Genomic DNA, 57,671 nt, shown 5'->3' with positions numbered 1-57,671 from the left:
CGGCGGCGGCGAGCTTGGCGACGTGCGGGGCGTTCAGGTCGTAGCCGGTAACCTCGAATCCGGCCTTGAGCAGGTTCGCAGCCATCGGGGACCCCATGATCCCCAAGCCGATGAAGCCTATCTTCGTGCTCATGAAAGCGATTCCATCCATTCGAAGCTGTCGGTGGTGATGCCGGTGGACGGCTTGTACTCCAGCCCGACCCAGCCCCGGCCGGACTCGGCGGTGTAGCCCGCCTCGGTCAGGGCCTTGAACAAGGCGGAGAAGTCCAGGGCACCGCTGTCGGGTTCGCCGCGCGCCGGGGTGTCGGCGATCTGCACGTGCCCGAAGCGGTCGGCGTGGGCGGCGATCGTGGCGAACAGGTCTTCCTCCATGCGGGCCAGGTGGTAGAGGTCGCAGAGAAAGGCCAGGTTGGTCGCGCCGGTCGCGGCCGAGACCCGGTCGATCTCGGCGAGCGCCGCGGCGGTGGAGGTGATCGGGTACGCCGGGGACTCGATCGCGTTCAGCGCTTCGAGCAAAACGGTCGCTCCGATGCGCGAGGCGGCAGCGGTGGCCGCCGCCAGGTTCTCCAGCGCGACGTCCCGCTGGTGCTCGACACGGCCCTCGATCCTGTTGCCGTACAAGGCGTTCAGGTTCCGGCAGCCGGTGCGCTCGGCGATCGCAACGGCCACATCAACGCTGTCGCGGAACCGGCCGGCGTGTTCGGGCACGGAGACCAGCCCGCGCGAGCCCACCGACAGGTCGTCGAGGAAGTTCAGGCCGACCAGGCTGACCCCGGCGTCGTCCAGGGCGGCCAGGAACGCGTCCACGTCCTTGTCGGAGGGCACCGCCTCGGTCCCGAACGGCCACCAGAACTCCGCCGCGGTGAACCCGGCGGCGCGCGCCGCGGCGGGGCGTTCCAGCAGCGGCAGTTCGGTAAACAGGATCGAGAGGTTGATGTCGAAGCGGAGCGTCACTGGGCTGCCTCCAGGCCGGCCTTGTACGCACGCCAGTCGGCGTGGTGGGAGATGTCGCGGTAGGTGTGGGGCTCGGTGTAGGCGCGGCGCCGGACCATCGACAGGGTGCCGCCGCCGTCTTCGAGCTCGATGACGCCGAGTTCGAGCTCTTCGGGCTCGGACGGGAGCAGCGAGCGTTCCAGGACGTCCCAGGGCACGTCGTAGAGCTCGCCGACGACGCTCACGCCGCCGGACTCGACGGCCTCGATCGCCGGGAAGGCGTCGCCGACGGAGTAGAAGCGATACTTCGGCGCGGTGCGGACGACGCCGACCAGCGGGGCGTCCTGCAGCAGGTGGTGCAGGGGGCCGCCGCGCATGGCGCCGCCGTTGAGGAACATCAGGGTCATGCCGGGACTCCGCTCTCGACAGGGGAAACGGACGGGGTGTGGTGGATGGCGGTGCTGACGTCGACCAGGCTGCGTCCGGTACCGCCGTGTCGCGCCGCGACGATCTCGGCGGCGATGGACAACGCGGTCTCCTCCGAGGTGCGGGCGCCGAGGTCGAGACCGATCGGGGCGTGCAGGTTCGCGATTTCAGCTTCGGCGAGTCCGGCTTCGCGCAGCCGGTCGGCGCGCTGCGCGCAGGTCCGGCGCGAGCCCATGGCGCCGACGTAGGCGACGGGCAGCCGCAGCGCCTTGACCAGCAGCGGGACGTCGAACTTGGCGTCGTGGGTGAGGACCGCGACGACGGTGCGGGCGTCGACGCGCGTGGTCTCCAGGTAGCGGTGCGGCCAGGCGACCACGACGTCGTCGGCCTCGGGGAAGCGGCGGCGGGTGGCGAAGACCGGCCGCGCGTCGCAGACGGTGACGTGGTAGCCGAGGTACTTGCCGACGCGGACCAGGGCGGCGGCGAAGTCGATGGCGCCGAAGATGAGCATGCGGGGCGCGGAGACGAAGGACTCGATGAAGACGGTCACCGCCTCGCCGCAGTCTTGGCCCTCGCCCTCGGTGCCGACGGCAATGGTGCCGGTGGCGCCGGATTCGACCATCGCGCGGGCGTGGCGGGCCACGATCCGATCGAGGTCAGGGCTGATGGTGCCGGTAGCCGACCATGGATCACCGTCCACGGCGATCGACGCGCCGGGCGGGCCCCACAGGATCTCAGGAGCCTGGGGCCGAACGGCCAGCGACCGGCCGACCAGGTCCACCGGACCGGCGACGACGCGCGCCAACGCGATCGGCTCGCCGGCGATCATCGCGGACAGCGCCGCCCCGATAGCGGGCTCGGGCCGATCGGTGCTCGCTTCCGGGACCTGCTCGGCATCGCGCGCCGGAGCGGCGGTTGAGAGCGTAGCGAGCGTGGCGGGCTCGGCGTCCGGGAACACCGGCTGGATGAAGACTTCGAGCTCCCCACCGCAGGTCAATCCCACGGCGAACGCATCATCATCGCTGTATCCGAAGGTCTCCAGCACCGGCCGACCATGCTGCAACGACTCGACACAGAGCTCGTACACCGCCCCCTCCACGCAGCCGCCCGACACGCTCCCCACCACCGTGCCCTCGGCGTCCACCGCGAGGGCCGCGCCGAGTTCGCGCGGTGCGCTGCCCTTCACCGCGACCACCGAGGCGACCGCGTAGGCCTTTCCGGCCGTGTGCCAGGCGTGCAGGTCTTCCGTGATGTCACGCATTGCTGGCAACCTCCGTCAGGTCCTCCGGTCGGATAGGCACGCGCCGCAGGTCCAGCCCGGTGGCGTCGCGGATCGCGGCCGCGATCGCCGGGGTCGAGGACAGGGTCGGGGGCTCGCCGGCGCCGCGCAGGCCGTAGGGGGCGCGGGGGTCGGCGTTCTCCAAGATCTCCATCTTCATCGGCGGCATGTCGAGGATCGTGGGGATCAGGTAATCGGTGAAGGAGGGGTTGCGGACGATGCCGTCGCGGACCTGGATCTCCTCCATCACCGCCAGGCCGAGGCCTTGCGCGGAGCCGCCGTGCAGCTGGCCTTCCAGCGACAGCCGGTTCATGATCTTGCCGACGTCCTGGACCAGGTCCAGCGCCACGACCTTGATCAGCCCGAGTTCCACGTCCACGTCGACGACCGCGCGGTGCACGGCGAAGGCGAGCTGGGTGTGCGAATTCCCCTGGCCGGTGAACGGATCCATCCGCTGCGTCCGGTGGTGGTGATACTCGCGGGTCTCCTCGATCGGGCCGGACGCCAGCACCTGCTCCAGCGTGGCGACCACGCCCTCGGAGACCGACACGATCTTCCCGCCGACCAGCGACAGGTCGTCGTAGTCGCGGCCGTGGTCCTGCGAGACGCGCGCGAACACCGCGGCACGCACCGCCTCGCACGCGGTCTTCACCGCGCCGCCGGTCATGTACGACTGCCGGGAGGCGGAGCTGGAGCCGGCGTTGCCGACCGAGTTGTCGGCCGGGTGGATGGTCACTTGCTCCACACCGAGCTCGGTGCGGGCGATCTGCGCCTCCAGCGTGACCAGGCCCTGCCCGACCTCCGCGGCGGCGGTGTGCACCAGGGCGCCGACGGTGTCGCCGAGCAGTTCCAGGCGCACGCGCGCGGTGGAGTAGTCGTCGAAGTCCTCGGAGAAGCAGATGTTCTTGACGCCGAGGCCGTAGCCGACGCCGCGCACCACGCCTTCGCCGTGCGTGGTGTTGGCGGTCGAGCCGGGCAGGTTGCGCAGGTCCGAGGTGTCGGCCGGGGCCGGCATCGGCAGTGCCTTGAGCGTCTCCAGCATCTCGGCGACCGGCGCCGGGGCGTCCACGACCTGGCCGGTGGCGAGCTTGTCGCCCTGGGTCACGGCGTTGCGCTGGCGGATGGTGACCGGGTCCAGGCCGAGGGCGGCGGCCAGCTTGTCCATCATCGACTCGTACGCGAAGCAGGCCTGGACCGCGCCGAAACCGCGCATCGCGCCGCACGGCGGGTTGTTGGTGAACGCGCCGTAGGAATCGATCCTGATGTTCGGGATGACGTACGGCCCGACGCCGAGCGAGGCCGCGTTGCCGACGACGTTCACGGTGGCCGAGGTGTAGCCGCCGCCGTCCAGCACTATCTCCACGTCGGCGAACACCAGCTTGCCCTCGGCGGTCGCGCCGTAGGTGTACTTCATCGACGCCGGATGCCGGTGCACGTGTCCGAAGAACGACTCCTCGCGGTTGTAGACCATCTTCACCGGCTTGCCGACCCGCAGCGCCAGCATCGCGGCGTGGATCTGCATCGACAGGTCCTCACGTCCGCCGAAAGCACCACCGACCCCGGACAGCGTCATCCGGACCTTCTCCTCCGGCAGACCCAGGCAGGGGGCGATCTGCAGCAGGTCGTTGTGCATCCACTGGGTGGCCACGTAAAGGTCGACGCCGCCGTCCTCAGCCGGAACCGCGAGCCCTGATTCGGGACCCAGGAACGCCTGATCCTGAATGCCGACCTCGTATTCGCCGGAGACGACGACGGCGCACTGCGCGCGCACCGCCGGATCGTCGACGTCGGCACCGACCCGGACCGGCTGGTGCCGCACGAGGTTGCCGTCCGGGTGGATGCGCGGGCACTCCGGGTCGAAGAGGGCGCGGCGGGCGTCGACGATCGGTTCGAGCACCTCGTAGTCGACCTTGATCAGCTTCAGAGCACGCCGCGCGGTCTCCGGGTGGTCGGCCGCGACCAACGCCACCGGCTCGCCCTGGTGCCGGACCTCGCCGATGGCCAGGACCGGCTGGTCGCGGACGTCCAGGCCGTAGAGCTTGTAACCGGGAACCTCTTCGTGGGTGAGGACGGCGTCGACGCCGGGCAGCGCCAGAGCGGCGGCGACATCGATGGAGCGGATCAGGGCCCTGGGATGAGGGCTGCGCAGAGTCATGCCCCAGACCATGTCGTCCATGAACAGGTCGGAGGAGTAGGCGAACTCGCCCTTGACCTTCAGGGGGCCGTCGGGGCGGGTCGGGCTGTCGCCGACGCCGCCGGTGGTCGTGGACTGGTTCAGATCACGGGGTGCACGATCCGGAGCACGAGTAGGCATCAGAACACCTCCGGCAAGGGTCGGTTCTCGGCGCGGGTGACGAGCTTGATCGCGGCGGCCGACGCGAGACGGCGCGCGGTGCGAGGCGGCATCAGGACGCCTCCATCAGCGAGCGGGCAGCGATACGGCACTCGCGGGCCAGAGCGTGCTCGTCGGCAGTGAGCAGCGTCCCGTCCTCGACCACCGGCTTCCCGCCGACCGCGAGCAGGCGCAGCGGCGCCGGCGGACCGAAGACCAGCGCGGCGACCGGGTCGGCGATGCCGGCGTGGCCGAGGCCGTTCAGGTCCCACAGCGCCACGTCGCCGAGCTTGCCGACCTCCAGCGAGCCGATCTCGGCCGCACGCCCCAGCACCTGCGCGCCGCCGATCGTCCCCAGGCGGAGCGAGGCGCGAGCGTTCAGCGCCTCGGCCGGATCGGAGGACAACGCGCGCAGCCGCGAGACGTACATCGCCTGCCGCAGCTCCTCCACCAGCATCCCCGACTCCTGCGACGCGGCGCCGTCCACGCCGAGTCCCACCGGGGCGCCAGCCGCCAGCAGGTCCTTGATCCGCGCGTGCCCGGAGCCCAGGCGCGCGTTGGACGACGCACAGTGCGCCGTGCCAGTCCCGGTGTCGGCGAAGCGGCGGATCGCCGAGTCCGACAGGTGCACGCAGTGCGCCAGCCATACGTCCGGCCCGAGCCAGCCGAGCTTGTCGGCGTACTCGGCCGGCGTGCAGCCGTGCGTGGCCAGGCAGAACTGCTCCTCGTCGAGCGTCTCGGCCAGGTGCGTGTGCAGCCGGACCCCGTGCTCGCGGGCCAGCGAGGCGGACTGCACCATCAGGTCGGAGCTGACCGAGAACGGCGAGCACGGCGAGAGCCCGATCCGCAGCATCGAGTCGAACGACGCGTCGTGGTACCGCGTGATCGCGTCCTGACTCGCGGCCAGGATGTCGTCCAGCCGCTCCACCACGGAGTCCGGCGGCAGCCCGCCATCGCTGTGACCGCGGTCCATCGACCCGCGCGTCGGCTGGAAACGCAGGCCGATCTGGCGCGCCGCCTCGATCTCCGCGCCGAGCAGGTCGCCGCCGTGGCGCGGGAAGACGTAGTGGTGGTCGGCCGAGGTGGTGCAGCCGGTCTTGGCCAGCCAGGCCAGGCCACCGCGCGCGGCGGCGCCGAGAGTGTCCTCGGTCAGCCGGGCCCAGATCGGGTAGAGCTCGACCAGCCAGCCGAACAGCGCCTCGTCCTGGGCCAGCCCGCGGGTGATCCACTGGTAGAGGTGATGGTGGGTGTTGACCAGGCCCGGGGTGACCAGGCAGCCGGTGCCGTCGATGACGCGCGCCCCCTCCACGCGCGATGCGGGACCTGAACCCACGGCGGTGATCCGGCCGTCCTCGATGACGACGTGCCCGGACTCGTACTCGGTGTTCGCGGCGTCGACCGTGGCGATCGCGGCGTTCTGGATAACGATCGTGCTCATGCCGCACCGGCCTTCACAGCGGCCGCCTCGCGGACGGCGTCGAGGATCTTCTCGTAGCCCGTGCACCGGCACAGGTTCCCGGCCAGCGCCTCCCGGATCTCCGGATCGGACGGGCTCGGATTGCGCTCGATCAGCGCGTGCGCCTGGACCAGCAGGCCCGGGGTGCAGAAGCCACACTGGACCGCGCCGGCCTTGATGAAGCAGGACTGGATGGGGTCCAGCTGCTCGCCGTCGGCGAGTCCTTCGACGGTGCGTATCTCCCGGTCCTGCACCTGCCCGGCGGCCACCAGGCACGAGCAGACCGGGACGTCGTCCAGGTACACCGTGCAGGACCCGCATTCACCCTGCTCGCAGGCGTTCTTCGAGCCCGGCAGTCCGACCCGCTCGCGCAGCACGTACAGCAGGCTCTCGCCCTCCCAGACGTCGTCGGCCTCGGCCCGGCGCCCGTTGACGGTGAAGGTCACTCTCATATCAGTTCCTCGCTGCTCTGATGCTCGCGCCAGGCCCAGGTCAGGGTGCGGCGGGCCATCACCGACAGCGCGTGCCGGCGGTAGGCGGCGGTGCCGCGGACGTCGTCGATCGGCGCGGCGGCGGCGGCGACCAGCTCGCCGAACCGCTTCGCGATCCTCGGATCGAGGTCGCCGCGGCTGTCCCAGGGCAGCTCGTCGGCGACGAACAGCTCGGCCTCGAATGCCCGGCGCGGGGTCGGGGCGGCCGAGCCGATGCCGGCGCCGACCTTGCGCGCCTCGACGTCCAGCGCGACGGCGAAGGAGCACACGGCGATGACCATCGCGTTGCGGGTGCCGATCTTCGAGAACTGCTGCGGGCCCTTCTTCGGCGCCAGCAGCACCGCCTTGATCAGCTCGTCCTTCTCCATGGCGTTGCGCTTGACGCCGAGGTAGAACTCGGTCGCCGGGATCATGCGCACGCCCCGCGCGGCGGACTCCACCTCGATCACCGCCTCGGTGGCGACCAGCACCGGGTGCGTGTCGCCGGCCGGGGAGGCCGCGCCGAGGTTGCCGCCGACGCCGCCGCGGTTGCGGATCTGCGGGGAGCCGACGGTGCGCGAGGCCATGGCCAGGCCCGGCAGGTCGGCACGCAGCTCGTCGATGATGCGGGCGTAGGGGACGCTCGCGCCGAGCCGGATCGTTCCGTCCGGGTCCCGGCTCCACTGGTGCAGCGCCGAGATCCGGTTCAGGTCGATCAGGGCACCGGGGCGGTGCCGGTCGAAGTTCAGCTCGACCATGACGTCGGTGCCGCCGGCGATGGGGACCGCGTCGGGCCGCTCGGCCCGGGCGGCCAGCGCCTCGGCCCAGGTCGCGGGGCGTAGGAAGTCCACAGGTAGGCTCCGGTTGCTTCTCAGGTCCAGGCCGGGCCGGCGTCGGGGGCGTCGTCGCGGTGCACGGCGCCCTCGATCAGGCCGTAGGGCCGGTCCGCGGCGATGAACGTCTCGTTGGCGTTGTCCAGGCCGAACGGTGCGGTGTCGTACAGGAAGTGGTGCTTGTTCGGCAGCTTCAGCCGGACCTCGCACAGCTCCGGGCTCTGCTCCAGCACCCGGGTGCCCATCTCGAACAGGGTCTGCTGGAGCGAGCGGCTGTGTGTTGCCACAAACGCCTCCAGCAGCGCGTTCCTGGCCCGCTCGTAGGACTTGCCCCAGTCACCGGATACGCCGGAATGCCGCCACTGCGCGTTAATCTGCGTGGCCAGGATGCGGTCGTGGGCCTCGGCCAGCGTCGTGTACTCGTCCTTGACGTAGCCCCAGAACTCGGAGTCGGTGGAGTTCAGGACGGTGAGGTCCTTCAGGCCGCTGACCACCCAGACGTCGCTGCCGTCGTAGTGCACGGTGCAGGTCCGGGTACCGCCGCCGCTGCGCAGGAACGAATGCGGGCCGTCACCGATGCGCTCCCAGGCATGCTCGTCGACCTCGACGCGAGCGTGCGTGATGCTCGGCTGGGAGTCGACGAAGTGCCGCGCCAGCAGCAGCGCGTAGTCCTCGATCTCGACCGCGCCGTGCCGCTGCGCGAAGGCGAAGCAGGTGTTCTTCATGGTGTCGGTCGGCAGGACGCCGGAGTTGTCCCCGGTCAGGTGGGTCGCAGCCAGGTCGCCGGACAGGGCCACGGAGACGGTTAGGTCCTTGATCTGGTGGACCGGCCCCTCCTTGGTGATCCGGACGACCCGGTTCTCACACTTGCCGTAACGGTTGTCCCCCAGGACGATCGACATCGGCTAACTCCCTCGATAAGTCGAGTAGGCGAACGGGCTGAGCAGCAACGGGACGTGATGGTGCGCGTCCGGGTCGGTCACCACGAAGGCGATCGCCACCTCCGGGTAGAAGAATTCGGCGACCCCGGCGGCCTCGAAGTAGGCGGCGGTGTCGAAGACCAGGCGATGCGGGCCGCCGAGCAACTCGGCGCCGAAGCGGATACGGCCGTCGGCATCGGTGCGCTCACGGGCGACCGGGAGCCAACCGTCGGGGCGCGCCACATCCAGGCGAACCGGCACCCCCGCGGCCGGCCGGCCGTGCATCGCGTCCAGGACGTGGGTCGACAAGCTCATCGGGCGGCTCCAGCCGAAGCAGAGCCGGCGGACTCACCGGCTGCGGCCTCGGCGGCCGAAGTCGCACCGGCGGTCGCGTTGCCGGCTGCCCCCGCAGAGCCAGCACCAGCGCCACCGCTCGCGGCGAGCCGTTCGAGCCGAAGCAGCACTATCGCCGCCAGCTCGGCGCGCACCTCCTGCTGCTCGGCCGCCGCATCGTTGCCGAGCCGCCGCTGGGCCTCGGCCAGGATCTGCTCCGCCGGCCGTCCCGAGGCGCAGATCAGGAACACGTGCCCGAACCGGCGCTCGTACTCCACGTTCGCCCGCGCCACCGCACCGAGCACCGCCGCGTCCGCCGAAGCCGCCGCCGACTGCTCGGCCCGCGACCACTTCGCCTCGCGCGACTCCCCCGCCGCCTTGTCCCCGATGCGGGGGTGCGCGTCCAGCGCCTCCAGCACGTCGGACCACCGGAGCGCCTTGATCCCCGCGCTCGCGGCGGCCGCCAGCTCGGTCCAGCCGCCGTAGGGCCGTCCGTCGACCATGGCGTCCGTCCACCGTAGGCTGGCGCAGCAGGCGCTCAGCGCGCGCCGCGCCTCGTCCGCGGACCAGGCGTTCAGCGCGGTCACCGCCTCGCGGCGGGCATCACCGGGCATCGGCGCCTCCTTTCCGGGCTTCGTGGTGCCGGGCGGCACGATGGTGAGTGAACCGCCGTCGGCGGGGGTGCGGCCACGGGCCGAAACCATGAAGCGACGGTGCGTCTGTAACCGGGGTTTCGGAGGATCCTCCAAAGACGCCGCACGCAGGCCGTTCCTAGGCTGCGCGGAGCGGAGGTAGCCTCTGTTTGATCACGACCGCCCCGACGCCGGCAGGAGAAGGGAGTGACCATGCGACTGCGCGAGCTCCTGGACACCCCGATGCCCGGTCTGGAGCTGCTGACCGGCCCGGACGTGCTGCTGGAGCGCGAGATCAGCTGGGTGGCCACCACCGACCTGCTGGACCCCGGCCGCTATCTCAACGGCGGCGAGCTGGTGCTGACCGGCCTGATCTGGCGGCGCGAGCCCCGGGACTCCGAGCGCTTCGCGCGCGCCGTCTCCGAGGCCGGGGCCGCGGCCATCGCGGCCGGCGACGCGTCCGGCGCGCCGATCCCGCGCGATCTGATCCAGGCCTGCCGCACGCACCGCACCCCGCTGTTCCGCGTCCCGACCGAGCTGGCCTTCGCCACGCTCACCGAGCACCTGGCCCGCCAGCTGTCCGCCGAGCGCGCCGCCGACATCAGCTCGGTCCTGGAGCGCCACGGCCGCCTGGCCTCGGCCTCGGCCGCCGGTACCGCGCTGGCGCCGATCCTGGAGCTGTTGGCCCAGGACGTCGGCATGCCCTGCTGGGTCCTCACCCCGGCCGCCCGGCCGGTCGCCGCCTCGCACGAGCCGATGCCGCCGGCCGAGGCCGAGGCGACGGTGCGCGAAGTGCTGCGCGCCGGCCAGTTGCCGGCCCGGATCCGCCGCCGCTCAGTGTTCGCCATCAGCTCCGGCTCGCCGCTGACCGACTGGTACCTGGTCTTCGACGGCGACCACAAGCGCTGGGATCCCCGGCGGCAGGCCCTGGCCTCGAAGGCGGCGGCGGTGCTGGCGATCGAGCGCGAACGGCTGGCCGCCCGCCGCGAACCGCTGCGGCAGCTCGGCGCCGAGCTGGTGCACCTGGTCGCCGAGGACGGCGGCGTGGCCGACATAGCCGCGCGCGCCGACCTGGTCGGGGTGGGCCCGGACACCGAAGTGCAGGCGATGGCGCTGGCCGGGCCGGGCGGACAGTCGGCGGCGATATTGCGGGCGTTGTTGGAGGAGGTCACCCAACGCACGCCGCGCGACAGCGAGCCGACGGACCCGGCCGAGACCGCGCAGCTACCGGAACAACGCCGCCCGGCCGAACGCCGCGGCCCCTCGGACCCGGACTTCCCGATCGCCGAGTTCGACGACCACGCCGTCGCCCTGGTCCCGAATCCGCCGCCGGACGTGACCGACCGCATCCGCGACCTCCTCACCAGCATGGCCGCGGGCCTGGGTCGCGAACGACTGGCGATCGGCGTCGGCAGCCGCCGCGCGGAGAGCCTGCGCGCCACCGTCGACGAGGCCCGCCATGCCCTGCGCATCGGCCGGGCGCGCAACGACCAGGTGAGCGTCATCGGGCACGAGGAACTGGCCTCGCACGTGCTCCTGCTGTCGGGGCTGCCCGAAGACGTGCGCGCGGCGTACTGCGACCGGTTGCTCGGACCGCTGCGCACCTACGACGCGCTACACCGCTCCGATCTGGAGGCCACGCTGGAGACCTTCCTGGCGTGCTCGACCTCGTGGACCCGCTGCGCCGAGCAGATGCACGTCCACGTCAACACCCTGCGATACCGCATCGCCCGGATCGAGGAGCTGACCGGCCGGAGCCTGGCCGATCTGGAGACGCAGGTCGACCTGTTCCTGGCGCTTCGGCTGCGATAGCTCGGAGGACGCATTGGACGCCTCGGACGCGAACGTGGCCGCGATCATCCTGGCCGCCGGCGGCGGACGACGGCTCGGCGGACACCCGAAAGCTCTGCTGTCCCACGGCGGCGAGCTGCTGGTCGAGCGCGCGATCCGCACGGCGCGCGCCGGAGGCTGCGACACGGTGGTCGTCGTCCTCGGCGCCGAGGCGGCCGACGTCCAGCGCCGAGCGAACCTGGCAGGCTGCGCGGTAGCGGTGAATCAGGATTGGGCGACCGGCATGGGCTCATCCCTGCGCGCCGGGCTGGCGGCGCTGACAGCGGTCCCCGGTTCGTGCCGCGCGGCCGTGATCCTGTTGGTGGACCAGCCGTTCGTCACGCCCCAGGCAGTCCGCGCCGTCATCGCCTCCGGCGCGGACGTCGCCGCAGCGGCCTACGAAGGCCGACGCGGCCACCCGGTCCTGATCGCCGCCCGGCACTGGCCCGAGGCCTCGGCCGCAGCGATCGGCGATCGTGGCGCACGGGACTTCCTGGCTCGGCACGAGGTGGTCGCAGTGCCCTGTGACGGCTCGCCCGCGGACATCGACGTGCCCGAGGACCTGGCGTTGCTCGACGAGGCCTGAGCGCTGCGCTACCTGTACAGCTACCGCAGCTCCAGGTGCACCTCGTCGCCGGCCTGCTTCCCGCCGGGGCCGTGGTCCAGGATGATCTCGACGAGCTGGTCGAACTTCTCCGCCCCGAGCAACTCCCGCGACCGCGCGGAGTCCAGCCAGCGCAACACGAAGCCGTCCTCCGGCGTGCCGAAGCCGCCGCGCAGGATGTCGTTGAAGGCGTCGAGGTGCCCGCGCCAGGTCCACTCGGTCAACAGCTTCGTGAACTCGACCGTGAACCCCTCGTAATCGTCGAAGCGGCTGCCGTCGATGGTCAGGACCGGGAGCTCCGTGGACGTCATGGTGCGATGATATGGCGATGGCGCGCATCCGAACCCTGAAAGACGTGCACCCCACCCGCCGTGGACTGGTGCTCGCCTGGTGGTCGTTCACCGTCATGTTCGGCGGGCTGCGGCTGCTGACCTGGGCCATCCACGTGCACGTGCGCGGGTTCGGCAACGTCACCGCCGGCGGCGTCCACATCCACCACTACCTGTGGGGGATCCTGATCCTGATCTGCGTCGGCGGCGCCGGGATCGTCGAGCGCTCGCCGCTGTGGCACACGTGGATGGGGCTGTTCTTCGGCATCGGGCTGGCGCTGGTGGTCGACGAGGCGGCGCTGCTCATCGAGCTGAAGGACGTCTACTGGACCGGCGCCGGCGGGGTGAGCGTGGCGATCGCGCTGATCGTCATCGGGGTCGCGGGGAGCGTGCTGGCGCTCACGTGGGCGCGGGGCGTCGAGGAGCGGGAGCACGACCGGAGCGAGTAGGCGTCGGCGGCAGAACAGAAACAGCAGAACGAGAGTTCGTCAGGCCCCGTACGGACTTCCTGCGGTCCTCCCCCGAGGGCTTTCCCTCACGCGGGCCCCGACCTCTCGATAGTGGGGCCGGGCCGCGATAAAACAGAGCGTTGAGTCACCTCGCGCCTACGCCAGTCCGCCCCACCCACCGTCGCCGCCCGACCGCAGGGCGGCAGCGCATCCGAAGGAGCCCGTGTGACCCCCCAGCTCACCCCGCACTCCTGCGAGCCCGCCGACCCCCGGCCCACCCGCCCCCGCCGCGCCTCGGCGCTCCTGGCCGCAGGCGTGCTGGCCGCGACCGTGGTGCCGGCCCTGGCCGCCGGCACCGCGCACGCGGCCGGCGGCTCGGCGCTGCCGCCCGGGACCTACGTCTACGTCGCGAACGCGGCCTCGAACACGGTCTCGGTCATCGACACCGCCAGCCAGACCGTGGTCGCCACCGTCGCGGTCGGCGCCGCCCCGACCGGGATCGCCGCCTCGGCCGACGGCCACAAGGTCTACGTCACCGACTCCGGCGCGTCCTCGGTGTCGGTCATCGACACCCAGGCCGCCGCCGGGCCCGCGGTGGTGGCGACCATCCCGGTCGGCCGCCAACCGCAGTCCGCCGCGCTGTCCCCGGACGGCAGCCGGCTCTACGTCGGCGACGACGTCGCCGGCACGGTGTCGGTCGTCGACACCACCTCCGACGCCGTGATCGCCACCGTCAACGCCGGTCCCGGCGCCGAGGGCCTGGCCGTGTCGCCCGACGGGTCCCGGGTCTACGCCGCCGACACCGGCGGCTCCTCGGTCACCGTCATCAACGCGGCCACGGATGCCGTCGTCGCCACGGTCCCGGTCGGCCAGACACCGGTCGGCCTCGCGGTCTCCCCCGACGGCTCGCACGTCTACGTGCCCGACTACGGCAGCGGCCAGGTCTCGGTGATCAACACCGCGACCGAGACGGTGTCGGCGACGGTGCCGGTCGGCGCCAGCCCGCACAGCGCCGCGGTGAGCCCGGACGGCTCCACGGTCTACGTCACCGACGCGGGCTCGGGCACCGTTTCCGTCATCGGCACCGCGAGCGCGACGGTGACCTCGACGTTCACCGTCGGCGCCGCGCCGCACGGCATCGCGCTGGTCGTGGCGCCCACCGGCGGCGCGGCCTACGTGGCCGACTTCGGCGCGGCCAGCGTGTCGGCGGTGAATCTGGCCTCTGACTCGGTGACGGCCACCATCGGGGTCGGCAACAACCCGGTCTACCTTGCGGTGTCGGTCATCAAGCCGCTGCCGACCGCGCTGACCGCCGGGACCGCCACGCTGACCCTGCTGCCGCTCGGCGAGGCGAACCTGAACGCCACGCTGACCAGCAACGGCGTGCCGGTCGTCGGACAGAAGATCACCTTCACGGACAACACCGGCGAGTTCCTGTGCAGCGCCACGACGGACAACGCCGGCCACGCCGCGTGCAGCACGGCGCCGGGGCTGCTGGACTCGGTCGGGGTGCTGCTCGGCGGGTACAAGGCCACGTTCGCGGGGAGCCGCTACTACCTGCCGTCCTCCGCGCACGGGAACACGGCGCTGCTGTAGGCGAGCTGCTTCGGATACGTTCGGATACGGCGGTGGGCCCCGGAGATCTCCGGGGCCCACCTTCGTCGCGCGAGTACTCAGCTGTGCTTGAACACCACCGTCCCCGCCAGCCAGACCGTCGAGCCTCCGGTACCGAACGTCGCCGCCGACGTGGCTCCGGCCGCCGGGACCTGGTCCTCGACGAGGAATTCCATGTCGCCGGTGTTCGAGACGTTAGAGCGCTGCGTGAACCCGGTGCCCGCGCTCAACGCGTCGCCGAACCCTGAGTCGGCGTAGAAACCCACCGCCAACTCACCCGCCGACGAGGCCGCCGTGGTCGCCCCGGACGAGACCGTCCCGGCCGCACCGGTGGTCCCGCTCGCATGCGCCTGCGTGTCGACCGCGGCGAGTTCCGCCGCCGTCGACAAGCCCGAGTACTCCACCGCCGCGACCCCGACGGCGGCTGCCGACGAGACCTTGGCCGTGACCGTCGGTTTGGTCCCGCCCCCGGCGGTGATCGGCGCGCTCCACACGCTCATCTCCGTGTTGTCGGAGGCCGTGAAGTGCGTCAGCTCCGTATAGACGTTGCCCGCCGAGTCGGTGACCGCGGTGGCTGTCGCCGAGGAGGAGTTCCACACCCCGACCTCGACGACCAGCCGGTTCCCGACCGTGATCGGCGTTCCGAGTGTCACCCCGGTCGAGGAACCGCTGGGGACGTGTGTCGAGGCCTGTTGCACGAACACCGGTGCCACGACGTTCGTCGGCACCACCGCGTTCGACGGCGCCGACGCCGGGCCGGTGCCCACCGAGTCCGTCGCGGTCACGGTGAAGGTGTAGCTGGTCCCGTTCGTCAGGCCGCTGATGGTCGTCGAAGTCGCCGGCGGGGTACCGGTGACGGTCGTCGGTGTCAGGGCACTGCCGTTGGCGTACGGCGTCACCGTGTAGGACGTGATCGGCACGCCGCTGGAAGCCGGGGCGGTCCACGAGACCGTCGCCGAGGACGGTCCCGCCGTCGCGGTGACGGCGGTCGGGGCGCCGGGCGCCGTCGGCGCCGACGCGCTCAGGTGCACCGTGGCCGCGACCGACGGCACGCCGGCCTTGTTCACGATGAACAGCATGTAGTCGCCGGGAGGCGCGATCGCCCCGCCGGAGGGTGCCTGCACCGACAGCGTCCCGCTGCCCGCGGTGAACGACAGCGGCACGAAGTGCTGGTCCATGTCCGACTGGTGGGTGTCGGAGCCGAAGGAGACCAGGTTGATGGCGGAGATCGAGGCGGCGTCCGGGGTGCTCACCGTCATCGCGCTGCCGTAGGTGGCCGACCCGGGCCCGGTGGTGATGGTCGGGCGCGCGCCGTTGAACAGGTACGACGGCGAGTAGATCTGCGCGTTGTACTGGCCCGGGTCGCTCAGGCCGGTGGGGTGCCCGCCGCCGGCGATCAGGACCCTGCCGTCCGGCAGCAGGACCGCCGTGGAATGGTAGTTGCGCGCGGCGGCGATCGAGTCGATCGTCGTCCACTGGTTCGTCGCCGGGTCCCAGATCTCGGCCGGGAGGGCGCCGGTGGTGACGACGCTCTGGTCCGAGGTCGCCTCGCCGCCGACCGCCAGGACCCGGCCGTCGGCCAGCGTGGTCAGGGTGTGGTAGATCCGCGGGTAGTGCATCGGCGCGACGGCCTGCCAGCTCGGCGTGGCCGCGGTCAGGTCGATGGTGGCCGCCGCGGCGACCGAGCTGCTGGTGGTCTCCACGCTCGCGGCGCCGCCGCTGTAGAGGATCTTGCCCGGCCGGTACATCACCGCCGAGCCGTTCTTCAGCCCGCTGGCGCCGACGGAGGTCCAGGTCTGCGCGTTCGCGTCGAGCCAGTAGGAGACGTCCTCCTCCGGGCCGATGGTGAAGATCTTTCCGTTCGGCGCGAGGTAGGAGAACGGGTACTCGACCTCGTGGACCTGCGGCGTGCTGATACTGGACAGCAGCGTCCAGGCGTTGGCCGCCGGGTCGTAGACCTCTGGGGTGTCCGACCAGGTGTTGGCATCGCTGGAGTTGCCGCTGAGCACGAGGTAGCGACCGTCCGGCAGCTCGGTGAGATCCGGGTACCAGCGCTTGAGATGCATGTCGGCGGCGCGGGTCCAGGTGTTGGTCGCCGGGTTGAAGATGTTGGTGTCGGCGATGCCGAGCATGCCGGTCGAGGAGGCGCCGTAGCCGCCGGCCACCAGGACCCGGCCGTCGGGGAGCTTGGCCAGGCCGCTGCAGAACAGGCTGTCGCTCGGCGTGGCGGTGGTGAACGCGCCGGTCGCCGGGTCGTAGACGTGGGTGGGCTGCGGGTTCTGCCAGCCGTCCCAGACCAGGACCTTGCCGTCGTCGAGCACCGCCGAGTGCACGGCGACGATCGGCCAGGTCTGGAGCGCGCCGAACTGCCCGTTGGGCACCGGGTCCGGGACCGCGGTGTTCGAGGGCTGCGACACCGGACCGGCGCCGACCGCGTTGGTCGCGCTGACCGTGAAGGTGTACGGCACCGCGTTGCTCAGCCCGGTCACGGTCGCCGAGGCGGCCGGCGGAGTGCCGGTCACCACGGTCGGGGTGCCGGCGACGCCGTTGGCGTAAGGCGTGACGGTGTAGGCGGTGACCGGCGATCCGCCGTCCGCGGGCGCGCTCCAGGCCAGGGTGGCCGAGGCGTTGCCGGCGGTGGCGGCGACGTTCGTCGGGGTGCCCGGCGCGGTGGCGGCCCCGGAGCCCTCGGGCTTCAGGACCACGGTCGCGGCCAGCCAGATCGTCGAGGCGCCGGTCCCGAACGCGGCGTTCGGGGTGGCGCCGGCCGCGCCGGTGAGCTGCTCCTCCACGGCCAGTTCCATGTCACTGACCTGGGAGACGTTCACCCGGCCGGTGAAACCGGAGCCGGCCGTCAGGGTGTTGCCGAACCCGGAGTCCGCGTAGAAGCCGAGCGCGAGCTCGCCCGGAGCCGTGGTCGGCGCCGTGGCACCGGCCGCGACCGTTCCGGCGCCGGAGGTCTTGCCGGTGGCGTGGCCCTGGACGTCGACCACCGAGGCGCCGCCGATGCTGGAGACGCCCGAGTACTCCAGCATCGCCACGCCGACGTCGGCGGAGCCGGTCGGCTTGGCGGTCAGCGTGGGAATGGTGCCGCCCCCGGAGGTGACCTGCGCGGTCCAGACGCTCATCTCGGTGCCGTCCGAGGCGGTGAAGTGCGTCAGCTCGGTGTAAGCGTCGCCGGCGGAGTCGGTCACGGAGCCGGCCGTCGCCGCCCCCACGCTCCACACCCCGACCTCGACGACCAGCCGGTCGCCGGTCGCGACGGCGGCGGTCGGCTTGACCGTCAGCGCACTGACCCCACCGGCGTGCGCCCAGGCCTGCTGGACGAACGTCGGCGCGCCGCTGGAGGCGTGCGCCGTCCCGGCGGGCCCGGAGACGAGGCCGACGGCCACGCCGACGCTCCCGAGGGCCAGCGCCAGCGAACTCAGGCCGCCTAACGACCATCTGTGCCAGCGATGTTTTGATGTGCTCGATGTCATGGATCCCCCCACACAGTGCTGCCCGACCTCGCCCTTTTCAGGGCGGGTGCATACCGTGTCCAGGATCGGACCTGCGCGTTCGGCGGGGCGATAGAGGGAGAACACTGATTTAACGGTTTTGTAGAGTGGTCAGACAACTCGGTGACAAAACCGGCCACGGTAGAAGGGGTCGGCTGCCGCTGCCGACGCGCGGTAGGTTCCGTCCGGTGAGCGAATCAGGGCCCGACGGCCACACCGACCTTTCCCCCGCCGACATCGAAGCCCTCGCGGCGGGTTGGGCACTGCGCCATCCCCAAGCGCTGGCCGCCACGCACCAGACCTGGCTGCGCGACCCGGCAAGCGGGGACTACCTCGTCGACGTGTTCCGCGAGCCGCACGACGGGCACACGTGGATCTGTCGGCACGCCCCGACGATCCGGCTGCCGTATGACGAGATCATCCGCCACACCGCCGAGGGCATCCCGTATCTGACCCCTGAGCTGGTGCTGCTGTTCAAGGCCAAGCACGCGCGGCCCAAGGATCAGCGGGACTTCGAGGGTGTGGTGCCGGAGCTGAGCCCGGCCCAGCGCGAGCGGCTGGCCGGGCTCATCGGTCGGGTGTATCCGGACCACCGCTGGCTCGCGGACCTTTAGCCGCGGGTCAGCGGTAGCGCCTTCGGCTGATCAGAGTGCTTCGACGATCGTCGCGTTCGCCAGCCCGCCGGCCTCGCACATCGTCTGCAAGCCGTACGTCACCCCGCGCCGCCGCATCTCGTGCACCAGCGTGGTCATGATGCGCGCGCCGCTGGCGCCGAGGGGGTGGCCCAGGGCGATGGCGCCGCCGTTGACGTTGACCTTCGCCAGGTCGGCGCCGGTCTCGGCCTGCCAGGCCAGGACCACGGAGGCGAAGGCCTCGTTGACCTCGATCAGGCCCAGGTCGTCCAGCTTCAGGCCGGCCCGGCGCAGGACCTTCTCGGTCGCCGGGATAATGCCGGTGAGCATCATGATCGGGTCGTCGCCGACGACGGCGAAGCTGTGCAGCCGGGCCAGCGGGGTCAGGCCGAGGCGTTCGGCGGTCTCGGCGCTCGCGATGAGCAGGGCGGCGGCGCCGTCGTTGATCGGGCTGCTGTTGCCGGCGGTCACGGACCAGTCGATCTGCGGGAAGCGCTCGGCGTAGTTCGGGTCCTCGAAGGCGGTGCGCAGGCCGGCCAGGACTTCCGAGGTCGTCGTCGGACGCACCGATTCGTCCATGGTCACCAGGCCGGCCTCGGTCGGGACCGGAACGATCTCGTCGGCGAAGCGCCCCGCGGCGTGGGCCGCAGCCGCGCGCCGGTGCGACTCGGCCGAGAACTCGTCGAGCCGCTCCCGGCTCAGGCCCCACTTCGCCGCGATCAGCTCCGCGCTGATCCCCTGCGGGACCAGGCCTTCGGGGTAGCGGGCCGCGACGCCGGGGCCGAACGGGTCCTTGCCGGCCGCGTTCGACCACATCGGCACGCGGCTCATCGACTCCACGCCGCAGGCCACGACCAGGTCGTAGGCCCCGGCGATGACGCCCTGCGCGGCGAAGCTGACGGCCTGCTGCGAGGAACCGCACTGCCGATCCACCGTCACCGCCGGCACCGTCTCCGGCAGACCGGCGGCCAGCCACGCGTTGCGCGTGGTGTTCATCGCCTGCTCGCCGGCCTGGTCGACGCAGCCGCCGATGACGTCCTCGACCAGCGCGGGATCCACGCCGGTCCGCTCCACCAGCGCGCGCAGCGTGTGCGCCAGCAGGTCCACCGGATGCACGCCGGACAGCGCGCCGCCGGGCTTGCCCCTGCCGATCGGAGTGCGGACCGCCCCCACGATCACCGCGTCCCGTGCTGTCGCCATGACCCTGCCCCTCTCTGGCTTTTGTTGACCATAGTTAGAGGATAGATCCTGACTATGGCCGACTCAAGTCAAGGTAAGGTGGGTCACATGGCGATGCAGCTGGAACCCGTCCTGGCCGACCGCGACCGCTGGAAGGCCGAGCACTGCTCGATCGACAAGGCGATCAGCGCGATCGGCACCCGATCGGCGATCCTGCTACTGCGCGAGGCCTACTACGGCACGACGCGCTTCGACGCCTTCGCGCGGCGGGTCGGGGTGACCGAGGCGGTCGCGGCGGCACGGCTGAAGGAGCTGACCGAGCTCGGAGTGCTGGCGAAGCAGCCCTATCGAGAGCCGGGGCAGCGGACCCGGTACGAGTACGTGCTCACGGAGATGGGGCGCGATCTGCTGCCGGTGGTGCTGGGGCTGATGCAGTGGGGCGACAAGTACCTGCAGGACGATGCGGGGCCGCTGAAGGTCGTCGACACGCGCAGCGGCTCGGCCGTGCGGGTGCGGATGCAGAACGCTGACGGGGAGGATGTCGAGATGGAGGACATGGAGCTGGCTGTGCGGCGGTGATTCAGCTCGTCATCAGCCGGCAGCTCATCGCCGACGGTCGGGCCGGGTCTTCCGCGTTCGGGCCTTCGCGCGTTCACGTCGCGCAAGGAGCAGCCCGATCATGATGAGCGTCGTGAAGGGGACGAAGGCGAGCACGTACGCGCCCCAATAGCGGTGTAGATCGAAGATCGTCGTTCTCGGATCGATGTCGCGACTGTTGACGCTGAAGAAGGAGAGCAACAGTCCTGGCGGCACGGCCAGCACTGAGACCACCGCGAACAGGCCGGTCAGCACCCGGTCCTGCCGTTCCCGCACTTCCTGCCCGGCGGCGACCAGGGCCGCGCCGCGGCTCTGGATGACGGTCCCCAACCGCTCGACCATGCGGGCGGTGTTCGCGGCGGCGGTGGCGACTGCGAGTTGGTCGTACAGCGAAGCACGGAACAGCTGCATGAGGTTGTCCGGTATCAGCACGCTGTCGACGTAGGCCTCCACGCCGAAGCTCAGATCGAGCTGGATCTCGCCCATCTCGTCGGCGAGCTGGGTCAGCGTCTCACGCGCCTCCTCGATCGATCCGCCGTGCGACCTGGAATGGTCGTCCAGCGCGCGGTAGGCGCGGATCCGCGCACGGTACAGGACCGCGAACGCCGCGATGACCAGGACGACGACCAGCGTCATCTTGTCCTCCGAGCGCCGGTTCCAGCCGGCGATGACGGAGGCGCCCCGGGTGTGGGCGACCAGCGCGGAGCCGCGGGTGTTCAGGTCCGGCGGGGAGCGGAAGCCCGGCTTCTCAAGCCGGCCGTTGTGCCGGTGGAAGACCGTGTCTTCGATGAGCAGCGCTTGGACAGCCGGGGAAAGCCTGGTCTCGTCCGCGAGGAGCCGCTCGGCGAGCTCGCCTCCGACGAAGATCAGCGTGTGGCCGTAGCCGAGGCGGAAGCCCGCAGGCATCGAGAGCTTGGCGCCGAGCCAGTCGTTGAACGCGGTGCCCGCCACCGCGAGCGAGTCCCTGCTCTCCTGCAGCTGCTCGCGGTAGCCGACGACGTCCGGTACGGAAGGTGATCCGCTGAACCGCGATTCCACGACGACCAGCGGGTCGCCGCGTGGGGTCCGCAACACGGTGACCGTCACCGTGGACAGCAAGCGCCCGAGCCGGCCGCAGAAGTCGCGCGCCGGGACGTCTTCGACCAGGAGCACTCGGGGCAGCAGGCCGAGCGGATCCGTGAGGTAGCGCTGGGATTCTCCGATGTCGAAGATCAGGTCCAGGCCGCCGGTGCCCGCCGACAGCGGCAGCTGCTCGGTCAGGTTGTAGATCGTCACGGCACGGGTGACTGGTGTTTCGTCAGCGCTGTCAGACATGGGAACCCACCTATGAGCTTGGAATCTCACTACGGTGGAGATCTGACGGCACGCTGGTCCGAAGCCATGTCGAGTCGGCTACGAGCCGCTGAGCCGCAGCTCCAGCACCAGCTCGCGCGCATAGGCCTGGACCATCGCGACGAGGTCGATGTCCTGCGGGTCCAGCAGCCACTGCGTGTGCAGGCCGTCGATGAACGCCACGATCTCGACCGACTTCGCGTGCGGATCGACGTCCTGCCGCATCTCCCCGGCGGCCTGCGCGGCGCGGATCATGTCGGCGATCGCATTGCGCAGGCGGCGGTAGCGCTCGGCGAGTTGCCCGTGCGCGGGGTCGTCGGGATCGAGGTTCTCGGCGACCAGCACCGCGAACAGGCGCACCAGGTGTGGGTCGGCCTGATTGCGGCGCGCGAAGGCGGGCATGCCGTCGATCGCGGCGAGCCCGCCGAGCGCGGCCAGGTCCGCGACGATCTCCCGCGACGCCGCATCACGCTGCTCGATGACGGCCTGCAGCAGCGCGGCCTTGGTCGGGAAGTAGTAGAACAGCGCCGGCTCGGTGATACCGATCTGCTGCGCGATCTCCGCGGTCGCCACCCCCCGGTAGCCACGCTGCGCGAACAGGTGCGCGGCGACATCCAGGATCTCGGCCCGACGGCGCGCGCCGCGGGCGGTTTTGCCGGCACGGCCGACTCGCTCGGGACGCTCGGGGCTTAAGGCGGCGCCGCGCTCGGAGGCACCACCAGAGGCACGACCCCTGACTCGCTGGGCATGTGCGCCGCCGCCAACGCGGTCTTCAGAGCCACGCTCGCCGCCCCGCGCCACTCGCCCAGCACGCTCGCCGCCCTGATCGCCGCCAGCCTCTTCGTGCCCGCCGTGCTGCGAGCCCGGGATGCCATCGCGCGTGCCCCCGCCTTGCTCGCCGCGCGCCGAGCCAGGCTCGCCGCCAAGCTCCCCGCGTTCGCCGTCCGTCACGCGCTCATCTCTATCACCACCAGCCGTCAACCCTGCCCGACGGTCCGTCGTGTTTCTTCGGCGTTGCTCTTGCGTCACGGCCCCAGGATAATTTTTACTGAGTCCTAAGTAAATAGAACTCGTCCGGAAGGCCCGCCATGAGCGCTGTCGCCCTCGACGGAAGCTCCACCCCCGCCGCGACCCGGGAGCCCGCCGGCCGGTTCACCGCGCTGTACGTGGCCGCGGTGTTCGGCAACGCGCTGGCCACCATCACCGTCCTGACCTCCTCGCTGGCCACCCGCATCGACCACCTCGACCACGCGCACAAGGACGGCGCGCTCGCGGCGGTGGTCGCGGTGGCCGCCGTGGTCGCGCTGCTGGTGACGCCGGTGTCGGGGCGGCTCACCGACCGGTGCCGTTCGCGGCGCGGCATGCGGCGGCCGTGGATCGCGGGCGGTGTGGGCGTCGGGTTCGCCGGGCTGGTGGTGATGGCGTTCGCGCCGAGCGTGTGGCTGCTGGCCGTCGGGTGGTGCGTCGCGCAGGGCGGATACAACGCCAGTGGCGCGGCGCTGAGCGCGGTGTTGCCGGACCAGTTCCCGACCGACGTGCGCGGCCGGGTCGGGGGCCTGGTCGGGTTGGCCACCGCGGTCGCACCGGTGCTCGGTACCGGGATCGCGGTGCTGTTCCAGCCCTCGCCGGCCGGGATGTTCCTGGTACCCGGCGTCGTCGCGGCGGCCCTCACGCTCCGGCTGGCGCAGCGCCTGCCGGACCGGCATCTGCCGCCCGAGACGGCGTTGCCGCCGCTCACGGCCGCGACCGTCGCACGCAGCTACTGGGTCGACCCGCGCCGGTTCCCGGACTTCGGGTGGGCCTGGCTCAGCAGGTTCCTGATGATCGGCGCCTTCGCCGCGGTCCAGCTGTACATGAAGTACTTCCTGCAGGACGAGCTCCACTACTCCTCAGACACCTCCACCGGCCTGGTCGGCGTCTCGACGGTGGTGATGGTCGCGTTCATGGTCGCCGCCTCGGTGTACTGCGGACGGCTGTCCGACCGGCAGGGACGGCGCAAAATCTTCGTCGGCGTGGCGGCGGCGCTGTTCGGGGTCGGGGCGGTCGTCGCCGCCGGTGCGCCGAACCTGGCCGTGTTCGAGGTCGGACTCGCCGTCGCGGGCGCCGCCCTGGGCACGTATCTCGCCGTCGACCTGGCCCTGGCCGCCGACGTGCTGCCCGACCAGGACGGCGACGCCGGCAAGGACCTCGGCGTGTTCACCACCGCCAGCGCCGTCCCGCAGATCCTGATGCCCGCGCTGGCCCCGCTCGTGCTCGCGATCGGCGGCGGCCACAACTACCGCGCGCTCTACGTGGTCGCGGCGCTGTTCGCGATCGCCGGCGCGCTGGCGGTACGGCCGGTACGTGGCGTGCGCTGAACGTCCCCTCCCTGTGAGCCCCCGCGAGAAAGGCACAACGATGAGCATTCCGGCGACCCAGGCGTGGCGGGGACAGTGGATCTGGACCGCGCAGACCGGCGTGGGGGCCCCGGCTCCCGACAATCCCATGAACGGCGCGCTGGATCCGGAGTACTACGACCGGCGAGTGTTGTTCCGCAGGTCGTTCGAGCTGGCGGAGGTGCCGGACGAGGCGCCGTTCCGGATCACGGCCGACTCGCGGTACGTGCTGTACGTCAACGGCGTGGAGCTCTCGCGCGGGCCGATCCGGCACGGCCTGCGGGAGCTGCGCCACGACCACGGCGACGCGGCCCCTGTCCTGCGCGCCGGACGCAACACGATCGCGGTGTTCGCACGCTTCTACGGCAGCCGCACCGCATGGTGGCTGCCGACGCCGACGACCTTCACGCTCGGCGGCGGCTCGCTGGTCGCGGAATTGCGGGTCGGCCAGGAGTGGATCGCCACCGATGACAGCTGGCTGTGTCAGGAGGCGACAGCCTGGACGCCGTCGCGGCCGCTGACGACGATCTCGCCGCAGATCCCTGAGATATTCGACGCCCGGGAGCTGGATCCCGAATGGGCCTCGCCGGAGTTCGACGACACCGGCTGGGACGCGGCGCGGGTGGTCGCCTCGATCCACGTCGGAGGGACCGGCCGCAGCAGGCCGCCCGCCGATCCTTACGGTGCCGTGCTCGCGCGGCCGATTCCGCAGCTTACGGCCATGCCGCAGCACCCGGAGACAGTGTCGGTGACCGAGCTTGCTGAGGCTGATGCTTCCGCCACCGCCGCCGACGGCCTCGCCGCCGCCCTCCGCGAAACCGGCGAGAACCGCACCGACCCCGGCGCCTGGCGCCCCGGCCTGACCGTCCCGGCCGGCAGCCACCTCCTCGTCGTCGACTTCGGCAAGATCGTCAGCGGCACCGTCCGCTTCGCCCTCACCGCCCCCGCCGGCACTGTCCTGACCGGCGCCCTCGTCGAGACTCCGAAGCCCGCAGCCCTGGCCAGCGCTCAGACCTTCCACTACACCGCCCGCGGCCACGCCGACACCTTCGAGGCCCACGATCCCTCCGGCGGCCGGTACCTGCTCCTGGTGACCGCCAGCCCCCTCGCCCTCGACGACCTCGCCGTCGTCGAGCGCCTGCGCCCGCGCCCCGCCGGACCCTACTTCGCGTGCAACGATCCGCTGCTGAACCGCGTGCACGCCACCGGCCTGCGCACCGTCGACCTCACCGCGCACGATGCCTACATCGACTGCCCCACGCGCGAGCAGCGCGCCTGGACCGGGGACTCGGTCGTGCACCAGTCCGTGGACCTGGTCGCGAACCCGGACTGGAGCCTGGCGCGCTGGCATCCGGTGCTGGCCGCGCGGCCGCGCCCGGACGGCCTGCTGCCGATGGTCGCGGCCGGGGACGCCGCCGACCCCGGCATCGTCAGCATCCCGGACTGGTCGCTGCACTGGATCCGCTCCGTGCACAACCTCTACCGCTACACCGGCGACGGCGAGCTGGTCAGCGCCCTGATGCCGACGGTGGAGAACGTCCTGCGCTGGTTCACCCCCTTCCTCGGCGAGGACGGCCTGCTGCACGACGTCACCGGCTGGGTCCTCCTGGACTGGTCGCCGGTCCCGGCCAGCGCCACCAGCGCGGCGCTGAACGCGCTGTTCGCCCGCGCGCTGGCGGACTTCGCCGAGATGGCCGACTGGCTCGGCGACACCGGCCGGGCCCGCTGGGCCTGGACCCTGCACACCCGCCTGGCGCAGGGCTTCGAGGTGTTCTGGGACGAGGAGCGGTGGGCCTACCGGGACCAGATGATCGACGGCGTCGTGCAGCCCTCGGTCAGCGAGCACACCACCGCGGCGGCGGTCTGCGCCGAGATCGTGCCAACCGAGCGCCACGTCCGGCTGCGCACCTTCCTGCTCGACCGCGCGCCGATGTTCACCCGCTCCCCGGTGGCCGCGCACGGCAGCGACGCCGACGGGGCCCCGGCGGCGGCCGCGATGTTCGCCGCCCCCGTGCCCGACTGGGACACCGAGCACCTGGTCGTCGGCGCGCAGCCGTTCTTCCGCTACGTGGTGCACGACGCGCTCGCGCTGCTCGGCGCGGCCGACCGAGTCCCCGATCTGTGCCGCGACTGGGGCAAGCTCCTGGACGCCGGACCCACGGCTCTGCGCGAGACGTGGGAAGGCGGCAGCGCCTGCCACGGCTGGTCCGCCACCCCCAGCCGCGACCTGCTGGTGTACGTACTCGGCATCACCCCCGCGGAGCCCGGGTACGCCCGGGTCCGCATAGCACCCCGCCTCGGCGACCTCGACTGGGCCCGCGGCTCCGTGCCGACGCCGCACGGTCCGGTCGAAGTACGCGTCGACGACCTGTCGGTCCTCGTGGACTCCCCGGTCCCCGTCGACCTCAGCCTGCGCGACGACCAACCTCCCCTCAGCCTGCCGCCCGGTCGGCGCATGGTCCCGCTCACCTGAAGGAGTTCATGCATGATGCGAACCAGGACGTATCCGGCGCTCGCCGCCGGTCTGCTGCTGGTCTCAGGACTCGTGGCCGCGGTGCCAGCATCGGCCACCTCGGCCGCCTCGGCCGCGTCTCCGCTGGCGGCACCGGTGTGGCTGTGCAATCCGGCGCTGGCTAACGACCCCTGCGGCCCGACCGTGCACTACCCCAGCGGGAAGACAGAGGACGTCGGAGCGGTCGACGAACCCTTCCAGATCCCTGCCGTGCCACCGGTGGACTGCTTCTACGTCTACCCGACGATCGACACGCTGGCGAACCCGCTGCTCCAGGTCGGCTCGCTGCCGCCGACGCCCACCGACGCCGAGACGGCGGTGACGCTGGCCCAGGCCGAGCGCTTCGCCGGCACCTGCCGGATGTTCGTGCCCGTATACCGTCAGGCACCGCTGAGCGAGGTGGCGCTGGGGGTCGTTCTGAAGTCCCCCGCGGACCTGGCCACCGGCGAGATGGACGTGGCGCAGGCCTGGCAGGACTATTGGGCGCACGACAACGTCGACCCGGCCACCGGCCAGCGGCGCGGCGTGATCCTGATCGGGCACTCGCAGGGCAGCGCCGACCTCATCACCCTGATACAGAACCAGATCGACGGGAACCCCGCGATGCAGCGGCAGCTGGTCGGCGCGTACCTGCTCGGCGGGAACGTGCAGGTGCCGGTCGGCAAGGCCGACGGCGGCGGCACCGACGCCGGATCCACGTTCCAGCACATCCCGCTGTGCTCGAACGACACGGCGTTCGGCTGCGTGGTGGCGTACTCCAGCTACAACGAACCGGCCGGCCAGGCGCCGGGCGCGACCGCCGTGTTCGGCCGGGCCACCGGCGCCGGGTACCAGATCGCGTGCACGAACCCGCACGCGCTACTGGCCGGCGCCGCACCCGACAGCCAGCAGCCCCTGGACACTTACCTTCCCTCGCGCCAACTCGTCGACGGCAACGCGCTACTACCCAACGGCAACCTCGCCGTCGTCGCCGCCGGCTACACGCTGCCGGACGTCCCGGCCGGCTTCGCGCACTTCCGCGGCGAGCTGCTCGGGCAGTGCGAGAACCAGGACGGCGCCTCCTGGCTGGAGCTCACCGACCTCGGCGGCTTGTTGCCGACCTCGACACAGACCTCGGACTTGGGGACGCACGTCGTGGACTACAACGTCGCGCTCGGGGATCTGACGACGCTGGCGGCGCGGCAAGCTGCGGCCTGGGCCGCGCAGTAGGCAGATTCCGAAGCTTGGGTGCGGCAGCGGCAGCCACAGCTAGGAGCGCAACAGCTGCCGCACCCGCGCCGCTTCCCGCGTGAGGTGCTCCAGCTCCGGCACGCTGGTGGCGGCGCGCGCCGCCTCGGCGTACAGCTCGGCGGCCGGCGCCAGGTCCCCGGCACGCTCGTGCAGGTACGCTGCCACGGCGGTGCGCCGGGGCACGTCGGCGTCCACGGCGGCCAGCGCCGCCAGGCCCGCCTGCGGCCCGTCGGCCTCGCCGACCGCGACCGCGCGGTTGAGGCGGACCACCGGGCTGTCGGTGAAGGCCAGCAGTTCGTCGTACCACTCCACGATCTGCACCCAGTCCGTCTCAGCGACCTGAGGCGCGTCGGCGTGCAGGGCGGCGATCGCGGCCTGCGCCTGGTACTCGCCGAGCCGGTCCTGGGCCAGCGCGACCTGCAGGATCTCCACGCCTTCGGCGATCAGCGCGGTGTCCCACCCCGAGCGGTCCTGCTCGGCCAGCGGGATCAGCCTGCCGCCGGGGCCGGTGCGGGAGGCGCGGCGCGCGTGGTGCAGCAGCATCAGTGCCAGCAGTCCTGAGACCTCGGGTTCGCCATCGGTCAGGACGACCAGGTGCCGGGTCAGCCGGATCGCCTCGGCCGCCAGGTCGACGTCGCCGCCGTAGCCTTCGTTGAAGACGAGGTAGAGCACGTGCAGGACGGTCGCCAGGTCGCCGGGCTGGTCCAGGGGCAGGCCTTCGATCTTGCGCTTGGCGCGGACGATGCGCTGCGCCATGGTCGCCTCCGGGACCAGGCAGGCCTGGGCGATCTGGCGCGTGGTGAGGCCGCCGACCGCGCGCAGCGTCAGCGCGAGCGCCGCGGCGGCCGGCAGCGTCGGGTGCGCGCACAGGAAGTACAGCCGCAGCGTGTCGTCGGCGCCGGCGACCTCGCCGGCCGGCGGCTCGGCGTCCACGGCCAGCTCGCGGCGCTGCCGCGAGGCCTCGGCGCGCGCGGCGTCGACGAACTTGCGCCAGGCGGCCGTGACCAGCCAGGCCTTCGGGTCCCGCGGCGGGTCCTCCGGCCAGGTCTGCAACGCCCGGATCAGCGCCTCCTGGACGGCGTCCTCCGCCGAGGCGAAGTCCGCCCCGCGCCGAACGAGGACGCCGATCACCGCCGGGACGAGGTCCCGCAGCAGCGAGGCGTCGAGTCCGCTCACTCGGGGCTCACTCGGGCTCACTCGGGCTCACTCGGAGGACTTCGGGGCCTCGGCCCCGAGGAAGGGCCGGACTTCCAGCCACTCGTAGAGCGGCTCGCCGCCGGGGCCGGGAACGGCGGACAGCTCGCCGGCGATCTCGACCGCGCGGTCCCAGGAGTCGACGTCGATGATGTACCAGCCGGCGATCAGGTCCTTGGTCTCGGCGAACGGCCCGTCGGTGACCGGCGGCCGGCCCTGGCCGCCGTGGCGGACGAAGGCGCCGTCGGCGGACAACGCCTGCATGTCGACGAACTCGCCGGACTCGTGCAGCCGGGCGGCGAAGTCGCGCATGAACCGGACGTGGTCGTCGACCTCTTCGGGCGTCCACTGGTCCATCGGCGGGAAGTCGACGGCCGGGGCCGGGCCGCCGCGGTAGTGCTTGAGGAGGAGGTACTTCATGATCGTTTCCCTGAGCCCTTCTGTCCCGCGCTGATGTCCTCGTCCAGCTCGACGATGATGCCCTCCGGGCCGCGCAGGAAGCACATGAGATACGCGTCCTGGTAGTTCTCGACCGTCCCGACGGTGTCGTAGCCCTGGGCCCGCAGGTCGGCGAGGATCCCCTCCAGCCCCTCGACCTCGAAGCAGATGTGGATCAGCCCGAGGCGGTTCGCCGCCGGGGCGTGCGGACCGAGCTCGTCGGGGGCGGCCAGATGCTTGACCAGCTCGATCTGGCTGTGGCCATCTGGTGTACGGACGAAGACCACGTCGGACATCGGGTTCTCAAGCCCGATGATCCGCCCGACCATCTCGCCGCCGACCTTCGCCTCGCCCACCAGCTCCATGCCGAGGCCGTCGAGGAAGAAGCGCTTGGCGGCGTCCATGTCCTCGACGTTGATGCTGACGTGGTCCATGCGCCGGATCTTCCGGACGTTCGTCACGCGGGCGGTCGTCATCGCGGTTCTCCTTCGGTGTCGCGCGGCTCCGTCGGCCGCTTGCACCCCTGGGACGGAGCCGGCCCGGCGTTCTCGACACCGGACCCGACCCACTATCCAAGAACCGCGACGACCGCGCTCAACGCTTGAACCCGACCCCGCCGTCCAGCCAGATCGTCTCCCAGTCCGCGCGCACCTCGCCATCCGGGCGCCACAGCGGCAACTGCACGACGCCGGGCTCGACGACCTCGAAGTCGCCGAACAGCGCCGCTATCTCCTTGTGGTCCCGCACCACGAGCTTCGACTTCGCGTTGTCCCAGCCCTTGCGGGCGGCGGCGGAGACCTCGGGCTGGCCGCCGTCGGTACCGTGCGAGATCACCAGGGCGCTGCCGGGGACCAGGGCGTCGCGGAAGGCCTCCACGATGCCGGCGGCGTCCTCTTCATGCGCGACGAAATGCAGCAGCGCGACCATCAGAACCGCGACCGGCTGATCGAAGTCGAGCAGCTCGCGGACCTGCGGGTGCTCCAGGATGGACTTGGGCTCGCGCACGTCGGCGAGCACCACCGCAGTGTGGTTCTCATCGCCGGCGAGCAGGGCCCGGGAGTGGACGGCAACGATGGGGTCGTAGTCGACGTAGGCGACCCGGGCCTCGGGCCGGATCGCGCGCGCCACCTCGCCGGTGTTGCCCACACCGGGCAGGCCGGTGCCGATGTCCAGGAACTGAGTGATCCCCGCCTCGGCGAGATAGCGGACGGCGCGGCCGAGGAAGGCCCGGTTCTCCAGCACCATGGCCCGAGCCGCGGGCGCGGCCTGCATCGCCACCTCAGCGGCCTCGCGGTCCACCTCGAAGTGATTCTTCCCACCGAGCATGTAGTCGTACATCCGAGCAGGATGAGGCTTGGTCTGGTCGATCTCCGGGGGGAGCCAGTCCGGCAGCAGCGGGCCGGTATCCGGCCCCAGTTCCTCGGTCATGCGGTGTGGCCCTCCCAGATCGGTGGCGGCGGGGGTGGCTTCGGTTACCCGTGCGGCGTCAGATTATCCGATCGTTCGTCGTGACCTGATATTCCTGCCGCACGCCTCCGGACACGAATCGCGGTGGCACCGCGAGCAGCCCCGATGTCCAATTGAGGAGGCGCGAGACGCGTCTTGGAACACACGTTCGAGGAGGAGTGGCTGTGGACATCGTGGTGTTCGGCGCGACCGGCATCCGCGGGACCTAGACGACCCCGGCGACGAGATGCGTTTCTCGATGGAAGCGTTCGGGGCTCAGATGGAGCTCCGGGCGATCCAGAAGCGCAATCGGGACGAAACGCTTTGAGCGCGCAAGGCCGGAGAACCTAAGCGAAGAGCTCCTTACGCAGGATGCGCTCATCGCGAAGTGCGCGCCCGAACGCAATGGCAAGCGCGCCCCGAGGGGCGTCAGCCTACTGTCAGGGCTCGGATTCCACGGAACCTGCGGGCAAAAGCTTACATAGCCGGGCGAACCACAGGAATGGCTCACGGCTGCACATCTAGAGTACGAGGCGTCCCCGCCGCAGCGCACTGTCGGGCCGCTCCAACTATTGGCAAGGCCAAGATGGACCAGATCGTCACCAAGTGGTCCCTCAGCGAATACGGCCGCATCCCGCTGTTCCGCCGCGAGTACGACCCCGGCACCGGGTACGCCGCGCGAATCGCGGAGTTGGAGTCGGACCGTACGCGCCTGCGCGAGGACCGAAGCGCCGGGCTCTACGACCACGCCGACGACGCGAAGTGGTTCCGCGAACACTACGCCCGGGGACGCAGGCCGCAGACAACGCCGAGCGCCGCGAGATCCTGTCGGACTACCAGATTCAGAGTTGTGCTGTTCCCCGCCATCGGCAACCGCCAGCGGGTGTGTGCGCACGGCCTGGACCCAGACACCGCGACCGAGGTCCGCATGCAAGCCGCGGCAGCGGCGGCCGACAGCGCGCCGAGCCTGGTTGCCGGCGCACTGAGCAAAGAGTGGATCGGGCACACCCCCGGACGCAGCCCAGCCGCTCATCGTCGCAGAATCCTGACCGAGCGCTAACGCCGCCCCGGCACGAATGCCGGGGCGGCATAGTTGCGGCGACATTGATAATCGGTGCACCCACAGGGCGCTGACTTGCGATCTTTCACGATCACAATGACATGCGTCCCTCGTGAGATCCTCGACGGTCCGCCTCACCACAGGCGCGAGGTTGTACTCAAGGTTCATACACCGCGACGATCAGCCCATACTATTAAGCTGGCTGGCCCCAGCCCAGTCACGCGGAACATGATCGCCTTCAGACGGCCCCGGCGAGAATGGCGCAATATCCGTTGAAGGTGTCGCCGCCTCCGACGCGTGGGGGTTCGGCGACCGCGGCGTGCCGATCGACGAGCCCGAATACGTGAACGCGGTCCTGGCGGCGCACGGCCTTCCTGCGCTCCCGGTTCCGACTGCGTAACGCGGGCCAGGCAGCGCCCCACCCCCGACGGCCTCCGCGCGGGGCTCTGGTCCGCGCGAGGCCGTCAGCGCCGACCGGTTTTGACCCTTGGCACGTGTTGAGCAAAGGACATGGCTCCGCGGTGTCGAAATCGCCGATCGTTCGTAAGGCCGCAAAGCCCTTGTCCGTGATCGCGTAGGAGGACTCCATCCTCGGCTTCCTTGCAGAGCCTGCCCACCACCGCGCGCATGGTCTTGCCTCCTCCCCGACCTCGGGCGGCGGCTTCGCTCGGTCGCGGCGTCTCAGGAGAGTGCCTGTTCGGCGCCGTCGTCGAGGGTCAGGACGATCCAGTCCTCAAGGCCGCGGCCGAGGCGGCGGGCGGCGTCGCGCCAGCGGGCGATGCGGTCGGCTGCGATGCTCAGTTGTGGTAGGGCCGTGGGGGTGGGGGCCGGCGGGGTGGCGGTGCGGGTGGCGCGGAGGTTGCGGCGGAGTTCGTTGCGGGACCAGTGGTGCTCTTCGGCCAGGTCGAGCCAGTGTTCGCGGGCTTCGGGGGGTACGGCGGCGAGCTCGGCGTGGTGCTGGAAGCTCAGGTGTTCTCTGCGGCTTTCCAGTTCGTAGCGGCGGGCCACCCAGGCGTAGTTGCGCAGGGTCTGGAAGTCCAGGTTCACGGCGGCGGCCACGGCGCGGTAGCGCTCGCCGTACTTGTACTGGCCGTAGACGAGCCAGTCGCCCAGGCACCATGCGGTGCAGTTGGCGATCGCCGAGATCTTGTGGCCGACTTGTTCCCACGCGGTGATGTCGAGTGCGTCGGGGATCTGCAGCCCCAGACTCGTCACCATGACCTGCCGGCGACGGGCCCCCTGCTGGTTCGGAACACGGTCCGGCTTGCTGACTGCCAGCTGATCCATGTCGTAAGGGTCCATCACCGGCCGAATCCGTGTCGAGATCGGCCGCGAAGGTGCGGACAACTTGGCACGGAGCGCGCCTGACCAGCTCGTATGCACCACGCGGATGACGGTGCCGTGAGACGCGCCGGGGCCGCCACGACGACGCGGCGGCCCCGGCCCGGATGCTGACCCCGGCGACGACGCCGGCGATCAGAGGAGATCAGCACAGATCGTCACAGATCAACACAGATCAGAGGAAATCACAGCGACCCGACTCCCGTCGCCATGGTCGGCACGCCGGCCGCGTTCGCCAGATCCTGGTAGTACGCCGCGTTCGGCGCGCCTCCGGTCAGCAGCGTGGGCGACGTCGGGTTCCCGGAGTTCCCCCGGGTGCCGCCGGTCACGACCGAGTCGAAGTCGATGTATCCCTTGTAGTTCCAGTTCGACGGGGCCGTGATGTCGTTGTCGGTCGGCACCCGGATCTGTTCCTGGGCCGAGGTGAACGGGTTCGCCGGGTCCGGCGCGATCGAGGTCAGATACACCTTGATGCCGAGACTGCTCAGCGGCAGTATCAATTGCCTGAATCGGTTCTCCAGAGTCGGGTAGTCGGTCCCGGCGAGCAGGTCGTTGGTGCCCAGATCGATGATCACCGAGCGCACGTTCGGTTCGTCCTGCACGGTGTTGAGCAGGTTGGCCAGCGCGCCGGCGGTGGTCGCTCCAGCCGTGGAGAGGTTCACGATCCCACCGGGGCTCTGCTTGAGGTCGCCCAGTGCCGAGGGAAGTGTGTCGACCCAGGTGTGCCCGTCCGCTCCGGACCCGAGGCTGGTCTGATCGCCGAGGACGACGACAGTTCCCTGCGTCGTATCGGTCGTCGTGACATCCGCGTCCTCGACATACAACCAGTCGGTGGCCGTTCCGGTGCTGCTCCACGTGGTCGGCGAGCCCGCCGTGTCGCCTGTCGCGTTCCCGGACGCGACGTACGTCGCCGGCCCGCCGCCGTAGGTCGTGGCGTCGGAATGCACCGGCGCGATCGTCGCCGTGCCCGGGATCGACAAGCTGACGACCAGGTTTCCGCTCCCGCCCGCCGTGCTCGGCAGTGCGACCGGGTCGGAGTACACCTCGGTCCCGGGGGCCAGCGTGACGGAGGCCGAGTTGTTGAACGTCAGCGCGGTCGGCGCCGTCGCGCCAAGCGTTCCGGGTCCGGTGCCGGCGGCCTGAGCCGCCAGCGTGACCGCCCCGAACTGAACCGGGCTCGCGCCCTCCGGGTCGGTCAGCCGGATCCGGATCTCGGGTCCTGCCGCCGCGCCGAGGCTCGTGTTCGTCGGATGCACGATCTCGCGCAAGGTCTTGGCGCTGAAGGCCGGGCTCGACGACGAACCCGTCGTGGTGTCGGCGGGTGCGGCCCAGACTCCGACCCAGTTCGCGGCCGAGCCACCCACTGTGGCCGTGTCGGCCGGACGGGTGCCGATCGCCAGGACGTGCAGCGCGGTGGAGCACGAACCCGGGATCATGGTCGTCGTATGGGACGGCAGTGTGATCGAGGCGATGGTCTTGGTGCCGTCGGTCGGCAGCGCCACCGTGTAGAGGTAGGTGTCGCGGGTGGTCGGTGTGGCCGAGGCGCCCTTGTCGTAGGCGGTCAACGTGAGCGCCGGGTTGATCCCGGCCGGCGGGCTGCTGCTCCAGTCGGGGACGGTCCCGAGCCCGTCCTGCCGGTCGGTCCCGTCGGTGTAGGTGATGGTCACGTACCCGCCCGAGACCGAGCCGCAGGTGGCGGCGGCGAGCAGCGCCACGGACTTCGTCGGCACGCTCGGCACCGGGTTGGGGATGGTCTGGCCGAGGGCGATGACGTTGTCGTTGCCGCCGTTCGGAGCGGTCAGCTGGAACGCGTAGCCGTTGATCGGATCCGGTGCCGTGGCGCTGAGGCCGGCCGCGGCCAGCGCGCCGGAGGACAGCGCGTTGTTCCCGGTCCCCAAGTCGAAGGACGCCGAGGACGGCTTGTTGTCGGTGGCGATGCCGCTGTTGTTCATCGCGGCCGAGAAGTTCGCGAACGAGGACTGGCGCACGGGAGCGACGGTCAGGTAGTCGACCGCCGCGTTGTACCCGGTGGAGCCGGCGTTCTTCCCGGTCACCGTCATGGCCAGGCTGTGCTGCCCGGCGGTCAGGTACGCGCCGCCGAGGACGACGTAGGCCGAGTCGCAGCAGCTCGACCGGTAGCCGTCGAAGGACGGCGCGCCGTTGGCGGTCAAGGCGTTGCCGTCGATCGTGTAAGAGACCTGACCGTAGTTCGTGGCGCGGGTCATGTTGGCGCCCAGGGCGTAGTAGCCGGCGGTCGGCACCGTCAGGTTCAACGTGTAGACGTCGCCGAGCTGGTTGCCGACGAAGAAGGTCTGAGCCCCGTCGGACAGGCTGCTGTACGTACCGAGCTGAGTCAAAATGTACGGGCTGTCACCGTTGGCACCGGTCACCGACGCGCTGACGAGGTCGGTGCCCGCAGCTTCGTACGTCCCCGAGATGACGCCGCTGTAGACCGCGATCTGCTTGAGCTGGAGGTAGTAGGTGCCGTAAGTGTCAGTGGTCAGATTTGTGGCGGTGACCCTGACATACCGTGCCGAGGTCGGCGTGAAGGCGAAGTGCCGCGGGCCGTCCCCCGGCCGGGGGAAGTCACCTGGCCCGGAGTCCCGCGTCGTCCACGTCGTGCCGTCGGTGCTGGTGGCGATGGTGAAGGCGGAGGGGAAGCCGGAACCGGTGACGTCCGGGGTGTCGTCGCGGGGATACAGGTCGACGTCGTCGACAGGCTTCGTCGCGCCGAGGTCTACCTGGGCCCACTCGGTGTTCGCCGCCGCCGTGTGCGGTGCACTCGACCATCCGTTGTCCGTGCCGGCGGCCTGGTAGTTCCCGTCGGTCAGGTTCGAGGCGGGCCAGCTGCTGTTCACCGTGCTGCTGACGGTCACCGGCTGGTGCAGGGCCAGGTTCGCGCTCGGCTGCGTGATGTCGGGAGCGACGTAGAACGCATAGGTCGCCGACTCGTGGGAGGGCATGTTGGCGTAGTTCACCGCCTCCACGTTCAGCGTGTGATAGCCGACGGACAGACCCGGCGGGATCGCGATCGCGGCGCTGCCGCCCCGGATCGGCGCGAAGCCGTCGGTGAGCTGCGTGCTGCTGTTGAAGTTCTGGACTCGCTTCGTCGCACAGGCCGAGCTGTCGGCGGCTCGCTCCGTGCCCGGACCGGTCAGGGTGTAGATGAAGCCCTGCAGGTTCGGATCAGGACTGCTCGCCGTGAAGGTGCCACCGGTCTGGGACGGCTGGCCCCAGTAATCCGGCGGATAGTCGAAACTCGTGATCGTGGGAGTCGTCGGCGGCGTGGCGAGCACGGTGAACGTGCCGGAGGTCGTGGTGCTCGGCGCCGACAGGTGGCCGTTGTCCACCGCGACGCTGAACGTGTACGAATGGTCCGCGCTCAGCGCGCCAGCCGGTACCTGCCAGGCACCGACGTTGCCGGACGGCGTGTTCTTCGCGGAGCCGGTGTGCCCGTTGATGGAGAAGTTCAGATTCACGTTGAGCGGCGGGCTGTTGTTGTCTCTGGCTATGGCGGTCAGCTGCGGAGTCAAGGTGCTGACGTAGGTCGTGCCGTTGCAGGACACACCCGAGCCGACGTAGAGGTTCGTGGCCGCGCTGGGCGGATAGAAGTAGGTGACGGACAGTACGGGATTGTCGTCGAACTGCTTCCACACCGAGGGATGGTTCGGGTCGTCGCGGAGCTCGACAGTGGCGTTCGACCACCAGTTGTCCGCCGTCGTCTGCATGAACGCCCTGGCGTCGAGCGACACGGCCGCTGCCGGGCAGCCGTTTCCGGCCCCGGAGGAGGCTTGGCTGAGGTAGTTCGACTCCGGCCCCGGATAGGTGGTAGAGCCGGAGATCGGGCCCGCGGAGTACAGGTCGACCGGATCGGCCGCGCAGCCGTTGTTTCCGTTCCAGATCTGGGTGATGCCGAGCGTCGCGGCCTGGACGTTGGCGTGCGTCCCGTTGCTGGTGCCGCCGTCCAGCGGAGTCGTGTTCATCTGGAAGTACGTTCTGAAGTCCGCCGTGAGATGGCAGTCGGAATAGCCGCAGTAACCCACTTCGACATGGCCGCTGTCGCTGCCGTTGAGCCAATGGCCGCCGGAATCGGCGACCGTGACCCAGACGTTCTGCTGCCAGGTGAGGCCGGGATCGAGGTAGAGCGGGAACTTCTCCCCGGTGCCGGCCAGCGCGTCTGTCGGCGGCACCAGCGCGATGTCGGCTCGCCTCGCGCCTTCGCCGACCGTCGTGGCCAACGGCCGGACGATCCCCGAGCCGGGGTTGTCGGGGGTCGGCGCGGGGCCCTTGCGGCCGTCCGACGTGGAGTCCCACATCCTGGGTGCCCCGCCGGTGAAGACCGTCGAGCCGGCCTGGTCGACGACGTCGAGGCGGCCCTGAGCGGCCTGCTTCATGGTCAGGCCGGTGCCGGTCGCCGTCAGGTGCAGCGTCCTGAGGGCCGGATCGGCCGCGGCCGCCGCGTCATGCACGATCAGAACCTCGGTGTAGGAGTCCGCCGTGGCCGCCATCCTCAAATCGACGCCTGGGAACACCTGCGGGTACAGGGCGGTGCCGCCCGAGACGACGGGCTTGGGCAACGGCGTCGGCCAGCTCAGCGACAGCGTCCGGGGCGCGCTCGACGGGCTGCCCGGATCGGTGACCGTCACCAGCGGGGCGGTGCCGCCGCCGGAGAACGCCAGCGGGAGCGCCGAGGCGATCGGTGAGAACGTCCCGTCGGAGTTCCGGGCGAGGGTGGTGGTGATCGGCACCCAGGATCCGTTCTTCTGGACCCGCACCGGATGCTCGTTCGAGGTCATGGTCAAGGTGCCGTCCGGGTTCGCCGTCACCGCGAGGGTTTCGGTGGTGAGCGCGTCCACGCGCACCGGCCGGCCGGTGGCCTTCGCCCTCGCGCCGGCGCTCAGCTGGGCTGCGAGCTTTGCGGGCGCGGCGTCGTGGGTCGGCGTCGACTCAGGTGCCGGCGCCGAAGCTGCGGCGGCCTCCGCCGCCTGGCTGGTCGCGGCCAGAGCGGGGGTGGCCACGACCCCGCTCAGCGCCAGGCCGGTGATCGTGGCGCCGATCGCCACCATCCGGGCCAGTGATCTACTTCTCAGTCTATTGATATCAGCGATGTTCATATCCTGATTTCCCGTTCGTCTCTTGAGCTGCTTGGTCCCGGGCGGTCGGCGGCCGTTGCAGGCTAATGACGCGGGCTGGGCACGGGCGAGCAGAACGGGTATCGCCCCGGCGCCGCTTATCCCGCCGGCGAGACGTGTGCACCACCGGTTTGCTGCCGCCTGGGCGGGTGCGCGGGTTACGGTGCGCCGGAAAGCGGACCCGTGTCCGTCGTCGGTAATGACAAGGTGTTGTGACTATGGAGTACACGCCAACTGCGGCAGGGACGAGAATCAGACTGACGGCCACGGCGCTGGCCCTGGCGCTCGCCGTGGTGACGGCGGGGGCGGTGGCCAGGCCCACCAGCGCCGCGGCGTCACAACAGCCTGCGATACCTCCCACGACGATCGTCTCAAGTTCGCCCGTCGCGGCCGGGAAGGGGCCGTCGGCGCCGGGGGCGGGAACGCCCGCGGCCACGGACGGGCCGACCGGCCCGGTGGGGAACTTCAGCGCCTCCTCGCTGAGCCCGGAAGGGTCCTGGACGGCCGGCGGCAGCGACGGGTCGTTCGCCTGGTCGTATCCGATCACCGTGCCGCCGGCGTCGGCGGGCGCGGTCGCACCGCGCATCGCCTTGTCCTATGACTCGGCGGCCGTGGACGGGGAGACCGGAACCACCAACAACCAGTCCTCGTGGATCGGCCAGGGCTGGGGATACGAGCCCGGATTCGTCGAGCGGACCTACCGCAGCTGTTCGGACGACACCACGCTGCCGTCAGCGGATCAGACCCCGGACTCGTGCTGGGCCGGACAAATCCTCGCCTTGTCCCTGAACGGCAAGAGCACGGCGATCGTCGCGGACGACCACGGCGGATTCCGCCTGCAGGCCGACGACGGCTCACAGGTCACCCAGCTCACCGGGGACAGCAACGGCACGCACAACGGGGAGTACTGGAGGGTGACCACGACCGACGGCACCCAGTACTACTTCGGGCAGGACAAGGCCCCCGGCGCTCCCAACAGCACGAACTCGGTGCTCACCGAGCCCGTGTACGGCGCCCACCCGGGCGATCCGTGCAACGCGGCCGACTTCGCCTCCTCCTCGTGCACGCAGGGCTGGCGGTGGAACCTGGACTACGTGGTCGACGTCCACGGCAACGCGACGGTCTACTACTACGACCGCGAAACCAACTACTACACACCGGACAACGGCCAGAACGGCGCCGTACCGGTGCAGTACGTGCGCGGTGGGGAACTCGACCACATCGACTACGGCCTGCGGCTGGAGAACGGCACCGTCTACGGCTCCCCCGTCCCCGACGTCGTGAAGTTCCTGACGGCCGAACGCTGCATCTCAAGCACGTTCAGCTGCGACCCGTCGCAGTTCACCGCGCCCAACGCCAACTACTGGCCGGACACGCCCCAGAATCTGCAATGCCAGTCGACGTCCTGCCAGATCCATTCGCCGACGATGTGGACGACCAAGCGGCTGACCACGATCACCACGAAAGTCCTGAACGCGAGCACCGGCCAGTACCAGTCGGTCGACTCCTACGCGCTGACCCAGCAGTTCCCGAGCACCGGCGACGAAGAACTGACGCTGTCGAACATCGTCCACACTGGCTACGACTCCAGCGGAGCGAACCCGGTGTCCGAGCCGCCGGCGACGTTCGAGGGGCAGCTGTACGACAACCGGATTCCCGGCTACAACCACCTTCCGGGGCTGGCGCACTGGCGCATGTACAACATCGCCACACAGACCGGCGAGACCATCTCAGTCACCTACAACACTCCGCAGTGCACGCCGTCGAACCTGCCTCCGGCCTCCGACACCGCCGCCCAGCAGCAGGCGTTCGCGTCGACGAACACGATGAGCTGCTACCCGGTGTTCTGGACGCCGCCGGGCTACACCGGACCGATCTTCGACTACTTCAACAAGTACACCGTGGCCTCGGTCCAGGTGTCCGACCCCAATGCCTTGTCTCCCAAGCAGATCACGCATTACTACTACCTCGGCGGCGCGGCCTGGCACTACGACGACAACGAGCTCGTCAAGCCCACCCAGCGCACCTACGGGCAGTTCCGCGGCTACGCCCAGGTCCAGACCACTACCGGCGACACCGGACACACCTCCAACGGCGTCGCCGACGGCCTGACGCTGACTCAGAACACGTATTTCCGCGGCATGGACCAGGACACCCTGCCGAACAACGGCGTCCGGTCGGCGGTCGTGCACAACACCTTCGGCGGACAGGTCGCCGACGCCGACACCTACGCCGGCCGGTCCTACGAATCCCAGACCTTCAACGGCGCCACCCTGGGATCCAACGGCCTGCCGGCAGCCGGACCGGAGCTCTCGGCGACGGTCACCGCCCCCGAGGTCGTCGCCACCACGGCCACCCGCACCCGCACCGCGGCCGGACTGCCGCCGCTGCTCGCGCAGATCGTCGGCACGGCTTCGTCCACCGCGTACACCGACCTGGCCGCCGGCGGCACCAGATCGACGGCCACGGCCTCCTCGTACGACTCGGCCGGCCGGGTCGTCGCCACGCAGAGCTCGGGCACGAACGTGCCGACCACGTGCACCACCACCAGCTATGCCGACAACAGCACGAACTGGCTGCGCGACAAGGTGGCGGAGACCGTCACCGCGGCCCAGTCCTGCCCGAGCCCGGTCGGGGCGCCGCTGACCGCCTCCGCGGTGCTGCGCGACCGACGGAACTACTACGACCAGTCCGGGAGCCTGGGCGCCGCGCCCAGCCTGGGTGATCTGACCCGCACCGACGTGGCGTCGGCGAACAACGGCGGCACCCTCACCTGGATCGCCGACGACGCCACGGCCACCTACGACGCCTCCGGCCGGGTGCTGACCGCCACCGACGCGCTCGGGCACACCGCCAGGACCGCCTACACCCCGGCCGACGGCGGATCGCTCACCCGGAAGGCGGTCGCGAACCCGATCTGCGCCGTCTCCTCGACGCTGGCAGGCTGTGCCACCACCAGCGAGGTCTACGACGCCGGCCGCGGTGTGGTAACTCAGAGCACTGACGCGGCGAACCACAAGACCAGCGCGCAGTACGACGCGCTGGGCCGCCTGATCGCGGTGTGGACACCCGGCTTCGCGCCGGGGTTGACGTCGGCGAGCACCACGTATTCCTACACACTGCGCAACAACGGGCCCGAGGCCGTCACCACGAACACGCTCGTCGACGACGGCGCCGCCGGCAACAACCTGAACTACCGGAGTTCGGTGGCGCTCTACGACGCCATGGGCCAGAAGTTGCAGACCCAGAGCGTCGGTGAGAACGGCGCCATGCTGGCCTCCGACTCCAAGTACGACTCCCACGGCTGGGTCGTCGATGCCAACAACGGGTACGCGACGAACGGTACTCCGGGCCCGACGCTGATCAGCGTCGCCGATTCGGCGGTGAACTCACGCACCCAGACCGCCTATGACGGAAGCGGGCGCGCGACCCTGGTCACCCCGTACAACGGGCTCACGCCGACCTCCGCGGTGCAGACCGTCTACGGCGGCGACCGGACCAGCACCATCGGGCGCCTCGCCGACGGCAGGACCTTCGACCCGGCGGTGACCGCATCCACGAAGTTCACCGACGTCCGCGGCGGAACGACCGAACTCGACCAGTACAGCGGAGCGCCGACCGTCAGCGGATCCACAGTCGCGGGACCGGCGACCGGGAGCATTCCCGGAACTCCGGGAACGCTGGCGACCACGTACACCCTGGACGCGCTCGGGCAGCAGACCGGGATGAAGGACAGCGCTAGCAACCAGTGGACGACCGGCTACGACCTACTCGGCCGCGCGATCAAGCGGACCGACCCGGACACCGGCACCACGACCACCGTCTACGACGGCGACGGCAACGTCGCCTCCACCACCGACGCCGACAACAAAGTCCTGTCATACCAGTACGACCCGCTGAACCGCAGGACCGGCGAGTACGACTCGCTCACCCAGAACGCGAGCACGCAGACCGCGAGCTGGCTGTGGGACACCGAGCAGAAGGGCCGGCTGACCTCGACGTCGACCACGAACGTCACCCTGGCCGACGGCACCACCGGCACGATCGTCGAGCAGGTCGACGGCTACGACGGCGCCGGCCGGGAGGGCGGGTCGATCGTCACCGTCCCCGGCGGGGAGACCGGACTCGCCGGCACCTACACGACCACGACCGCCAACACGAGCACCGGCCTGATCACCTCCACCACGCCGGCGGCGCTGCCCGGGAGCCCGGCCGAGACCGTCACGACGACCTTCAACGCACTCGGCGACGCGACGTCGAACGCCGGATACAACGCCTACGTCTCGGCGACGAGCTACACGCCCTACGGCGAGACCGCACAGCTGACCCTCGGCGCGTCCAACGCCCCGGTCTGGCTGACCTACGCCTACACCGCGCAGACCAGGCAGGTCGCCGAGACGAACGTGTCGGCCCAGCTCGCGCTTCCGCAACTGGACGACACCAAGTACGCCTACAACCCGGACCAGCGCATCACTTCGGTCACTGACACCCAGGGCTACGGTTCCACCGCACCGGTGCAACAGCAGTGCTACAGCTACGACACACTCGACCGGCTCACTGAGGCGTACACCGCCGCACATCCCACGAGTGACGGCAGCTGTCCGACCGACCCGGCCACCGCGGGCAAGAGCGCGGTCGGCGGTCCCGAGCCGTACTGGTCGACGTGGACCTTCGACCAGCTCGGGCAACGGCAGAGCCAGGACCAGCACGTACTCGGCGGCCAGAGCACGGACGCCACGGCCACGTACAGCTACGGCCAGGGCGGCCACGCCCACGCGCTCAATTCCGTCGCCATCGCCGGCCCCGCCGGGCAGACGAACCTGACCGGCTACGTCTACGACAACGCCGGCGACGCGACCACGTACCCGGCCTCCGGGGCGTCCGGCACCCAGACCCTGACCTGGAACCCCCAGGGCCGGATGGCTTCGGACACCACCACCTCCGGCACCACCACGACCCAGGTCGACGACGCCGGCGGCGGCCAGCTCATCACCCGGAACAGCACCACCGGAACAGACACGCTCTACCTGCCGGGGGAACAACTCAGCTACAGCACCAAAACCGGCGTCGCCACCAGCACCCGCTACTACACCTATGGCTCGACCGTCGTCGCCGAGCGCGTCGGCGGGGGCAACCCGCAGTATCTCGTCGGCGACCAGCACGGCACCGACCAGCTGAGCGTCGACAGCGTCACGATGAGCACCACCCGCCGCCAGCTGGACCCCTACGGCAACCAGGTCGGCCCCGTCAGCGGCGGAAACTGGCCCGACCAACGCGGATTCCTGGACCAGCCCCAGGACGCCTCGACCGGGCTGGTGAACGACGGCGCCCGCCAGTACGACCCCGCCACCGGCCGGTTCCTCACCACCGACCCCCTGCTGGAGGCCGGCTCCCCGCAGCAGCTCAACGGCTACGCCTACGCCGCCGGCGACCCCGTCAACGGCAGCGACCCCAGCGGGGCCATGACATTGAGCGGCGGTGGCGGCGGGAGCTACGACGGAACCTGCCAGTCCGACAACTCCTGCGGCTCGAACGGGAGCGGGAACACCGATCAGGGAAGCAGCCCGACCGATCAGTGCTGGGGCCCCGGCGGGAACTGGATCTGCGGGTCCAGCGGCAACACCGACGCAGGCAATAGCTCAAGTGACCAATGTTGGGGTCCGGGCGGCAACTGGATCTGCGGGAACGACGCCGACAGCGCTGCGGTCACAGCGGCGCAAAGCGTTGTCAACGCGGTCTCGCGCGTCAGCCAGACCACCGCGTCGCACGGCTCGTCGTGTGGAATCTTCTCGTTCCTGATGTGCCTCGGAGGCGTCGGCGAGTCCGGCGGGTCGAAGTGCCTTCTCGCACATTCCGACGGGAGCTGCGTCGGGTCGGGCTACCTCAAGGCCTTCATCTCCCAGGTCACGGGCAGAGGTTCGGGCGGCGTCTGTCTGAGCGGCAGCGCGGCGGTGGGCCTGGCGATCGGCGCATCCTTGTGCCTTCAGCAGGACAGCACCGGTCACTACGGACTGACCTTCTCGCCGCAGGTCGGATTGGGCGGGATCGGGGCAACCGTGTCCATCGATCCCACCATCTCCAATGCCGACACCCTCAACCAGCTATCTGGATGGAGTGCGTATGGCGATGCAGCGGTAGGTGAGCTCGGCTACGTGCATGGTGGCCTGAGCTACGGCGGAACGCACAACAACGCCGGATTGCCCGTCGTCTCCAGCCAGGGCGGCGTCGGCGTCGGTATCTCACTGATCCCCGTCGTCCTCTCCGGCGGAGTCAGCTACACCTTCGTCATTCCACTCGGCCAAAATCCGCCGCAATAGCCGTCGGCGCCGACTGCGGCCCTTGAACCGACCCGTGCGGTTCAAGGGCCGCTTCGCGTCTCCGGCCGGTTATGACGGCTCTTCGGCCGCCGCAGACGGCCGACACGGAGGATACTGGTGGCCACGCCACCGGCAGACCCGGCGCCGCGAGGAGGAGCTGACGGATGTCTCGCTGGAAGCCGCTGCGGGACGGGCTCGACCCGTTGGTGGTCCAGTTCGTCGTCGAGCTGCGGCGGATGAAGGATGCCAGCGGTCTGAACCTGACTCAGCTCGCGGGCAAGACCGGGCGCAGTGCCTCGTCATGGGAACGGTATCTGGACAGCCGGGTGATTCCTCCGCTCGACGTCGTCGAAGCGCTGGCGAAGCTGGCCGGCGCCGACCCGACGAGGATCACGGTGCTGCATCGGACCGCGAACGGCGCGTGGCGGGCCCCGGATTCCAGCGCCGGAAACGCATCCGGGGCGTCGGGGACGACGAAGGATCCGATGCGGATCCCGCCGGCCTCGACCCACCTCGCGGCCGAGATCCGGGCCCTGCGCGAGCGCGCGGGTCTGAGTCTGGCCGCGCTCGCGACTGAGACGCGCTACAGCAAGTCTTCCTGGGCGCGGTGGCTGACCGGTAAGGCGGTGCCGCCGTGGCATGCCGTGCATGCGCTGTGCGCACTGGCCGGAGGAATCGACACCGACCTGCGCGCGCTGTGGGCACTGGCGGAATCCGAGTGGAGCGGACGCGGGGTCGTCGCGACGGCCCGCGAGCCGTCGACAACAGCGCCGCCGGGCAGCACGGTGCGACCGTCCGAACTGCCGGCGGATCCGGCGGATTTCACCGGACGCGACCGCGAGACCGAGCTGATCCGGCGGCTGCTGACCAGCTCGCGTCTGGCACCGGAAGGACCGCAGGAACCGGAGGCACCGCAGGAACCGCAGGCACCGCAGGCCGACGGACCCCACGCGCCGGCCCTGGTCGCGATCTCCGGCCCGGGCGGCATCGGCAAGACCGCGCTCGCCGTCCACGCCGGTCATCTCCTGGCCCGCGAGTTCCCCGACGGCGAGCTGTTCGCCGACCTTCGCGGTGCCGGCCAGGCTGCCGCTGTACCCGCCGACGTTCTGCTCGGATTCCTGAGCTCGCTGGGTGTGCCGGCCGGCGAGGTGCCGCCCGACGGCGCGGGACGTTCGGCACTGTTCCGCAGCCTCAGCGCCGGGCGTCGGCTGCTGATCGTCCTCGACGACGTGGCCGACGCGGCGCAGGTGCGGCCGCTGCTTCCCGGATCAGGATCCTGCGCCGTGCTGCTGACCAGCCGGCACAAGCTGCCGGATCTGGCCGGGTGTCAGCACGTGGACCTGGACGTCCTGCCCGCGGACGACGCCGCCGCCCTCGTCGCCCGGATCGCCGGACGCCCGCAGATCCGCTCCGAGTCCGCAGCGATCCGGGAGCTGGTCGCCGCCTGCGGCCGGTTCCCGCTGGCGCTGCGGATCGCCGGCGCCCGGCTGGCCACCCGAGCGTCCTGGACCGCGGGCGATCTCGTCGAACTGCTCGGCACCGACCGGCACCGCCTCGACGAACTGGTCGCCGGCGACCTCGGGGTGCGCGCCACGTTCGACCTCAGCTACCGCGGCCTGCCCGCCCCGCAGGCCCGGGCCTTCCGGCTGCTGTCGATCGGCGGCCTGGAGGAGATCGCGGTGTCCAGCGCCGCCGCCCTGCTCGACCTGCCCGACACCGCGGCCCGGCGGCTCGCCGAGGCGCTTGTCGATGCCAGCCTCCTGATGCCCTCGGCCGCCGGGCGCTATCGGTACCACGACCTGATCCGGCTGTTCGCGCAGGAGGCGGCGCAAACCGGCGAGTCGGGCGCCGACCGTGTCAGTGCCCTGGCACGCCTGGTGACGCTCTACCGCGGGAGGCTTCAGAGCGCGCTCGCGCTGATCCGGAGCGGCCAGGCCGACGGGGATCCCTCACAGGCGGTCTTCACGGATGCGAACCGGGCCAGGCACTGGCTGGAAACCGAAGTCCGGAACATCACGAACACCGTCGTGCACGCGCTGCGGCAACCGGAGCTGCCGCCTGCGGAATCGCTGGCGATCATCCACGCCGGCCAGTCATTCCTGCGCTCGTCAGGGTTCTGGGACAGCAGCCGGCGAATGAGCCAGGCCGCCCTCGAACGCGCCGTCGCGGACGCCGACCCCGCCGCCGAGCTGACGGCACGGCAGTATCTGGGGATGATCGCCGTCCTCACCGGCGACCCGGCAGTGGCCCGAGCCCAGCTCACACAAGCCCTCCACCTCGCCCGCGCCCTGCACGACCGCACGGCGCAGGCCGCGGCGCTGAACCGGCTGGGACTGCTGCACTTCACCCGCGGGGAGATCGACGAATCGATCGTCTCCCACCAGGCGGCCCTGGACATCTACCGCGAGCTCGACGACCGCACCGGCATGTGCACCACGATGATCAACCTGGGCAAGGCACTGTCCGAGGCGGACCGCGCTGCGGAGGCGCTGCCGCTGATCGAGGCGAGCCTGTCACTGGCCTCGGCCGCCGGCGACGAGATGAGCGTCGCCTTCGCCGAGTACAACCTCGCCCGCTGCTACCGGCGCTTGCGCCGCTACCACGAGGCGATCGCCGTCCACCTGGCGAGCCTGCCCAAACTCCGCGAGTCGGGCCTGCGCGAAGGCGAAGCACACACCCTGGCCGACCTCGGCGAGACCTTGCTCGAAGCAGGCCGGCCACACGAGGCCCTGACCTGGCTGCACGACGGAATCGCAGCCCTGCGCACCCTCGGCGACCGGCACTCGGCCGCCACCCACGAGATCGCCGCCGGCCGGGCCCACCGGGCTCTCGGCGATGAGGCCGAGGCCGTCCTGGTGTGGACCGCGGCGCTGGAAACGTTGACGATCACGACTCCCACCGACGCGGCCGCCGTCCAGCAGCTCATCGACGAGAGCCCGCTGCGCGGCGCTGGGGATCGCTGACCCCGCCATGCCCGACGCCGCCAGAACGCTGACGTCCTCGATCCCCTCGCAACTGATTGACCGGACCGTAAGCTCACCCACAAGGCCCATGACGGCAAATTCTGCCGCTACTTCTCAAGACGGCGGCCCCTCTTTGCCGCTGATACAGGAGCCGGCTCAGCGCCGCCTCGGCGACGTCGCCTCGGATTGCGTGGATTCTGTCCAGGCATCCGTCGCGATCCGGCGGTGAGGAGGGTTCCGGCTGGTGGCCGTCACGACCGCTGACGGCGCCGCCCGAACCGCAGATACAGCGAAGGCACCACGAGCAGCGTCAGCAATGTCGACGTGACCAGTCCTCCGAGGATCACCACCGCCAGCGGGTACTCGATCTCGTGGCCCGGCAGGTCGCCGCGCAGTACCAGCGGTACCAGCGCTAGGCCGGTGGCCAGTGACGTCATCAGGATCGGTGACAGACGCTCCCGGGCGCCGCGTACCACCAGCGCCGGTCCGAACTCCATGTTTTCGCGGCGCTCCAGGTGCTGGCAGTGGTTGATCAGCAGGATGCCGTTGCGGGCCGCGATGCCGAACACCGTGAAGAAGCCGACCAGGGCGCCGATGGTGATGACGCCGCCGCCCATGCTGATCGCGATGATGCCGCCGACCAGCGCCATCGGCAGAGTCACGAACAGCAGTCCGGCCAGTCGCCACGACCCGAAGGACAGTTGGAGCAGCAGCAGGATCGCGATCGCGGCGGCGATCGCCGTGGTGAGCAGCGTCCGTTGGGCGTTCTGCCGTTCCTTGTACTCGCCGAGCATCGCGAAGTGCATGCCGGCCGGCATCGCCACCGCCCCCAGGCGGTTGCGGATGTCGTCGGCCACGGCTCCCAGGTCCCGGCCCTTCACGTCGGTGCTGACGTCCAGGTAGCGCGAGTTCCCGTCGCGCGTCACCCGGTACGGGTCGCTGCGTACGCTGACCGTGGCGATGTCGCCGAGCCGGATGTGCTTGCCGGCCGGGGTGTCGAGTTGCATCGCGGCGATCGCGCTCGTGCTGTCGCGCGCACTCGGGACACTCCAGACGTAGACGCCGTAGATCTCGCTCCCCATGAAGATGTTGCCCATCTCCTGGCCCGCCACCACGGCCGCGGCCTGGCGCCGCACATCGCCCGGCTTCAGGCCGACGGCAGCGGCTTTGGCCAGGTCCACTTCGATCTGGATCTGCGGTGTGTCCACCGAGATGTCCATATGCGGGTCCTGCACGCCGCGCACCTGTGTCACCTGGTGCAAGACATCGGTCGCAGTGGCTCGCATCTGGTTGAGATCCTGTCCGTAGACACGGATGGTCACCGCCTGCCGGGAGCCGGATAAGACCTCTTCGATACGTTCGTTGAGATACGTCTCCACGTCGCGGAACAACCCGGGGTAGGTGTTCACGACGTCCCGCACCTGCCCGACCACCTTGTCGTAGTTCGCCTTGGGATCGGTGCTGATCCACGCCTCGGCGGCATCGATGCCCACGACCTCCTCGCCCCCGCGAGCCCGGCCGATGTGCGCGCCGAAGCTCCGCACCCCGGGGATCGCTTGCAGCCTCTGGGAAAGCATCGTCGTGGCGCGGACCATCTCCGTGTCCGACGTGGCGGGGACGGCATCGAAGTGGATGAGCAGATCGCGTTGTTTGAAGGTGGGGAACAGCGACTGGCCGAGCTGCGGCACGATCAGCGCGCCGGCCACGACGGCGACGGCGAACACCGCGTAGGCCGCGGCCGGGCGCCGCACGATGCGGGCCAGCAGCGCCGAGTAGCCGCGCTGGAGCCACCGCACCAGCGGTGAGGGACCGCGCCGCAGCGGGGCGCGGCGCAGCATGATCAGGGTCAGGGCGGGGGTGACGGTCAGCGCGACGCACAGCGAGGCCACGATCGCCAGGGTGTAGGCCAGCGCCAGCGGTTTGAAGAACGCGGCGGTCAGCCCGTGCAGCAGGAACACCGGGACGGCGGCCGCGACGATGATCAGCGTCGCGTAGACGATCGGCGCACGGACCTCCAGCGACGCCTCAAGGATGATCCGGGCGGTCGGGGTGTCGCTGCCGGCCGACCGGGCCTCGCGCAGCCGGCGCAAGATGTTCTCGACGTCGATGATCGCGTCGTCCACGACCGCACCGAGGGCGATGATCAGCCCGGCCAGGATCATCGTGTTGATCGTGGCGCCGGTGTAGTGCAGGACCACCAGCGCGGTGACCAGCGACATCGGGATCGTCAGCAGGCTGATCAACGCCACCCGCCACTCGAACAGGAACAGCACCAGGATCACCGTGACGAGCGCGAAGCCGATCAGCAGCGAGGTGCGAAGGCCCGCGATCGACTCGTCGATGAACGTGGCGGGGCGGAAAATGGTGCTGTCGAAAGTGACGCCGGGCAGCCCCGGCTGCAACTGTTTCAGCGCACTCTGGACGCCCGAGGTGATCTTCAGCGTGTCACCCCACGGCAGCTTCTCCACCACGAGCAGCAGCCCGGGCTGACCGTTGACGACGGCGTCGCCGATGATCGGCAGGCTGTCCTGGACGACCGGGCCGACAGCGCTCAAGGGCACCAGCGAACCCTTGGCCGCGTGGTCTTCCAGCGGTACCTTGGCCAGCTCTGCGGGACTGGACACGGACAGCTGGTGCACGATCTGCAGCCGCTGACTCTCAGTGTCCAGGAATCCACCCGCCCCGACGACGCTTCCGTTGGAGAAACTCAGCGCCCCGGAGTCGAGTGCGTCGGACGCGGTGCGCTCGACCTCGTCCAGGGTCGCGTGCGCGGCGGCGAGCTTGGCCGGATCCACCTGTACCTGGAAGGTCGGCTGCCGCTCATTCCAGATCGACACGTCCGCCACGCCGTCGACGGCCAGCAGTCGGGTCTTCACCCGCCACAGCGCCAGCCGGGACAACTCCTCGGTCGAATACCCGGGCCCCACCATGCCGATCTGCACCACCCGCGCGGTCGCCGACACCGGCGGCAGCATCACCGGCGGCGAGGCCCACTTCGGCAGCGTGGGGCGTACCGTGCCGAGCCGCTCCTGCACCAGTTGCCGGGCGTGCAGCAGGTCCGTTCCGGGCTTGAAGACCATGACGATCGAGGACAGCGTCGGCACCGACGTCGAGCGCAGCTGGTCCAGTCCGGGCATGCCGTTCATGGCCAACTCCAGCGGCACCGTCACCAGCGACTCGACGTCCGACGTGGACAGTCCCAGGCTCTCCGTCTGGACCTCCACCTGCGGCGGCGCGAACTCGGGGAAGACGTCGACGGCACTGGACCGGATGGTGGCCGCGCCGAAGGCCATCAGGGCGACCGCCGCCGCGACGACCAGGAACCGGTAGGTCAGGCTCCAGGAGACGATCGCGCGCATCACCGTGGGACGAGTCATGGTTCTTACTCCTCTCCCACGCCGTACTCGGCGCCGAGCAACTCCGGCGCGCCGATCGTGACCACCGCGGTCCCGGCCGCCGGTCCGGAGCTCAGGAGCGCCTCGGTCCCGATGACGCGGACGATGACGATCGCGTGCCGCAGGTAGGACCGCGGCCCGACCGCCACGTAGGTCCAGGCCGCGCCGTCCGGGCTGTAGATGACGGCCGCGGTCGGGATCACCATGCCGCCCGACGCGGTCCGCACCTGATCGGTGCGGACCCGCACGGCCTCGAACGCCGACTCGCTCAGCTTCACGGTCGGCAGCACGGCCCCGGGGGCGGGGTCGAGGACCGCCGGGGGCGCCGGCGGGCTGTCGCCTTCGTGGCGCGAGCAGCCGGCCGAGGTCACGAGGGTCGCGAGGATGGCTCCCAGACGCACGACACGGAAGCGCCCGGGGGTCACGTGCGCGCCGCCTTGGAGAACCATCGCAGACATAGCGCGGGCAGCAGAACCAGCATCACCAAGGATGTGGTGACCATGCCGCCGATCACGACGATCGCCAGCGGCCGTACCACTTCCATCCCGGCGATGTCGCCCACGACGGCGAACGGCAAGGACACCAACACCACACCCACAGCGGTCACCAGAGTCGGGAACACAGACCGGCGCACGGCCATCTCGACTGTGTCAGCCCTCGATGTCGCCGCGCCGGGCACCTCGGAGCCCGAAGCCCGCACCGCGGAATCCGCTTGCGAACGCTCCATGTCCCGCATCACCACCAGCCCGGCGCGGACCGCGACCCCGAACACCGCGAGGAAGCCGGCCAGCGCCCCCACCGTCAGCGGCCCGCCCGCGACGGGCGCCGTCGCCACGCCGCCGGCAAGTGCGAGCGGCAGCGCGCAGAACAGCAACGCGGCACGCCGCCAGCTGCGAAGAGCCGCCTGGAACAGCAGCAACACCCCGACCGCGACGCCGCCGACGGCAAGCAACGTATAGCGATCAGCGTTCTGATTCGCCACGACATCGCTGGACACCTCGACGTGGTAACCGACCGGCAGCGCGAGGTTCTCGACCGCGGAGCGGACCCGGTCCACAGTTCCACGCACGTCTCCACCGGGCACGTCCGCGGTGACGTCGATGTAGCGGGAAGCCTGATCGTGGTCGATCTCGGCGGGCGCCGGCTGCACAGACACCGTCGCGACGTCCTTCAGCGGCACCTGGCCACCGCCGGGGGTGTCCATCGGCAGGTTCTGGATCGCCGCCATCTCGCCGCGCATCCCCGGCTCGCTCCACACCGCGACGTCGAAGATCTGCTGCTGCTCGTAGTAGCTGCCGACGGGGATTCCGGCGATCAGGACGGCCGTGGCCCGCCGGATGTCTCCGGGCTTGAGGCCGTGCGCGGCCGCGGCGTCGACGTTGGTCGCGATCTGGATGGACGGTTCCATGGTGGGCGTCTGGACCGCCACGTCGGCCGCTCCGCGCACCCCGGTCACCGCCTCCCTCAATCGCCCGGCCGTGGCGGCCAGAGCCGTCGGGTCGGTGCCGTACAGGCGGACCCGCACCGGCGGTCCGTTGCGCGTGCGGTTGTCCGCCAGCGAGGCTTCGGTGAAGGTGAGCAGCGTGTGCCGCACACCGGGGTAATCGTTCAGGACCCGGCTGACCGCCGCCTTCGCCGCGCCGTAATCAGCCTTCGAAGACAGGGTGATCCAGGTCTGTGCGGAACTCACGTCGACCGCGCGGTCGCCGAGCAGCGCTTGTCCGACGTCGCTGGCCACGTCGGTCACCCCCGGCACGGCGCGCAACGACTGGCCGACCGAGGTCGTGGTCTGCTCCATCGCGGTCAGCGAGGTCCCGGCCGGCGCCTGCCAGCGCACCAGGAGGCTGCGCTCCTGCATCGTCGGGATCAGTGAGCGGTTCCCGAACTGCGGGATGATGAGGACGCAGCCCACGAGCAGCACCGCTGCCGTCCCGAACAGCACGGCGGTGTTGGCCGTGAACACCGACAGGACCGCATCGTAGGCGCGCCGCAGCTTGAGTGCGGGGCGACGGGGCACGGCTTTGCGCAGCACCAGATGCGCCAGCGCCGGGACGAAGGTGATCGCCACGAGCGCGGCAGCCGCCACCGCCAGCAGGTAGGCACCCATCATCGGTCTGGCCAGGGCTCCCGCGCGGTCCTGCAAGGTCAGGATCGGGATCGTCGCCAGGGCGATCACCGCGAGCGCGAAGATCAGCGGACGGCGTACGCCGACAACAGCGCCGACGACGGCGGAGTCCTCACGGCCGGCGACCCGGACGGCCTCGGCCGTGCGGACGGCGTCGTCCACCACCACGCCGAGGGCCGCGGTGAGGCCGGTGAGCGTCAGAACCGTGAACGTGGCGCCCACCAAATAGAGCACATATGCCGCGGCCACCACCGGCAGCACAGTCCCGGCCAGCGCGATGAGCAGCACCCGCCACGACCGCCAGCACACGCCGAACCACAACGCCAGCAACACCGTTCCGGCCAGCGCCGTCCAGCCCAGGTGGACCAGCGCGGCGTGAACGTAGGTCGCGGGCTCGAAGACGCCGGTGTCCACGGTGACACCACGCAACCCGGGGGCGAGCTCGGCCATCGCGGCCCTGATCCCGGAGGCGACCTTGACCGGATCCGCGCCGGGCGACTTCTCCACGACGAGCAGGAAGCCCGGGCCGCTTCGCAGCACCGCGTCCCCGCGCAGCGGCGGATGGTCGGCGACCACGGTCGCCACGTCCCGGAGCAGCACCGGCTGGCCGGTGGTGTCCTCGATCGGCACCGCGGCCAGGTCCGCGGGCGTGTGGATGGGCAGCAGGTGCTGGATCGTCAGCCGCTGGTTCGGGTTGTCGATGAAGCCGTCCGCGCCCGGCGAGGCCGCCTCGACGAAGGTCAGCGGCGAGGTCCACATCGCGTCGCCGGCGGTGTTGATCACCTGGTTCAGGGTCACGCCGCGGTTGTTCATCCGCGCCGGATCGACCAGCACCTGCAGCTGAAGGTCGCGCTGGCCCCAGAGCACGACGTTGGCGACGCCGGGCACGGCCAGCAGCCGCGGCCGGATCCGCCAGCGGGCCAGCGTCGACAGGTCGGTGGCCGACATCGTGGTCGAGGACAGCGCCACCGCCGTGGCCCGCGCCTGGACCGACAGCGGCTGGATCATCACCGGAGGGGTGCCGACCGCGACCAGCGCGGGCCCCTGGGACACGCGCTCGGTGAGCAGTTGGCGCGCGCGGTAGACGTCGGTCCCCGGTTTGAAGGAGAGGTCGATGACGCTGAGCCCGGGCAGCGAGGCCGACTGGATGCGGTCCAGGAACGCCAAGCCGTTGAACTCGTCTTCCAACGGCACGGTGACCAGCTGCTCGACCTCGCTGACGGACAGGCCGAGCGCCTCGGTCTGAACCTGGACCCGCGGCGGGTTGAATTCCGGCAGCACGTCTACCGGCGCATGACGGAGCCCGGCTACGGCGACCACGAGCAGCACGGCCGCGGCGGCCGTCAGGACCGCCGCGAGCCGCAGGCTTGAGGCGATGATCCAGCGCATCACTGCCTCATTTCAGTAGATTGTCATCAGCTTGCTACTACGTGCCGGACTCCTCGCAGCCGACGGCGGTCAGCGGGGCTTGTGCCCCCAGATGTAGACGACGTCGCCGATACCGAGCATCGGGAACAACCTGGCGGAGTCGGCGACCGTCAGGTTGACGCATCCGTTGGACCCGCCCTTGCGGATGTCGGAGTAGCTGCCGTGCAGCGCGTAGTCGCCGTGGAAGAAGCTGCTGAACGGCATGGGCTCGTGGAACAGGTACGAGTACTGGTGGCGGTTCCGCAGCCAGATGTGGAACAGACCGTCCGGGGTCCGGCGCCCGGGCATGCCGGTCCGGATCCGCACCGCGGGAAAGATAATCTTGCTGCCCTGCTGTACCCACAGCTGTTGATGGTCCTGGTCGACGCAGACGACCTTGCGAGTCAGCTGAGGGCAGTGCGGCGCGACCCGCGTCGTGGCGGCCTGCGTGGTGGTCGGCGCGGCGACGGCGAACAGCGCCGAGCAGGCGGCCAGGAAGACCGCGACACGGCGAGCCGCGGTCGGGCGCTGCCGGTCCCGGGCCGGAAGTGCGGAATCTGGGGCTGTAACCATGTCTGATAGATGGACAGTACGTAGTCTGATCTACCGGCTATGTCCCGGGAGCCACCCGTTTGCCGCCACGCATCACCCGTTCGTCCGCATGGAGGTTTCGATTGCCGCGGCACCGTCCGGAGGCAAGCGTCGCCAGGCATCAAAACCTTTGCATCCGCTGCCGTGTCGCAGCCCGGAACGGCCGTGAACCGGGATAACTTGCCGAGCATGCGCACACCGATTCTCCGTCGCCGCTTCGCGCGCTGGGGCACTGCCGTCCTGATGACCGCCGCCCCCGCCGCCACGGCTGTGCCCGCCCAGGCCCTCCCAAGCTCCCCGCTGCCGCCGACCGGCCAGGCGGCACTGTGGTCCGCCGGGCACGTCATGACCAGCGGCCCGGTGTCCACGCCGCAGCCCATCGCCAGCGTCACCAAGGTCATGACGGCCTACCAGGTGCTGACGGACCATCCGTTGCGGCCCGGCGATCAGGGCCCGACGATCACGGTCCTGGCATCAGAGGTCACCGACTACCGCGCGGCGCGCCTCGGCGGCGAATCGGTGATCCCGGTGGCCGCCGGCGAGCGCATCAGCGAGCGCACCGCGCTGGAGGCCATGCTGCTGCCCTCGGCCAACGACATGGCCCGGGTCCTGGCCCGCTGGGACGCCGGCAGCATCAGCGGCTTCGTGTCCCGGATGAACGCCACCGCCGCGCTGTTGGGAATGCGCAACACGCACTACGCCGACCCGGCGGGCGTGAACACGGCGACCGTCTCGACGGCCACCGACCAGCTGCGGCTCGACCAGATGGCGATGGCGAACGCGGTGCTGGCCGGCGTCGTCGGTGAGAAGTCGGCCACCGTGCCGGTGGCCGGGACGGTCCACAACTCGAACCCCCTGCTCGGCACCGACGGCTTCGTCGGAACGAAGACCGGCTGGACCTCCCCGGCCGGCTCGTGCCTGATGTTCGCCGCGCGCGAGGCCGACAGGCACGGCGGCGTACACATGGTCTACGGGGTCCTGCTCGGCCAGCCCGGCGGCCCCAGCTCGGCGAAGGTCTTCATGGCCGCGAGGCGGATGGTGGACGCGGCCCGCTCGGGGCTGTAGCTCACCGCGGTGTTCTCCAAGCCCCGGCGATCTCCAGGCATGTCCCGCTTGTCCTCATTGCCGGGCCGGCAGTACTGCACCCGGGTGATCGTGCTGCGACGAGTGGGTGACTCCGATCCGCCGCACGCACACCCGGCGCCGCAGCCGAGCATCGATGAACCGTGAATCCCTCCTTCCACCGAGCCGGCGTCCGCGCCGCCTCCCGGGCCGCCTCCCAGGCCGCTTCCCGTGCCGCCTCCCGTGCCAGAGCGACAGCCGCGGTCATCGCGGCCGGTATCGCGCTGATCACCCTCACCCCGGCCGTCGCCGCCGCCGACGCGAAACCGGACCGGGCGAACCTGTGCCCGCACCCGCCGGGCCGCATCGTCTGCGTCGATCAGGACCACCAGCGGATGTGGGTGCAAAAGGGGTCGAGGATCATCTTCGATCCGGTCCTGGTCCGGACCGGTTATCGCGGGATGTGGACCCCGAACGGCACCTTCCACGTCTACGCGCGACACGAGTGGCCGAACGCGCCGCTGCTGCCCTACAGCCAGTTCTTCCACCGTCACTACGCTCTGCACGGATCCCGCGACGACCTCCGCAAGGGCAAGTCGAAGGGATGTGTGAACATGAGCGTCACGGACGCACGGCGGTTGTGGAAGACGTTGGAGATCGGGGACACGGTCTACATCTGGGGACACAAGCCCGGTACGTGAAATACCGCGTCTTGTCATCCCACGGGGTCCCACCTGACGAATCCACTGATCCAAACGGGCGCTAAGTGTGAAGAACACGTGTCGCCCGTTCGTCGATCGCGGAATGGGGCGTGATGGGTGCAGAGATCGGCTCTGCGACCACACCGTCAGGAGGGACCCCACATGCGCGCATCGCGCATCGCCGCCATCACCGTCATGGGAGCGGCAGCCTTCGGAGTGTCCGCCACGTCCGCCTACGCGGACGAAGGCAGGTCCGGAAGGATCGAAACCTCGCCCCACGTGGTGAAGCCCGGGCACGTCGTGCGTCTCAGCACCGAGGCCTGCCACTGCGGTCCGGCCAAGGTGCACGTCACCATCGACGGCAAGCGCCACTGGGTCAAGCTCGCCAAGTGGACAGCCGAGGGCAAGACCGGCTGGTTCAAGGTCCCGCGGGACACCGACCCCGGAAGGTACGAGGTCGAAGGCCACTGCAAGTGGGGTCGCGGCATCGAGGGCGCCTTCTGGGTCCCGAAGGAGCACAAGGAGCACCACCGCACGGTGCACCATCATCACCACCACCACTGCGCTCACTGACGTCCACGGCGTCATAAAGCCGAGCGCGGAAGCGGGGGGGGGGGGGGGGGGGGGGGGCCGGGGGCCCCGACAGCGCGTGGGCGGCAGAGACCCTCACCCGGGGCGCGCGCGCCGGCGCTGGGCCCGCCGCGG

At 70.6% G+C, this 57,671-nt stretch carries 40 protein-coding genes and 1 pseudogene (1 of these 41 running past the window's edge); 15 read left to right on the top strand and 26 right to left on the bottom strand.

The window, feature by feature from the left end; genetic code table 11:
* From ABH935_RS43040 to uraD, 11 genes are all read right to left on the bottom strand, one after another.
* Positions 1 to 133, bottom strand: partial view of a 2-hydroxy-3-oxopropionate reductase gene (locus ABH935_RS43040; RefSeq protein ID WP_370383769.1) — the beginning only. 773 nt of this gene lie to the left of the window's left edge; 133 of the gene's 906 nt are visible here — the first part of the coding sequence; the start codon lies at positions 131 to 133; the stop codon falls past the left edge of the window.
* Entirely contained in the window at positions 130 to 954 is an 825-nt protein-coding gene (locus tag ABH935_RS43035; protein WP_370383768.1) for a hydroxypyruvate isomerase family protein, read from the bottom strand. Before ABH935_RS43035 ends, ABH935_RS43040 begins: the two co-directional genes overlap by 4 nt.
* Positions 951 to 1,340, bottom strand: coding sequence for a gamma-glutamylcyclotransferase (locus ABH935_RS43030; protein ID WP_370383767.1), 390 nt, complete (start codon positions 1,338 to 1,340; stop codon positions 951 to 953). Before ABH935_RS43030 ends, ABH935_RS43035 begins: the two co-directional genes overlap by 4 nt.
* Entirely contained in the window at positions 1,337 to 2,620 is a 1,284-nt protein-coding gene (locus tag ABH935_RS43025) for an XdhC family protein (RefSeq protein ID WP_370383766.1), read from the bottom strand. The genes ABH935_RS43030 and ABH935_RS43025 overlap by 4 nt, the downstream gene beginning before the upstream one ends.
* Entirely contained in the window at positions 2,613 to 4,952 is a 2,340-nt protein-coding gene (pucD, locus tag ABH935_RS43020) for a xanthine dehydrogenase subunit D (protein WP_370383765.1), read from the bottom strand. Before pucD ends, ABH935_RS43025 begins: the two co-directional genes overlap by 8 nt.
* Positions 4,953 to 5,043: 91 nt before the next feature.
* Positions 5,044 to 6,408 carry an 8-oxoguanine deaminase gene (locus ABH935_RS43015; RefSeq protein WP_370383764.1) on the bottom strand — a complete coding sequence of 455 codons (1,365 nt, stop codon included), beginning with the start codon at positions 6,406 to 6,408 and terminating at the stop codon, positions 5,044 to 5,046.
* Positions 6,405 to 6,878: a (2Fe-2S)-binding protein gene (locus ABH935_RS43010; RefSeq protein ID WP_370353819.1), complete on the bottom strand. Its 474-nt coding sequence runs from the start codon at positions 6,876 to 6,878 to the stop codon at positions 6,405 to 6,407. Before ABH935_RS43010 ends, ABH935_RS43015 begins: the two co-directional genes overlap by 4 nt.
* Positions 6,875 to 7,747 (bottom strand): xanthine dehydrogenase family protein subunit M, encoded by an 873-nt coding sequence (locus ABH935_RS43005; RefSeq protein ID WP_370383763.1) that lies wholly within the window; start codon positions 7,745 to 7,747, stop codon positions 6,875 to 6,877. Before ABH935_RS43005 ends, ABH935_RS43010 begins: the two co-directional genes overlap by 4 nt.
* A 20-nt stretch (positions 7,748 to 7,767) precedes the next feature.
* Positions 7,768 to 8,631, bottom strand: coding sequence for a factor-independent urate hydroxylase (pucL, locus tag ABH935_RS43000; protein ID WP_370383762.1), 864 nt, complete (start codon positions 8,629 to 8,631; stop codon positions 7,768 to 7,770).
* Between the two features lie 3 nt (positions 8,632 to 8,634).
* Positions 8,635 to 8,964, bottom strand: a complete 330-nt coding sequence (gene uraH, locus ABH935_RS42995) for a hydroxyisourate hydrolase (RefSeq protein ID WP_370383761.1) — start codon at positions 8,962 to 8,964, stop codon at positions 8,635 to 8,637.
* A complete protein-coding gene (gene uraD, locus ABH935_RS42990) occupies positions 8,961 to 9,686 on the bottom strand; it encodes a 2-oxo-4-hydroxy-4-carboxy-5-ureidoimidazoline decarboxylase (protein ID WP_370383760.1) in 726 nt (241 codons plus the stop codon). Before uraD ends, uraH begins: the two co-directional genes overlap by 4 nt.
* 141 nt (positions 9,687 to 9,827) lie before the next feature.
* On the opposite strand from uraD, the gene ABH935_RS42985 reads away from it, so the two are divergent.
* Both ABH935_RS42985 and ABH935_RS42980 read left to right on the top strand, forming a co-directional pair.
* The gene (locus ABH935_RS42985; protein ID WP_370383759.1) at positions 9,828 to 11,426 is read left to right on the top strand and encodes a PucR family transcriptional regulator; all 1,599 of its coding nucleotides are present in this window, start codon (positions 9,828 to 9,830) and stop codon (positions 11,424 to 11,426) included.
* Between the two features lie 13 nt (positions 11,427 to 11,439).
* Positions 11,440 to 12,030, top strand: a complete 591-nt coding sequence (locus tag ABH935_RS42980) for an NTP transferase domain-containing protein (RefSeq protein ID WP_370383758.1) — start codon at positions 11,440 to 11,442, stop codon at positions 12,028 to 12,030.
* A 20-nt stretch (positions 12,031 to 12,050) separates the two neighbouring features.
* Here the strand turns inward: ABH935_RS42980 and ABH935_RS42975 are convergent, their stop codons facing one another.
* On the bottom strand, positions 12,051 to 12,359 hold the full coding sequence (locus ABH935_RS42975; protein ID WP_370383757.1) for a barstar family protein: 309 nt from the start codon (positions 12,357 to 12,359) through the stop codon (positions 12,051 to 12,053).
* A gap of 17 nt (positions 12,360 to 12,376) precedes the next feature.
* On the opposite strand from ABH935_RS42975, the gene ABH935_RS42970 reads away from it, so the two are divergent.
* Positions 12,377 to 12,826, top strand: a complete 450-nt coding sequence (locus ABH935_RS42970; RefSeq protein ID WP_370383756.1) for a hypothetical protein — start codon at positions 12,377 to 12,379, stop codon at positions 12,824 to 12,826.
* Between the two features lie 225 nt (positions 12,827 to 13,051).
* Positions 13,052 to 14,422 (top strand): beta-propeller fold lactonase family protein, encoded by a 1,371-nt coding sequence (locus tag ABH935_RS42965; RefSeq protein ID WP_370383755.1) that lies wholly within the window; start codon positions 13,052 to 13,054, stop codon positions 14,420 to 14,422.
* A gap of 77 nt (positions 14,423 to 14,499) precedes the next feature.
* Here the strand turns inward: ABH935_RS42965 and ABH935_RS42960 are convergent, their stop codons facing one another.
* Positions 14,500 to 17,832, bottom strand: coding sequence for a fibronectin type III domain-containing protein (locus ABH935_RS42960; protein WP_370383754.1), 3,333 nt, complete (start codon positions 17,830 to 17,832; stop codon positions 14,500 to 14,502).
* A 377-nt stretch (positions 17,833 to 18,209) separates the two neighbouring features.
* On the opposite strand from ABH935_RS42960, the pseudogene ABH935_RS42955 reads away from it, so the two are divergent.
* Positions 18,210 to 18,551 (top strand): annotated as a pseudogene (locus ABH935_RS42955) (hypothetical protein); the annotation flags it as partial.
* Between the two features lie 30 nt (positions 18,552 to 18,581).
* On the opposite strand, the gene ABH935_RS42950 reads toward ABH935_RS42955, so the two are convergent.
* Entirely contained in the window at positions 18,582 to 19,769 is a 1,188-nt protein-coding gene (locus ABH935_RS42950; RefSeq protein WP_370383753.1) for an acetyl-CoA C-acyltransferase, read from the bottom strand.
* Positions 19,770 to 19,856: 87 nt separating this feature from the next.
* On the opposite strand from ABH935_RS42950, the gene ABH935_RS42945 reads away from it, so the two are divergent.
* The gene (locus ABH935_RS42945) at positions 19,857 to 20,327 is read left to right on the top strand and encodes a winged helix-turn-helix transcriptional regulator (RefSeq protein ID WP_370383752.1); all 471 of its coding nucleotides are present in this window, start codon (positions 19,857 to 19,859) and stop codon (positions 20,325 to 20,327) included.
* Positions 20,328 to 20,351: 24 nt separating this feature from the next.
* On the opposite strand, the gene ABH935_RS42940 is transcribed toward ABH935_RS42945, so the two are convergent.
* Both ABH935_RS42940 and ABH935_RS42935 read right to left on the bottom strand, forming a co-directional pair.
* Positions 20,352 to 21,659 carry a hypothetical protein gene (locus tag ABH935_RS42940; protein ID WP_370383751.1) on the bottom strand — a complete coding sequence of 436 codons (1,308 nt, stop codon included), beginning with the start codon at positions 21,657 to 21,659 and terminating at the stop codon, positions 20,352 to 20,354.
* 78 nt (positions 21,660 to 21,737) lie between these two features.
* Positions 21,738 to 22,628, bottom strand: coding sequence for a TetR/AcrR family transcriptional regulator (locus tag ABH935_RS42935; RefSeq protein WP_370383750.1), 891 nt, complete (start codon positions 22,626 to 22,628; stop codon positions 21,738 to 21,740).
* A 137-nt stretch (positions 22,629 to 22,765) separates the two neighbouring features.
* On the opposite strand from ABH935_RS42935, the gene ABH935_RS42930 reads away from it, so the two are divergent.
* Genes ABH935_RS42930 through ABH935_RS42920 form a run of 3 tightly spaced genes read left to right on the top strand, consistent with a single transcriptional unit; the run spans position 22,766 to position 27,773 of the window.
* The gene (locus ABH935_RS42930; protein WP_370383749.1) at positions 22,766 to 24,034 is read left to right on the top strand and encodes an MFS transporter; all 1,269 of its coding nucleotides are present in this window, start codon (positions 22,766 to 22,768) and stop codon (positions 24,032 to 24,034) included.
* Between the two features lie 40 nt (positions 24,035 to 24,074).
* Positions 24,075 to 26,525, top strand: a complete 2,451-nt coding sequence (locus ABH935_RS42925) for an alpha-L-rhamnosidase C-terminal domain-containing protein (protein WP_370383748.1) — start codon at positions 24,075 to 24,077, stop codon at positions 26,523 to 26,525.
* A 12-nt stretch (positions 26,526 to 26,537) separates the two neighbouring features.
* Positions 26,538 to 27,773, top strand: coding sequence for a DUF3089 domain-containing protein (locus ABH935_RS42920; RefSeq protein WP_370383747.1), 1,236 nt, complete (start codon positions 26,538 to 26,540; stop codon positions 27,771 to 27,773).
* 39 nt (positions 27,774 to 27,812) lie between these two features.
* Here ABH935_RS42920 and ABH935_RS42915 read toward each other — a convergent pair whose 3' ends face one another.
* From ABH935_RS42915 to ABH935_RS42900, 4 genes are all read right to left on the bottom strand, one after another.
* Positions 27,813 to 28,970 carry an RNA polymerase sigma factor gene (locus ABH935_RS42915; RefSeq protein ID WP_370383746.1) on the bottom strand — a complete coding sequence of 386 codons (1,158 nt, stop codon included), beginning with the start codon at positions 28,968 to 28,970 and terminating at the stop codon, positions 27,813 to 27,815.
* A 27-nt stretch (positions 28,971 to 28,997) separates the two neighbouring features.
* Positions 28,998 to 29,408, bottom strand: a complete 411-nt coding sequence (locus ABH935_RS42910) for a YciI family protein (RefSeq protein WP_370383745.1) — start codon at positions 29,406 to 29,408, stop codon at positions 28,998 to 29,000.
* On the bottom strand, positions 29,405 to 29,902 hold the full coding sequence (locus ABH935_RS42905) for a VOC family protein (protein WP_370383744.1): 498 nt from the start codon (positions 29,900 to 29,902) through the stop codon (positions 29,405 to 29,407). The genes ABH935_RS42910 and ABH935_RS42905 overlap by 4 nt, the downstream gene beginning before the upstream one ends.
* 118 nt (positions 29,903 to 30,020) lie before the next feature.
* A complete protein-coding gene (locus ABH935_RS42900) occupies positions 30,021 to 30,854 on the bottom strand; it encodes an SAM-dependent methyltransferase (RefSeq protein WP_370383743.1) in 834 nt (277 codons plus the stop codon).
* A gap of 604 nt (positions 30,855 to 31,458) precedes the next feature.
* Here ABH935_RS42900 and ABH935_RS42895 point away from each other — a divergent pair.
* Complete coding sequence (locus ABH935_RS42895; RefSeq protein ID WP_370383742.1) at positions 31,459 to 31,932, top strand: hypothetical protein; 474 nt, start codon at positions 31,459 to 31,461, stop codon at positions 31,930 to 31,932.
* Positions 31,933 to 32,613: 681 nt separating this feature from the next.
* On the opposite strand, the gene ABH935_RS42890 is transcribed toward ABH935_RS42895, so the two are convergent.
* Together ABH935_RS42890 and ABH935_RS42885 are read right to left on the bottom strand one after the other, a co-directional pair.
* Positions 32,614 to 33,219 (bottom strand): LmbU family transcriptional regulator, encoded by a 606-nt coding sequence (locus tag ABH935_RS42890; RefSeq protein WP_370383741.1) that lies wholly within the window; start codon positions 33,217 to 33,219, stop codon positions 32,614 to 32,616.
* 239 nt (positions 33,220 to 33,458) lie between these two features.
* Positions 33,459 to 38,339, bottom strand: coding sequence for a discoidin domain-containing protein (locus tag ABH935_RS42885; protein WP_370383740.1), 4,881 nt, complete (start codon positions 38,337 to 38,339; stop codon positions 33,459 to 33,461).
* 284 nt (positions 38,340 to 38,623) lie between these two features.
* Here ABH935_RS42885 and ABH935_RS42880 point away from each other — a divergent pair, with 284 nt between their 5' ends.
* A complete protein-coding gene (locus ABH935_RS42880) occupies positions 38,624 to 44,722 on the top strand; it encodes an RHS repeat-associated core domain-containing protein (protein ID WP_370383739.1) in 6,099 nt (2,032 codons plus the stop codon).
* Positions 44,723 to 44,886: 164 nt separating this feature from the next.
* Positions 44,887 to 47,685: a helix-turn-helix domain-containing protein gene (locus ABH935_RS42875; protein ID WP_370383738.1), complete on the top strand. Its 2,799-nt coding sequence runs from the start codon at positions 44,887 to 44,889 to the stop codon at positions 47,683 to 47,685.
* A gap of 251 nt (positions 47,686 to 47,936) precedes the next feature.
* Here ABH935_RS42875 and ABH935_RS42870 read toward each other — a convergent pair whose 3' ends face one another.
* From ABH935_RS42870 to ABH935_RS42855, 4 genes are all read right to left on the bottom strand, one after another.
* Complete coding sequence (locus ABH935_RS42870) at positions 47,937 to 51,062, bottom strand: efflux RND transporter permease subunit (protein WP_370383737.1); 3,126 nt, start codon at positions 51,060 to 51,062, stop codon at positions 47,937 to 47,939.
* Positions 51,063 to 51,067: 5 nt separating this feature from the next.
* Positions 51,068 to 51,505: a hypothetical protein gene (locus ABH935_RS42865; protein ID WP_370383736.1), complete on the bottom strand. Its 438-nt coding sequence runs from the start codon at positions 51,503 to 51,505 to the stop codon at positions 51,068 to 51,070.
* Entirely contained in the window at positions 51,502 to 54,594 is a 3,093-nt protein-coding gene (locus ABH935_RS42860) for an efflux RND transporter permease subunit (protein WP_370383735.1), read from the bottom strand. The genes ABH935_RS42865 and ABH935_RS42860 overlap by 4 nt, the downstream gene beginning before the upstream one ends.
* Positions 54,595 to 54,663: 69 nt before the next feature.
* Entirely contained in the window at positions 54,664 to 55,185 is a 522-nt protein-coding gene (locus tag ABH935_RS42855) for a L,D-transpeptidase (protein ID WP_370383734.1), read from the bottom strand.
* A 207-nt stretch (positions 55,186 to 55,392) separates the two neighbouring features.
* Between ABH935_RS42855 and ABH935_RS42850 the strand changes: the two genes are divergently transcribed.
* The 3 genes from ABH935_RS42850 (at position 55,393) to ABH935_RS42840 (ending at position 57,539) form a co-directional block, all read left to right on the top strand.
* Positions 55,393 to 56,268, top strand: coding sequence for a D-alanyl-D-alanine carboxypeptidase family protein (locus ABH935_RS42850; protein ID WP_370383733.1), 876 nt, complete (start codon positions 55,393 to 55,395; stop codon positions 56,266 to 56,268).
* 161 nt (positions 56,269 to 56,429) lie between these two features.
* Positions 56,430 to 56,966 carry a L,D-transpeptidase gene (locus ABH935_RS42845; RefSeq protein ID WP_370383732.1) on the top strand — a complete coding sequence of 179 codons (537 nt, stop codon included), beginning with the start codon at positions 56,430 to 56,432 and terminating at the stop codon, positions 56,964 to 56,966.
* Positions 56,967 to 57,128: 162 nt separating this feature from the next.
* The gene (locus ABH935_RS42840; RefSeq protein WP_370383731.1) at positions 57,129 to 57,539 is read left to right on the top strand and encodes a hypothetical protein; all 411 of its coding nucleotides are present in this window, start codon (positions 57,129 to 57,131) and stop codon (positions 57,537 to 57,539) included.
* Positions 57,540 to 57,671 lie beyond the last annotated feature (132 nt).

The organism is Catenulispora sp. GAS73 (genome assembly GCF_041262085.1).
Classification (GTDB): domain Bacteria; phylum Actinomycetota; class Actinomycetes; order Streptomycetales; family Catenulisporaceae; genus Catenulispora.
Note: the sequence above shows the minus strand (reverse complement) of the source record. Positions and strands in the feature narration are given on the sequence as shown.

Bases quoted from the DNA above. Each gene is read 5' to 3' on its own strand.
- ABH935_RS43030 (WP_370383767.1), bottom strand. From the start codon at position 1,340: ATGACCCTGATGTTCCTCAACGGCGGCGCCATGCGCGGCGGCCCCCTG.
- ABH935_RS43025 (WP_370383766.1), bottom strand. From the start codon at position 2,620: ATGCGTGACATCACGGAAGACCTGCACGCCTGGCACACGGCCGGAAAG.
- pucD (WP_370383765.1), bottom strand. From the start codon at position 4,952: ATGCCTACTCGTGCTCCGGATCGTGCACCCCGTGATCTGAACCAGTCC.
- ABH935_RS43015 (WP_370383764.1), bottom strand. From the start codon at position 6,408: ATGAGCACGATCGTTATCCAGAACGCCGCGATCGCCACGGTCGACGCC.
- ABH935_RS43010 (WP_370353819.1), bottom strand. From the start codon at position 6,878: ATGAGAGTGACCTTCACCGTCAACGGGCGCCGGGCCGAGGCCGACGAC.
- pucL (WP_370383762.1), bottom strand. From the start codon at position 8,631: ATGTCGATCGTCCTGGGGGACAACCGTTACGGCAAGTGTGAGAACCGG.
- uraH (WP_370383761.1), bottom strand. From the start codon at position 8,964: ATGAGCTTGTCGACCCACGTCCTGGACGCGATGCACGGCCGGCCGGCC.
- uraD (WP_370383760.1), bottom strand. From the start codon at position 9,686: ATGGTTTCGGCCCGTGGCCGCACCCCCGCCGACGGCGGTTCACTCACC.
- ABH935_RS42985 (WP_370383759.1), top strand. From the start codon at position 9,828: ATGCGACTGCGCGAGCTCCTGGACACCCCGATGCCCGGTCTGGAGCTG.
- ABH935_RS42975 (WP_370383757.1), bottom strand. From the start codon at position 12,359: ATGACGTCCACGGAGCTCCCGGTCCTGACCATCGACGGCAGCCGCTTC.
- ABH935_RS42970 (WP_370383756.1), top strand. From the start codon at position 12,377: ATGGCGCGCATCCGAACCCTGAAAGACGTGCACCCCACCCGCCGTGGA.
- ABH935_RS42950 (WP_370383753.1), bottom strand. From the start codon at position 19,769: ATGGCGACAGCACGGGACGCGGTGATCGTGGGGGCGGTCCGCACTCCG.
- ABH935_RS42945 (WP_370383752.1), top strand. From the start codon at position 19,857: ATGGCGATGCAGCTGGAACCCGTCCTGGCCGACCGCGACCGCTGGAAG.
- ABH935_RS42940 (WP_370383751.1), bottom strand. From the start codon at position 21,659: ATGTCTGACAGCGCTGACGAAACACCAGTCACCCGTGCCGTGACGATC.
- ABH935_RS42930 (WP_370383749.1), top strand. From the start codon at position 22,766: ATGAGCGCTGTCGCCCTCGACGGAAGCTCCACCCCCGCCGCGACCCGG.
- ABH935_RS42925 (WP_370383748.1), top strand. From the start codon at position 24,075: ATGAGCATTCCGGCGACCCAGGCGTGGCGGGGACAGTGGATCTGGACC.
- ABH935_RS42920 (WP_370383747.1), top strand. From the start codon at position 26,538: ATGATGCGAACCAGGACGTATCCGGCGCTCGCCGCCGGTCTGCTGCTG.
- ABH935_RS42910 (WP_370383745.1), bottom strand. From the start codon at position 29,408: ATGAAGTACCTCCTCCTCAAGCACTACCGCGGCGGCCCGGCCCCGGCC.
- ABH935_RS42905 (WP_370383744.1), bottom strand. From the start codon at position 29,902: ATGACGACCGCCCGCGTGACGAACGTCCGGAAGATCCGGCGCATGGAC.
- ABH935_RS42900 (WP_370383743.1), bottom strand. From the start codon at position 30,854: ATGACCGAGGAACTGGGGCCGGATACCGGCCCGCTGCTGCCGGACTGG.
- ABH935_RS42895 (WP_370383742.1), top strand. From the start codon at position 31,459: ATGGACCAGATCGTCACCAAGTGGTCCCTCAGCGAATACGGCCGCATC.
- ABH935_RS42890 (WP_370383741.1), bottom strand. From the start codon at position 33,219: ATGGATCAGCTGGCAGTCAGCAAGCCGGACCGTGTTCCGAACCAGCAG.
- ABH935_RS42885 (WP_370383740.1), bottom strand. From the start codon at position 38,339: ATGGTGGCGATCGGCGCCACGATCACCGGCCTGGCGCTGAGCGGGGTC.
- ABH935_RS42880 (WP_370383739.1), top strand. From the start codon at position 38,624: ATGGAGTACACGCCAACTGCGGCAGGGACGAGAATCAGACTGACGGCC.
- ABH935_RS42875 (WP_370383738.1), top strand. From the start codon at position 44,887: ATGTCTCGCTGGAAGCCGCTGCGGGACGGGCTCGACCCGTTGGTGGTC.
- ABH935_RS42870 (WP_370383737.1), bottom strand. From the start codon at position 51,062: ATGACTCGTCCCACGGTGATGCGCGCGATCGTCTCCTGGAGCCTGACC.
- ABH935_RS42860 (WP_370383735.1), bottom strand. From the start codon at position 54,594: ATGCGCTGGATCATCGCCTCAAGCCTGCGGCTCGCGGCGGTCCTGACG.
- ABH935_RS42855 (WP_370383734.1), bottom strand. From the start codon at position 55,185: ATGGTTACAGCCCCAGATTCCGCACTTCCGGCCCGGGACCGGCAGCGC.
- ABH935_RS42850 (WP_370383733.1), top strand. From the start codon at position 55,393: ATGCGCACACCGATTCTCCGTCGCCGCTTCGCGCGCTGGGGCACTGCC.
- ABH935_RS42840 (WP_370383731.1), top strand. From the start codon at position 57,129: ATGCGCGCATCGCGCATCGCCGCCATCACCGTCATGGGAGCGGCAGCC.